This is a genomic window from Baaleninema simplex PCC 7105, assembly GCF_000332355.1.
GTDB lineage: Bacteria > Cyanobacteriota > Cyanobacteriia > Cyanobacteriales > Geitlerinemataceae > Baaleninema > Baaleninema simplex.
In genome coordinates this window covers 1-54,496 of record NZ_KB235962.1, presented here as the reverse complement: position 1 = coordinate 54,496, position 54,496 = coordinate 1, and the positions used below count along the sequence as shown (strand labels likewise).

At 51.9% G+C, this 54,496-nt stretch carries 48 protein-coding genes and 2 pseudogenes; 32 read left to right on the top strand and 18 right to left on the bottom strand.

Annotated elements, in window-relative coordinates:
• Window positions 1-816: pseudogene (locus GEI7105_RS0125465) on the top strand (IS630 family transposase); the annotation flags it as partial.
• Between the two features lie 94 nt (window positions 817-910).
• Complete coding sequence (locus GEI7105_RS33980; protein WP_158413271.1) at window positions 911-5,023, top strand: bifunctional diguanylate cyclase/phosphodiesterase; 4,113 nt, start codon at window positions 911-913, stop codon at window positions 5,021-5,023.
• 131 nt (window positions 5,024-5,154) lie between these two features.
• On the opposite strand, the gene GEI7105_RS0125455 is transcribed toward GEI7105_RS33980, so the two are convergent.
• Entirely contained in the window at window positions 5,155-5,985 is an 831-nt protein-coding gene (locus GEI7105_RS0125455; protein WP_017663196.1) for a DUF3598 family protein, read from the bottom strand.
• On the opposite strand from GEI7105_RS0125455, the gene GEI7105_RS38870 reads away from it, so the two are divergent.
• Window positions 5,984-6,214, top strand: a complete 231-nt coding sequence (locus GEI7105_RS38870) for a hypothetical protein (RefSeq protein WP_158413270.1) — start codon at window positions 5,984-5,986, stop codon at window positions 6,212-6,214. The two genes, GEI7105_RS0125455 and GEI7105_RS38870, sit on opposite strands and share 2 nt — an antisense overlap.
• A gap of 3 nt (window positions 6,215-6,217) precedes the next feature.
• Window positions 6,218-6,439, top strand: coding sequence for a hypothetical protein (locus tag GEI7105_RS38865; protein WP_158413269.1), 222 nt, complete (start codon window positions 6,218-6,220; stop codon window positions 6,437-6,439).
• Between the two features lie 320 nt (window positions 6,440-6,759).
• Here the strand turns inward: GEI7105_RS38865 and cobA are convergent, their stop codons facing one another.
• Together cobA and GEI7105_RS37925 are read right to left on the bottom strand one after the other, a co-directional pair.
• Complete coding sequence (gene cobA / locus GEI7105_RS0125450; protein ID WP_017663195.1) at window positions 6,760-8,328, bottom strand: uroporphyrinogen-III C-methyltransferase; 1,569 nt, start codon at window positions 8,326-8,328, stop codon at window positions 6,760-6,762.
• Window positions 8,329-8,337: 9 nt separating this feature from the next.
• Window positions 8,338-8,565 (bottom strand): hypothetical protein, encoded by a 228-nt coding sequence (locus GEI7105_RS37925; RefSeq protein WP_144054049.1) that lies wholly within the window; start codon window positions 8,563-8,565, stop codon window positions 8,338-8,340.
• 397 nt (window positions 8,566-8,962) lie between these two features.
• On the opposite strand from GEI7105_RS37925, the gene GEI7105_RS0125440 reads away from it, so the two are divergent.
• Window positions 8,963-9,967, top strand: coding sequence for a succinylglutamate desuccinylase/aspartoacylase family protein (locus tag GEI7105_RS0125440; RefSeq protein ID WP_017663193.1), 1,005 nt, complete (start codon window positions 8,963-8,965; stop codon window positions 9,965-9,967).
• A gap of 198 nt (window positions 9,968-10,165) precedes the next feature.
• Here GEI7105_RS0125440 and GEI7105_RS0125435 read toward each other — a convergent pair whose 3' ends face one another.
• Window positions 10,166-11,578 carry an isochorismate synthase gene (locus GEI7105_RS0125435; protein WP_017663192.1) on the bottom strand — a complete coding sequence of 471 codons (1,413 nt, stop codon included), beginning with the start codon at window positions 11,576-11,578 and terminating at the stop codon, window positions 10,166-10,168.
• A gap of 322 nt (window positions 11,579-11,900) precedes the next feature.
• On the opposite strand from GEI7105_RS0125435, the gene menA reads away from it, so the two are divergent.
• Window positions 11,901-12,824 (top strand): 2-carboxy-1,4-naphthoquinone phytyltransferase, encoded by a 924-nt coding sequence (gene menA / locus GEI7105_RS0125430; protein ID WP_026097960.1) that lies wholly within the window; start codon window positions 11,901-11,903, stop codon window positions 12,822-12,824.
• A gap of 512 nt (window positions 12,825-13,336) precedes the next feature.
• On the opposite strand, the gene GEI7105_RS0125420 is transcribed toward menA, so the two are convergent.
• Entirely contained in the window at window positions 13,337-15,193 is a 1,857-nt protein-coding gene (locus GEI7105_RS0125420) for an ABC transporter ATP-binding protein (RefSeq protein ID WP_017663189.1), read from the bottom strand.
• 120 nt (window positions 15,194-15,313) lie between these two features.
• Between GEI7105_RS0125420 and GEI7105_RS0125415 the strand changes: the two genes are divergently transcribed.
• Both GEI7105_RS0125415 and GEI7105_RS0125410 read left to right on the top strand, forming a co-directional pair.
• Entirely contained in the window at window positions 15,314-15,508 is a 195-nt protein-coding gene (locus GEI7105_RS0125415) for a hypothetical protein (RefSeq protein ID WP_017663188.1), read from the top strand.
• Window positions 15,509-15,567: 59 nt separating this feature from the next.
• Entirely contained in the window at window positions 15,568-18,411 is a 2,844-nt protein-coding gene (locus GEI7105_RS0125410; protein ID WP_017663187.1) for a DUF4347 domain-containing protein, read from the top strand.
• A 258-nt stretch (window positions 18,412-18,669) separates the two neighbouring features.
• On the opposite strand, the gene msrA is transcribed toward GEI7105_RS0125410, so the two are convergent.
• Genes msrA through GEI7105_RS0125395 form a run of 3 tightly spaced genes read right to left on the bottom strand, consistent with a single transcriptional unit; the run spans window position 18,670 to window position 20,370 of the window.
• Complete coding sequence (msrA, locus tag GEI7105_RS0125405; RefSeq protein WP_202804470.1) at window positions 18,670-19,137, bottom strand: peptide-methionine (S)-S-oxide reductase MsrA; 468 nt, start codon at window positions 19,135-19,137, stop codon at window positions 18,670-18,672.
• A gap of 7 nt (window positions 19,138-19,144) precedes the next feature.
• Window positions 19,145-19,918: a sulfite exporter TauE/SafE family protein gene (locus GEI7105_RS0125400; RefSeq protein WP_017663185.1), complete on the bottom strand. Its 774-nt coding sequence runs from the start codon at window positions 19,916-19,918 to the stop codon at window positions 19,145-19,147.
• Window positions 19,919-19,974: 56 nt separating this feature from the next.
• Entirely contained in the window at window positions 19,975-20,370 is a 396-nt protein-coding gene (locus tag GEI7105_RS0125395) for a helix-turn-helix domain-containing protein (RefSeq protein WP_017663184.1), read from the bottom strand.
• Between the two features lie 230 nt (window positions 20,371-20,600).
• On the opposite strand from GEI7105_RS0125395, the gene GEI7105_RS0125390 reads away from it, so the two are divergent.
• From GEI7105_RS0125390 to cheB, 5 genes and pseudogenes are all read left to right on the top strand, one after another.
• Window positions 20,601-21,575, top strand: a complete 975-nt coding sequence (locus GEI7105_RS0125390; protein WP_017663183.1) for a coiled-coil domain-containing protein — start codon at window positions 20,601-20,603, stop codon at window positions 21,573-21,575.
• Window positions 21,576-21,815: 240 nt separating this feature from the next.
• The gene (locus GEI7105_RS0125385; RefSeq protein ID WP_017663182.1) at window positions 21,816-22,883 is read left to right on the top strand and encodes a coiled-coil domain-containing protein; all 1,068 of its coding nucleotides are present in this window, start codon (window positions 21,816-21,818) and stop codon (window positions 22,881-22,883) included.
• Window positions 22,884-23,185: 302 nt separating this feature from the next.
• Window positions 23,186-24,412, top strand: a pseudogene (locus GEI7105_RS41315) (Hpt domain-containing protein); the annotation flags it as partial.
• Window positions 24,413-24,532: 120 nt separating this feature from the next.
• Window positions 24,533-26,839 (top strand): hybrid sensor histidine kinase/response regulator, encoded by a 2,307-nt coding sequence (locus GEI7105_RS36350; RefSeq protein ID WP_026097958.1) that lies wholly within the window; start codon window positions 24,533-24,535, stop codon window positions 26,837-26,839.
• Window positions 26,840-27,011: 172 nt separating this feature from the next.
• Entirely contained in the window at window positions 27,012-28,049 is a 1,038-nt protein-coding gene (gene cheB, locus GEI7105_RS0125370; protein WP_017663179.1) for a chemotaxis-specific protein-glutamate methyltransferase CheB, read from the top strand.
• A 596-nt stretch (window positions 28,050-28,645) separates the two neighbouring features.
• Here the strand turns inward: cheB and GEI7105_RS0125365 are convergent.
• Window positions 28,646-29,296, bottom strand: coding sequence for a TetR/AcrR family transcriptional regulator (locus GEI7105_RS0125365; protein WP_017658770.1), 651 nt, complete (start codon window positions 29,294-29,296; stop codon window positions 28,646-28,648).
• A gap of 111 nt (window positions 29,297-29,407) precedes the next feature.
• On the opposite strand from GEI7105_RS0125365, the gene GEI7105_RS0125360 reads away from it, so the two are divergent.
• Window positions 29,408-30,379 (top strand): Rieske 2Fe-2S domain-containing protein, encoded by a 972-nt coding sequence (locus GEI7105_RS0125360; RefSeq protein WP_026097354.1) that lies wholly within the window; start codon window positions 29,408-29,410, stop codon window positions 30,377-30,379.
• Between the two features lie 100 nt (window positions 30,380-30,479).
• Here GEI7105_RS0125360 and gnd read toward each other — a convergent pair whose 3' ends face one another.
• Window positions 30,480-31,895, bottom strand: coding sequence for a decarboxylating NADP(+)-dependent phosphogluconate dehydrogenase (gene gnd, locus GEI7105_RS0125355; RefSeq protein ID WP_017658772.1), 1,416 nt, complete (start codon window positions 31,893-31,895; stop codon window positions 30,480-30,482).
• A gap of 317 nt (window positions 31,896-32,212) precedes the next feature.
• Here gnd and GEI7105_RS39345 point away from each other — a divergent pair, with 317 nt between their 5' ends.
• Entirely contained in the window at window positions 32,213-33,352 is a 1,140-nt protein-coding gene (locus GEI7105_RS39345) for a Ycf66 family protein (protein ID WP_017658773.1), read from the top strand.
• Between the two features lie 192 nt (window positions 33,353-33,544).
• A complete protein-coding gene (locus tag GEI7105_RS0125345) occupies window positions 33,545-33,781 on the top strand; it encodes a hypothetical protein (protein WP_223307390.1) in 237 nt (78 codons plus the stop codon).
• Here the strand turns inward: GEI7105_RS0125345 and GEI7105_RS38860 are convergent.
• Complete coding sequence (locus GEI7105_RS38860) at window positions 33,778-33,933, bottom strand: hypothetical protein (RefSeq protein WP_017658775.1); 156 nt, start codon at window positions 33,931-33,933, stop codon at window positions 33,778-33,780. The genes GEI7105_RS0125345 and GEI7105_RS38860 overlap by 4 nt on opposite strands.
• A gap of 59 nt (window positions 33,934-33,992) precedes the next feature.
• Window positions 33,993-34,394: a dihydroneopterin aldolase gene (gene folB / locus GEI7105_RS0125335; RefSeq protein WP_017658776.1), complete on the bottom strand. Its 402-nt coding sequence runs from the start codon at window positions 34,392-34,394 to the stop codon at window positions 33,993-33,995.
• Between the two features lie 146 nt (window positions 34,395-34,540).
• On the opposite strand from folB, the gene GEI7105_RS32470 reads away from it, so the two are divergent.
• From GEI7105_RS32470 to GEI7105_RS0125305, 6 genes are all read left to right on the top strand, one after another.
• Complete coding sequence (locus tag GEI7105_RS32470) at window positions 34,541-35,068, top strand: hypothetical protein (RefSeq protein ID WP_017658777.1); 528 nt, start codon at window positions 34,541-34,543, stop codon at window positions 35,066-35,068.
• Window positions 35,069-35,129: 61 nt separating this feature from the next.
• Window positions 35,130-35,489, top strand: a complete 360-nt coding sequence (locus GEI7105_RS41355) for a hypothetical protein (RefSeq protein WP_083862278.1) — start codon at window positions 35,130-35,132, stop codon at window positions 35,487-35,489.
• Between the two features lie 340 nt (window positions 35,490-35,829).
• On the top strand, window positions 35,830-36,171 hold the full coding sequence (locus GEI7105_RS0125325) for a hypothetical protein (protein WP_017658778.1): 342 nt from the start codon (window positions 35,830-35,832) through the stop codon (window positions 36,169-36,171).
• Window positions 36,172-36,239: 68 nt separating this feature from the next.
• Window positions 36,240-37,112 (top strand): RHS repeat-associated core domain-containing protein, encoded by an 873-nt coding sequence (locus GEI7105_RS0125320; RefSeq protein WP_017658779.1) that lies wholly within the window; start codon window positions 36,240-36,242, stop codon window positions 37,110-37,112.
• A 63-nt stretch (window positions 37,113-37,175) separates the two neighbouring features.
• A protein-coding gene (locus GEI7105_RS0125310; RefSeq protein WP_144053634.1) for an ISKra4 family transposase occupies window positions 37,176-38,236 on the top strand; the annotation gives its coding sequence in 2 pieces (ribosomal slippage) (window positions 37,176-37,332 and window positions 37,332-38,236; 1,062 coding nt in all).
• A 417-nt stretch (window positions 38,237-38,653) separates the two neighbouring features.
• Window positions 38,654-39,301 (top strand): hypothetical protein, encoded by a 648-nt coding sequence (locus GEI7105_RS0125305; RefSeq protein WP_017658782.1) that lies wholly within the window; start codon window positions 38,654-38,656, stop codon window positions 39,299-39,301.
• Here the strand turns inward: GEI7105_RS0125305 and GEI7105_RS38855 are convergent.
• On the bottom strand, window positions 39,275-39,454 hold the full coding sequence (locus GEI7105_RS38855; RefSeq protein ID WP_071591948.1) for a hypothetical protein: 180 nt from the start codon (window positions 39,452-39,454) through the stop codon (window positions 39,275-39,277). The genes GEI7105_RS0125305 and GEI7105_RS38855 overlap by 27 nt on opposite strands.
• Before the next feature lie 39 nt (window positions 39,455-39,493).
• Between GEI7105_RS38855 and GEI7105_RS40125 the strand changes: the two genes are divergently transcribed.
• The 6 genes from GEI7105_RS40125 (at window position 39,494) to GEI7105_RS0125275 (ending at window position 44,456) form a co-directional block, all read left to right on the top strand.
• Window positions 39,494-39,919, top strand: coding sequence for an RHS repeat domain-containing protein (locus GEI7105_RS40125; RefSeq protein ID WP_071591949.1), 426 nt, complete (start codon window positions 39,494-39,496; stop codon window positions 39,917-39,919).
• Complete coding sequence (gene dusB / locus GEI7105_RS0125295) at window positions 39,813-40,820, top strand: tRNA dihydrouridine synthase DusB (RefSeq protein ID WP_245555440.1); 1,008 nt, start codon at window positions 39,813-39,815, stop codon at window positions 40,818-40,820. The genes GEI7105_RS40125 and dusB overlap by 107 nt, the downstream gene beginning before the upstream one ends.
• A complete protein-coding gene (locus tag GEI7105_RS0125290) occupies window positions 40,813-41,898 on the top strand; it encodes a bifunctional heptose 7-phosphate kinase/heptose 1-phosphate adenyltransferase (protein WP_017658785.1) in 1,086 nt (361 codons plus the stop codon). The genes dusB and GEI7105_RS0125290 overlap by 8 nt, the downstream gene beginning before the upstream one ends.
• A gap of 1 nt (window position 41,899) precedes the next feature.
• Window positions 41,900-42,319, top strand: coding sequence for a DUF2267 domain-containing protein (locus GEI7105_RS0125285; protein WP_017658786.1), 420 nt, complete (start codon window positions 41,900-41,902; stop codon window positions 42,317-42,319).
• 96 nt (window positions 42,320-42,415) lie between these two features.
• Complete coding sequence (gene aroC, locus GEI7105_RS0125280; protein ID WP_017658787.1) at window positions 42,416-43,525, top strand: chorismate synthase; 1,110 nt, start codon at window positions 42,416-42,418, stop codon at window positions 43,523-43,525.
• Between the two features lie 82 nt (window positions 43,526-43,607).
• Window positions 43,608-44,456, top strand: coding sequence for an MBL fold metallo-hydrolase (locus GEI7105_RS0125275; RefSeq protein WP_017658788.1), 849 nt, complete (start codon window positions 43,608-43,610; stop codon window positions 44,454-44,456).
• Between the two features lie 109 nt (window positions 44,457-44,565).
• On the opposite strand, the gene GEI7105_RS0125270 is transcribed toward GEI7105_RS0125275, so the two are convergent.
• Window positions 44,566-45,237, bottom strand: coding sequence for a HEAT repeat domain-containing protein (locus GEI7105_RS0125270; protein ID WP_017658789.1), 672 nt, complete (start codon window positions 45,235-45,237; stop codon window positions 44,566-44,568).
• A gap of 452 nt (window positions 45,238-45,689) precedes the next feature.
• On the opposite strand from GEI7105_RS0125270, the gene GEI7105_RS0125260 reads away from it, so the two are divergent.
• The 3 genes from GEI7105_RS0125260 (at window position 45,690) to GEI7105_RS0125250 (ending at window position 48,659) form a co-directional block, all read left to right on the top strand.
• Complete coding sequence (locus tag GEI7105_RS0125260; RefSeq protein ID WP_051044166.1) at window positions 45,690-46,823, top strand: mechanosensitive ion channel family protein; 1,134 nt, start codon at window positions 45,690-45,692, stop codon at window positions 46,821-46,823.
• Between the two features lie 84 nt (window positions 46,824-46,907).
• Window positions 46,908-48,032: a mechanosensitive ion channel family protein gene (locus tag GEI7105_RS0125255; RefSeq protein WP_017658792.1), complete on the top strand. Its 1,125-nt coding sequence runs from the start codon at window positions 46,908-46,910 to the stop codon at window positions 48,030-48,032.
• 84 nt (window positions 48,033-48,116) lie between these two features.
• The gene (locus GEI7105_RS0125250; protein WP_017658793.1) at window positions 48,117-48,659 is read left to right on the top strand and encodes a hypothetical protein; all 543 of its coding nucleotides are present in this window, start codon (window positions 48,117-48,119) and stop codon (window positions 48,657-48,659) included.
• A gap of 16 nt (window positions 48,660-48,675) precedes the next feature.
• Here GEI7105_RS0125250 and GEI7105_RS0125245 read toward each other — a convergent pair whose 3' ends face one another.
• The 4 genes from GEI7105_RS0125245 to GEI7105_RS32465 all read right to left on the bottom strand — a co-directional run bounded on the left by GEI7105_RS0125245 (window position 48,676) and on the right by GEI7105_RS32465 (window position 53,071).
• Window positions 48,676-50,541 carry a sensor histidine kinase gene (locus tag GEI7105_RS0125245; protein WP_017658794.1) on the bottom strand — a complete coding sequence of 622 codons (1,866 nt, stop codon included), beginning with the start codon at window positions 50,539-50,541 and terminating at the stop codon, window positions 48,676-48,678.
• Between the two features lie 129 nt (window positions 50,542-50,670).
• Window positions 50,671-50,901 carry a hypothetical protein gene (locus GEI7105_RS0125240; protein ID WP_017658795.1) on the bottom strand — a complete coding sequence of 77 codons (231 nt, stop codon included), beginning with the start codon at window positions 50,899-50,901 and terminating at the stop codon, window positions 50,671-50,673.
• A gap of 194 nt (window positions 50,902-51,095) precedes the next feature.
• Window positions 51,096-51,611, bottom strand: a complete 516-nt coding sequence (locus GEI7105_RS0125235; RefSeq protein ID WP_017658797.1) for a GNAT family N-acetyltransferase — start codon at window positions 51,609-51,611, stop codon at window positions 51,096-51,098.
• Window positions 51,612-52,051: 440 nt separating this feature from the next.
• Window positions 52,052-53,071, bottom strand: coding sequence for an RNA polymerase sigma factor, RpoD/SigA family (locus GEI7105_RS32465; protein ID WP_071592143.1), 1,020 nt, complete (start codon window positions 53,069-53,071; stop codon window positions 52,052-52,054).
• 358 nt (window positions 53,072-53,429) lie between these two features.
• Here GEI7105_RS32465 and GEI7105_RS0125225 point away from each other — a divergent pair, with 358 nt between their 5' ends.
• Entirely contained in the window at window positions 53,430-54,281 is an 852-nt protein-coding gene (locus GEI7105_RS0125225) for an ABC transporter ATP-binding protein (protein WP_017658799.1), read from the top strand.
• Window positions 54,282-54,496: the final 215 nt, after the last annotated feature.

The following is a 54,496-nucleotide window of genomic DNA, read 5'->3' as shown; positions in this document are numbered from 1 at the left end:
GAAAAAAACTTGGAATGAAGAAGACATCGAATATCTAGAAAACTGCCTCAGAAATGACCCAAGAACCTATAACAGCGAGCAACTGGCGGAAAAACTGCGCCGCGAACGACAAGTGAACCTGAGTCCTGAGTATCTGCGTCAGATCCTCAAAAAAAGGGGGTCATTTGGAAGCGGACCCGAATAAGCCATCAACAACGACAAGACCCCCAAAAGCGCCTAGCTAAGCAAAACGACCTGGAAATGCTCGAACTCGCTGCCGCGGCTGGAGAGATTGACTTACTCTACACGGACGAATCGGGATGCTGTTTGTGGAGTGCCGCCAGCTACAGCTATTACTTCAAGGGAGAACAGAAACGGCAAGAACAGACGAAGAAACGAGGGAAACGAGTGAGTCTGTTAGGGCTATGGCAACCCTTAGTGACTTTTGTCTGTAGTTTGGCCTTGGGCAGTTGGAAAAGTGAAGACTTCATCAAGCTGATGGACGAGCAAGCCCATGAAGCCCAGAAAATTTACGAACTTACGGGTCGAATCCGCGTCATCGTACTCGATAATGGTTCGATTCACACGAGTAAGGTAGTTCAGCAGAAGTTCTCTCAATGGGAAGCTCAAGGACTGTACTTATTCTTCTTGCCACCCTACTGTTCCGAAATGAATCCCATTGAATTGGAGTGGGAGCATCTTAAACGTGATGAATTAGTCGGACAGATGTTTGAATCCGAGTCCGAATTGGCTTTTCACGTGACCGAGGGACTCGAAGCCCGAGGAGAGCGCCACGGACATTCTGTTAAGTATGTCAACCTTCGAGGTCTGAAATAATCCTTTACACACATTCCTTTTTTTCTCTGGGGCTACTTAAGATAGATCGAAGACCGTCTGTTTCAGAATAGCGGCTTCGCATTCGTTTATGAATTTGGCACAAACACTGAGCGGTTGCTCGATCGCTGCCTTCGTATTTTTGGGAGGGGGAGAGTATCCAGCTCGAGAGCAAGAGGCCGGTACGACGGTACGAGTCGGCATCGACCCAAACGAACCCAAGGTGTGGGTCGAGGAAAGCGGCGAACCGGCGGGATTTGGGGGCGAGTGTTTGGGGGCGAGCGAATGGTGTCTCGACGCCAAACCTTACTTTGGATGGATCGAACTGCGCCACCTGTTTGTCGATCTGGCAGTCTACATCCCCGCCATCGGCCTCGTTACCTTTGCCATTTGGAACCGTTGCTTGCAGCGAGAGATCGAACGTCGCCTACAGGCTGAAGATCGCCTGCAAGTTTTAGCTGACAATACTCCTGGGACGATCTATCGTTACGTCTTACATCCCGACGAGTCGGACGAACTGCTGTACGTCAGTTCGGGATGCCGCGATTTGTGGGAAGTCGAATCTGAAGCGGCGATGCGGGATACAGAGCAGTTTTGGCGTCTCGTGCATCCAGACGACCTCGCTGAAATGCGGGCGTCGGTGTTGGCGTCGGCTCGGTCTTTAACCCCTTGGGAGTACGAATGGCGCATTACCACCCCCTCGGGACGGCAAAAGTGGTTGCAAGGGGCAGCCAAACCCCAAGCACATCGCAACGGAGATGTGGTGTGGGACGGTTTGATTTTAGACGTGAGCGCCCACAAACACACTGAAGAAGCACTGCGTCAGAGCGAGCGACGGTTTCACAACATGGCGGCCAACGTCCCAGGGGCGATTTTTCGCTACGTTCTGCATACCGACGGCTCCGATCGCGTCGTTTATATGAGTTTTGGCTGTTACGAACTTTGGGAGGTCAAAGCGGAGGCGGTGGTAGAAGACGCCCAAATTTTTTGGGATATGGTGCATTTAGAAGACCGAGAGGCGATGTACGAGTCGCTGTTGGCTTCTGCTCGGACGCTAGAGCCGTGGTGTTGCCAGTGGCGGATTACGACGCCGTCGGGCAAGCTGAAATGGCTCGAAGCTTCGGGGAAACCGGAAAGACAGGAAAACGGAGATGTGGTGTGGGATACGCTCGTAACGGATTTCAGCGATCGCCAACAGTTTGAAGCGAGCTTACAGCAGCAAGTTCGGCGAGAACGAGCGCTCAACCGAGTGCTTCAGGCGATTCGCAACTCTTTAGATCTAGAGACGATTTTTGCCACTGCAACCGCAGAAACTGCTCGGTTGTTACCGGGGATGGACTGTTTTGTGGTTGAGTATCGTTCCGAAGAGGGATTGTGGAGACACGTGGCGGAATTTCGTCGCGATCGCGATTTACCGTCGACCCTCGGTTTGGAAATTCCCGATGCGGGAAATCCGTTTGCGTCGCGACTCAAGCAATTCGAGATCGTGCGGGTCGAAGATACCCATCGACTCGAAGACGATATTAATCGGGACGTGGCCGAACGATTGCCGGGGGCTTGGCTGTTGGTTCCCCTGGCAGTGGACGATACAATTTGGGGAAGTTTCACGCTGAACGCTCCAGAATACTCGTTGGCGTGGACGGACGAGCGGGTGGAACTGGTTCGGGCGATCGCCAGCCAATTAGAAGTTGCCATCCAGCAGGCGCAACTCTACCAGCAAGTGGCGCGAGAACGGCAAAAACTCCTCGAGAGTCAAACGGCTCTGGTGCAAGCGCAGCAGATGGTCAAGTTGGGAAACTGGGAGTTGGAGGTGGCAACTCGAGAGATTCGTTGGTCTGAGAATCTGTGTCGGATCTTTGGTTTCGATCCGGCGAAGACTCAGCCGGATTTCGCTGATATGATGTCGAACCACGTTCATCGGGGCGATCGCTCTCGATTGGAACGGGCGATCGAGGCGGCGATGACGCAGGGAATTTCCTACGATATCGATTTACGGTTTTTTAGGGCCGACGGATCGATGGGATATATGGAAGTTCGAGCTGAAGCGATGCGCGACGATCGCGGTCAAATCGTCAAGCTTTTTGGCACTTCTCTCGATATCAGCGATCGCAAGCAAGCTGAAGTTGCCCTGCGCGAAAGCGAGGCGCGGTATCGTACCGTGGTCGAATCTCAGAGCGATTTTATCTTGCGATCGCTGCCCGACACGACCATTACCTTCGCCAACGAGGTTCTCTGTCGGGCGTTGGGAACGTCTTTAGAAGAGATGGTGGGCAAAAAATGGAGCGATTTCGCCAACGCTGAAGATTTAGAAACCCGCGTTTTTAAAGAATTAACTCGACTGAGTCCGACGAACCCGAGATGTATTGTCGAAAATCGAGATACCCGGTCGGACGGATCGGTGGGGTGGACGCAATGGCTCAACGAAGGAATTTTTAACGAGTCGGGACAACTGGTCGAAATTCAATCGGTGGGGCGCGATATTACGGAATTGAAGCAGGTCGATCGCGCCTTGCGCCAAAGTGAAGAACGCCTGCGGTTGGTGACAGAGAACATGAGCGATTTGGTGTGTTTGCACCACCCCGACGGACGTTATCTGTACGTGACGCCCTCGAGCGAGACGCTGTTGGGATATCTTCCCGAGGAGTTAATCGACCGCGATCCTTACGAGTTTTTTCATCCCGACGATCGCGATCGCGTGCGCCGAGACGCCCACGAGTCTGTGTTGCGGGGACAGCCGAAGGCGATTACCTATCGCATTCGTCAGAAAACGGGACAATATATCTGGCTCGAAACCCTCACCCAAGCCATTTTGGACGACGCGGGGCAGATTTTGCACTTGCAAACGACTTCGCGGGACGTCAGCGATCGCGTGAGAGCCGAGAAACAGTTGAAACACGAAGCTCTCCACGATGGGTTGACGGGGTTGCCCAACCGTAACTTTCTCATGGAACGGCTCGACTTGGCACTCAAGCGATCGAAACGCTATCGATCGTTTCAGTTTGCGGTTTTGTTTTTAGATCTGGACAATTTCAAAGTCGTCAACGATAGTCTCGGTCATTGTGTCGGCGACGAGCTGCTCTTAGCAGTCGGCGACCTGTTGCAGCAGTGCGTGCGCGAAACCGATTTAGTGGCGCGGTTGGGAGGTGACGAGTTCGTGTTGCTGCTGGAGAATCTCGAGGGTATCGAGGCGGCGGTGCGAGTGGCCCAGAGGATTTTGGAAACGTTGCGATCGCCAGTACGAGTCGCCGGTCGAGAGGTCTTTACCAGTACGAGTGTGGGAATTGCGGCCGGAACTCGCGATCGCAACAACCCCGAAGATTTGCTGCGGGACGCCGATCTCGCCATGTATCGAGCCAAGCACGGCGGACGGGGACAATATGCCATTTTCGACCCGGCGATGCACTTTCAGGTGGTGCAGCGACTGCACCTCGAAAACGATTTGCGTCGAGCGCTGGAAAACGAAGAGTTCGTTCTGTACTACCAGCCGATCGTGTTCTTGGAAACGCATATCTTGCGCGGGTTCGAGGCGTTAATCCGCTGGCAGCATCCCCGACGGGGGATCGTGTCGCCGGGGGAATTTATTCCGATCGCGGAGGACACGGGATTAATCGAACCGATGGGTCGTTGGATTTTACAAGCGGCTTGTCAACAACTGGCGGCGTGGCAAACTCAGTTTCCCGAGCGATCGATTAAGATTGGCGTCAACCTGTCGGCGCGACAACTTCATGAAGGACTGTTGCAACAACTTGAAGATTTGCTGAATACCTACGGCTTCCAAAGCGAGAGTTTAGTTCTCGAGATTACGGAGAGTATGTTGGTGCAAAACGTCGAGGTGACCTGTGCTTTACTCGATCGCATCCGAGCCAAAGGAATTCGTTTGAGTATCGACGATTTTGGGACGGGATATTCATCTCTCAGTTATTTGTCGGGTTTGCCCGTCGACGCCCTAAAAATCGATCGCGCTTTTGTGAATTTGTCCGAGTCCGACGCCCGCAATCAGGTTATTGCAGAATCGATCGTGGCGTTGAGTAATTTGCTCGAACTCAACGCGATCGCCGAGGGGATCGAAACCCTGCAACAGTTGGAATGGCTTCGGGGACTTGGCTGCGAGTTAGGCCAGGGATACCTGTTTTCGCCTCCCGTACCGGTCGATCGTGCTACGGAAATGCTAAGTTATCCCCTTCTGAGTTGTCCTCGCCGTCAGTCTTGAGGGGCTTGTGGAGAGGGGGAGAGGGGGAGAAAGGGAGAGGGGGAAAAACGATTAACTGTTGTCTGTTGCCTGTTGCCTATTCCCTATTCCCTAACGCTGGTGATTTTAAAATCTTATCATCATAGATTATTTTATTTGTCAAGTCTTTTTTCGACAATTTGGGTGAGGCTCGTCCATTGTCCGGTGGCGTCGTAGCTGCGAACGAGGCGATAGCGCAAGTTTTCCTCGACCAGCCAGCCCGATTCGAGTAAAAACGGCAATCCTCTGGGAATTTTGAGAGGCGTGTTACAAGACGCGCCATCGGGCAATAATAGGACTTGCATCGGAGTTTTACCGCTCTCGAAGAGAATGCGAGACCCTTCAACTCGTCCGGTTGAAGACAGTTCGAATTGTGGAGTTTGCAAGTGTTGGTGGAGGGCGGTTCCGTTGAGACGAATCGAGAGGCGAGAAGACGATACTTCAGGATTTCGATAGTCGGGATACATCGTCGTGACGGTTCCCTCCCACTCGCCGATGAGTTTCTCGACAGTCAGGGGTGGAAATTCCCTCGCGTTGCGTCCCTCGAGACATTCGCGAATCAATGTCAAACCGGATAACTCCCCGGAGGGGGCGAACAGTTCCACGATCCGCATTCGGCGATCGCGGTAAATTAATCCTAATTCTGCGCCAAAGGTGGCGATCGGGGAAAACTGCACCGAACCGATAGAAAACGCTCCGTCTTCAAAAAACAGGATATTGCGTCCCAAGGTGCGATATTCCAAGGTTAGCGGTGGCGGTTCCGGTTCGCCAGGAGGATATTTGAAAACCTGTTGTTTGACGAGTTGGTTGTCGTCCAATCCCTCGAAGGTGACGAGGGTTGGTGTATCGCTGAGAATCTCCCCCCGAGGCGACAGTTGGGTGAAGGAACCTTTCCAAGCCCCCAGGTTACGAAGGAAATATTGCCACTGCGTCGATGTGGTCATGGCGATCGATCTCCCGACAGTGCTAATTTTATCATCGAAAATTTTGGGTTTGAAACCCCGCCCCTTCGACTTAGCTCAGGGCAAGCCTTCTAGGGCGGCTTTACAGTACAATGGACGTGAATGGTTAAACTGGCTAACGAAACCCAAGTTAGTAAGTTTGCCTAAAACTCCAATTGAATTGGAATTTTGGCGGTGGGACGCACCGTTACAGCCTGTGAAGCGAGTGTAAGACTTGAAGGATCTCGATCCGGAGAGCAACTGCGAAAAACTCGAGAGAGAAGGAAGCAGGAACCCAAATCGCGAGGTTTGGGAATCACCGTCCTTCCAAGGCGGTGAGGATGTCAACGCATCATCAAAGGTCGGGTTCGATGTCGGCCGCCCGCAATTGTCGAAATCCTTTTCTCTCCATTTTCTGGTGGGGGCGGTGCGTGAGGCGGGAAGTGCTTTTTCCTGACTTCGACGGGATTTTTAGCCCCGCGTCACGACACCCTACGTTTTCATCTCCTCGTCATCTCAACGAGAGAAATCCTTGTCTCTCTCTTTTCCGGTGGGGGCGGTGCGTGAGGCGGGAAGTGCTTTTTCCTGATTTCGACGGGATTTTTAGCCCCGCGTCACGACACCCTACGTTTTCATCTCCTCGTCATCTCAACGAGAGAAATCCTTGTCTCTCTCTTTTCTGGTGGGGGCGGTGCGTGAGGCGGGAAGCGCTTTTTCCTGACTTCGACGGGATTTGTCGCTCCGCCTCACGACACCCTACGCTTCTCGTCTCCTCACCTAAGCGTTAACCCAACGGACGATCGCTCGATACAGACCTTCGATGGTGTATTCTTCGGCTTCGATGTCGCAGCGTCCGAAGTTGGACAGACAGCTTTCGGTGGTTTGGGGACCGATGGAGGCCAAGGCCACGTTGTCTAAGGAAATCTCCCCAGCATCGTTGACGAGTTTTGCGAAATTTCTCACGGTTTTGGAACTGGCGAAGGTGACGACATCGACGGTTCCGCGACGTAAGGCGTTGAGGGCGGCGGGTTCGAGGGACGCGGGACAGCGGGATTCGTAAGCGGGAACCATTTCGACGATCGCTCCGGCTTCTGTAAACTGTTTTCCCAATAGGGTACGTCCGCCGGTTTCGACGCGGGGACAGAGGAAGGTCTTTCCGGCGACGGGTTCGGGGAAGTTCTCGACGAGGGAGTCGGCGATGAAGTCTGGGGGGATAAAGTCGGCGTTGAACCCACGTTGTTCGAGGATTTTGGCGGTTTTGCGACCGACGACGGCGATTTTGAGTCCGCTGAGGCTGCGAACGTCTCGACCTTTTTCTTGTAAGCGATCGAGCAGGTATTCGACGCCGTTACTGGAGGAAAACACCACCCAGTCGAATTGAGATACGCGATCGATCGCTCGGTCTAATTCGTCCCAACTCGACGGCGGCCCGATTTCTAAGGCGGGGGTAGAAAGGGCGTTCGCCCCGGCGTCGGTTAACAGGGTTTGAAAATTGCTCCCTTGGACGCTCGATCGCGTGACTAAAATGGTTTTTCCAGCTAAAAGACCGGTTTTCGTGGCCATAAACTCCTCAAAATCTCGGAATTCCTCACGTAACTGCACGACTTTGCCGATGACGATAACGGTCGGCGAGGGAGGTTGTCCCGCAGTGCGTTTGACTATATTCTCTAACGTTCCGGTGCAAACGGACTGTTGGGGACGACCGGCCCAACTGACGAGGGCGATGGGAGTCTGGGGCGATTTTCCGCGACGGAGAAGGCGATCGCAGATTTCTTCAAGTCGGCGACGTCCCATTAAAAACACGAGGGTTTCGAGTTGGGCGAGGGCGTCCCAGGGGAGTTTGTCGGGATCGTGACCGCTGAAAACGGCGAATCCCGAACTGAGGGCGGCGTCGGTCAGGGGAATTCCGGCCAGGAGTGGGGCGGCGAGAGCGGACGAAATTCCGGGGACGATATCGAAGGGACAGTGGGCTTGTCGCAGGGCGCGGATTTCTGAGGCGCTGCGCCCGAAAACGAAGGGATCTCCGGCTTTGAGACGCACGACGCGCCGTCCTTGTAAGCAGTAGGCGACGAGGAGGCGATCGATCTCTGATTGGGGGGTACTCGGTCGTCCGCCTCGCTTTCCGACGTTGAGACAAAGACAGTCGGACGAGACCCACTCTAACAGGCGATCGTCGGCGAGGGCGTCGTAAATCAAGACTTCGGCACGACGCAGTACGTCTTTTCCGCGAACGGTGAGATAGCCGACGTCACCGAGTCCCGCCCCGACGAGATACACGGTTTGGAGGGGGACTTCAGGGGAGGGAGGCGACAGCGAGTCGTCCGTGCGATCGCGGTGTTGTTGCATTGATTGGGATTAGCGGCGCACGGCTTTCCACGCAACCCATACTTGCCAGAAGAAAATTCCACTGACGACGAGGGTAAAGGCAATTTGAAAGTAAAAGTCGGGGCGCACGCTGAAGGCTTCGAGATTCCACATGGCGCGAGATGGCGATCGATTGCTGGATAAGTGTTGATGTGGAATTTTAAACTTATCGCGGTTCTTCAGGTTTGGGACTGTGCGATCGAGTCGTTTTAATTCCACAATATTCTTTGTATTTTAAAAGGTTATGACATTAAATTGCAAGTATTTTTGTGTCTCGAGTTGTGTCTCGATATTTTTTTGATTTTCAAAAGATTGTATTTTTTATAGTTTGTAACTGTCATTTGGCGAGATTTAAACGAAAATAGTAAATTAAAATCGATATGTATTTCAACAAAAACCAACGAACGAAAAATTAAGATTGGAGAGACTCGAACCTTGTTAGAATCCGGTCGATCTCGAACGGTTTGAGTCAGGCGACGAGACTGGATATCTGGCGGAGAGGATCTCGCAAACGCAGACAGACCCTCGGAAAAAATTGTTATCGTAAAAAGCTATCAGGTGAAACTCGAACATCTAAACACTCACAAATCCACGATTTCTCGACTTCAAACGCTTCATGGAAGACCGCTTGCAAGATTTACGTGCTGCTAACGCGATCGATATCGGAGACACCACCGTTCCCCCCGTTTCCCGCGTTCAACTCGAACTTCCCGTGGCGCGACTGGCCACGCAAACCCCGATTTCTCTCCCCGTCACCGTCGTAAACGGCTCCGAAACCGGGCCGGTATTGTGGCTGAGTGCGGCGATTCACGGAGACGAAATCAACGGGGTCGAAATCGTACGGCGAGTTCTCGATCGCGTGGTTCCCGAACAGCTTCGCGGTACCTTAATCGCCGTCCCGGTGGTCAACGTCTTTGGCTTTATCGAACAATCGCGATATTTACCCGATCGCCGCGATTTAAACCGCTCGTTTCCCGGTTCTCCGAGGGGGTCGTTGGCCTCGCGGCTGGCCAGTTTGTTCATGAAAGAGGTCGTCCACCACTCCACCCACGGCATCGACTTACATACTGCCTCAGACCACCGCACCAATTTACCCCAAATCCGCGCCAACTTGGACGACTCGGAAACCTATCGTTGTGCGATGGCGTTTGGCGTTCCGGTGGTGATTCATTCGACGATTCGCGACGGTTCGCTTCGCCAAGCGGCCACACAGCAGGGAATTCCGGTGTTGTTGTACGAAGCGGGGGAAGCCTTGCGCTTCGATCGCCAGGCCATCGAAGTCGGTGTCGAAGGGGTGTTGCGGGTGATGAACGCCCTACAGATGTACGAAACGCAACTGCACCCGTTACCCTTCGCCCCGGTGGAAGTGCGAAAAACCCAATGGATTCGATCGCCGATGGGGGGAATTTTGCTCCTGAACGTAGAATTAGGGCAAAAGGTAGTCAAAAAGCAAAAACTCGGCGTCATCGTCGATGTTTTCGGCAATATCGGCGCGAAAGTCGTCGCCCCCTGTCACGGGGCGATCGTGGGGATAACCCAGAATCCCCTAGTCAATCAAGGGGACGGTATCGTTCATATCGCCCATGTACCGGGTGATGAAGACAGTCACCTTTTACAGTGAACAGTGAACAGTGTTTCAGTCACCAGCCTTTTACAGTGAGCAGTCAACAGTGAGCAGTGAACAGTGGAGACAGTTGACAGTTTCTCCCCTGCTCCCCCTCTCCCTGTCTCCCCGTCTCCCTGTCTCCCCCTCTCCCTGTCTCCCCCTCTCCCTGTCTCCCCGTCTCCCTGTCTCCCCCTCTCCCTGTCTCCCCCTCTTCTAAGCCAACGCTTTCAGGAGGGCTTGGAATTTGAGTTGAATTTCGGCGAGCTCTTTTTCGGGGTCGGAACCGTGGACGATCCCCGCTCCGGCGTAGAGACGGGCGCGATCGCCGTCGAGGAGAGCCGATCGAATTCCCACGACGAACTCGCCGTTTCCATCGCCGTCTAGCCAACCGAGGGGGGCGGCGTAAAGTTGGCGATCGAACGGTTCCCATTGGCGAATGGCGTCGCAGGCGAGGGAACGGGGAACCCCCGCCACGGCGGGCGTCGGGTGCAGGCGTTCGAGAACTTGCAACGGATGTACGCCATCGGGAACGGTGGCTTGTACGGGCGTCCACAGATGTTGGATGTTGGATAGTTGCAACAGGCGCATCGGGGGAATCGGGTGCAAGGTCAAACCGAGGTCTTGCAGGTGTTCTTGGATGAAGTGCAACACCACTCGATGTTCGTGGAGTTCTTTGGGATTGCACAGCAGGCTGTTGGCGAGGTGGGCGTCGGCGGTGGTGGTGATGCCTCGGGGTGCAGATCCGGCCAGGGCGTCGGCGAGGAGTTCCCCGTCGCGAATTTGTAGGAGGCGTTCGGGACTGGCGCCGATAAACTGTTGGCCGCGACCGTTTCCGACGGCGAAGGTGTAGCAGTCGGGGTAGAGGTGACGTAGGTTGTTGAGGGTTCCGGTGAGGTTGTAGGGACTGCTGGCTTGCAGGTCGATGGCGTGGGAGAGAACGACTTTTTGAAGGGATTGGGTGGCGATCGCGTCGAGGGCTTTTTCGACGGATTGTTTGAAGCGATCGATATAGCGGAAGTCCGTTTGGCTGCGTTTGGGGGAACGCTGGGTCAGGCTGCGACATCCGAGCGATCGCAGGTCGCGCAAGACGCGCCAAATTTGACGGGTGAGGCGATCGAGGTTGCTGTTGGCGTCGAGACGGAGGTTGCAGACGGCGGTACTGTGGCGGCCGCGTCGAGAAATTTGCCAGCGAGGGAGGAAGACGGTCGCGGCGGGAAATGGGGCGTCGCGATCGCTGGTACGCTCGAAGAAGGTGAAGCTACAAAAAAAGCGCATTCCACTGTCGGGGGATTGGCTGTCTCCGCCCACAATGGCGCGATCGAGGCAGGTTTCGACAAATTCCCGCGCCACGTCAAAGCGGTTTTTGTCGTCTACGTTGAGATGACAGGCAGTTCCGACAGCCGCGACAGCGGTGTTTTGGTTGGGGTTTTCCAGGTAAAAAAGTTGTTCTCCGCCGTCGAAGAGGCGGGAAAAGGCCACCAGGGGATCGATCGCGGGCAGTTCCCACGACAGACTGATCCAGTGCGGTTGACATTTTTCAAGGGATCTTTTCTGACAATTGAAAAGAAATGCTTCGAGGTCTTGACAAGTTTGAAAAAGTTTTGTCGGATTGGGTTTAACTGCCATGAACCGGACGGATGTAAAGTTTTATTAAACTAAGAACGGCGTCCGACTGCTGCGAACGGGTCGCCAGTCCGGTAGGGGAGTTTGGCGCAGATGTCCCGTCAGACTCGCCGCCTGAGTACCAAATTACCACTGATACCTGAAAAACGCGGGGTTTAAGGGGGTCGAGGGAGGCGATCGCACCGGGGGAAAGAAGAAAGCACAGGTGTGGGTTTCAGACAGTTTGAGGGCTTTTTCCAAAGGTATCTACCGTTGGTTTAAGAACCATTGATAGAATACAAAAGACTTCAGAAAGCGAAAAATCAAAACAACTAAAATTCACAAAATGACAACGCTATCCGATCCTTCACAGGCTCCAAACACATCAAAACTCTGGTTTGCGGCTATCAAACCACCCATGTACACCGTAGCGGTGATTCCGATTTGGGTGGGGACGGCGGTAGCCGTTGCGGAAACCCATCGTCTCGAGGTGCGATCGTTTTCTACATTTTTAATTTCTGCCATTTTAATTCTTGCCTGGTTAAATCTCAGTAACGATGTGTTTGACTCGGATACAGGCATCGATAAAAATAAAGCTCATTCTCTGGTGAATTTAACGGGGAATCGATCGCTGATTTTTTGGATGTCTAACCTCTTTTTAGCGTTGGGGATTGCAGGGATTTTCGCCATCGCCGCGTGGCAGCGGGATCTCACCGTCCTCGAAATCGTTCTCGCCTGCTGCGCTTTGGGTTACAGCTACCAGGGGCCGCCGTTTCGCCTGGGATATCACGGCCTCGGCGAATCGATCTGTTTCGTCACCTTCGGACCGATGGCACTGGCGGCGGCGTATTACAGCCAAACCCAAAGCTGGGCGGGACTGTTAGCGAACCCACTGCCGTTTGTAGCCACTTCGACGTTCGTGGGACTGGCCACGAGTTTGATTTTGTTTTGTTCTCATTTCCACCAGGTCGAAGACGACTTGGCCGCTGGGAAGCGATCGCCCATCGTACGTCTGGGTACCGAACGGGGGGCGAAGGTGTTACCCTGGCTCAGCGGCACGATGTTCGGTGCGGTGGCGATCGCAGTGATATCGGGCAGCGTCTCGCCCTGGACGTTACTGTGTTTGGCAAGTCTTCCGCTGGCGGTGCAGTTAGTGCAGCACGTGGGGGAAAACCACGATCGCCCCGAACTCGTCAGTAACTGCAAGTTTATCGCCGTCAATTTGCACTTTGCCAGCGGCGTGTTGTTGGGATTGGGATTAGTCCTTTGACATCCTCTCCAACGCTCAGTGATGCAGAAAACTTTTCAAGATCGGGGGATTGACAAAATGTATAAAATATGTATTTAAGGCTTGCTGAAAAAGACGGTTTGTAAAGGAAGGGAACAGCGGATCTGGGAACAGGGAACAGTTTGGGGGATTGGCGATCGTTTAATTTCCGAAGGTGAGAAAGCGATCGGGCTAGGTCTGGAGATCTCCCCATACCTAAAATCTTGCACTTTTGTCGGCTCTAAAACGCAGGAACTCTTTCCAAGTCTAGCTTCTGGCTTTACTCAGCAAACCGTATTTAGACTCGAGCCAGATCCCCGGCAGCTCCAAGGCCGGGGATCTCCGGGATCTCCGGCAGCCATTTACCGATCTGGGATAAGGGGGTACGGTTGGCGGATTCCGTATGAGCTGTTGTTGGGTTTCGCGATCGCTCCACCTCTGGACGGCAGTGTTGCCGAAGTCTAACCTACCCCAGACTCATATTTTTACAAACGTGAGATTCCCCCCTTTGTCTCTCAAGATTCCTCCACGTAACTCGAGGCTTGTAAGCGAAACATCTGGGCGTAAAGTCCGTCGTTTTGCATCAGTTCCTCGTGACTTCCGACTTCGACGATGTGGCTGTTGTCGAGGACGACAATGCGATCGGCCATGCGAACGGTGGAAAAACGGTGACTGACGAAAAAGGTCATTTTTCCGGCGGTTAAGCGGCGAAAGCGATCGAACAATTCCGCTTCGGCGATCGCATCTAACGCCGCTGTGGGTTCGTCGAGAATCAAAATCGGGGCGGAACTCATAAACGCTCTCGCCATACCGATTTTCTGCCACTGTCCCCCGGATAAATCCGTGCCGCCGGAAAATATTTTTCCTAAAATCGTGTCGTAACCGTATTCGAGAGAATCGATGACTTCCGTTGCACCCCCGTCGGCGGTGGCTTGTTGGATGCGATCGCGATCGTCCCGTTTCGACAAATCCCCAAAGCCGATGTTGTCTTGGGCGGTGAGGCTGTACCGGGCGAAATCTTGGAAAATCACGCCGATGTTTTGGCGCAAGTCTTCCAGGGAAAAGCGATCGATCGCAATTCCGTCGAGGGTAATTTCGCCCTCGCTGACATCGTACAACCGCGTAATTAGCTTCAACAACGTGGTTTTTCCCGCCCCGTTTACCCCTACCAGGGCGATGCTTTCACCGGGTTTCACGGTCAAATTCAGATCTTGCAAGGTGGGTTTGGTGGCTTCGGGATAGGTAAAGCTGACGTTTCGCAGTTCTAACCCTTGCTGGATGGTCCGCGGAAACGGGGTCGGTTCGGGGGGATCGACCACCTGTGGCTGGAGGCTGAGAAACTCGAAATATTGGGACACGTAAAGGTTGTATTCGTAAGTCCCGGCGATGCTTTGCAAAATTTGCTCTAAGACAGATTGAGCTTGGGCAAACGCGCCGGAATACATGGTAAGGTCGCCGATGGAAATGCTGCCCTGTACTGTGCGGGCGATCGTCCAACCATACGCCCCGTAATAGCCCAACGTCGCCAAGGTTCCCGCGAAACCGCGCACGGTGGCGAAGCGTCGGGCTAAATGCGCCGATTGTCGGTTGAATGTCGATCGAATCTCCGTCCACTGACTCAGTAGGTATTCGCCCAAGCGAAACAGCCTCACTTCTTTGGCGAAGGTGTTTTGCGTCAATACTCGCTGTAAATAATCCGCCCGTCGTCCCGCTTGAGTTTGCGATCGCGACAGCCAAAACCGACGCCCGGAAAATCGGACGCCCACCCACAGAGCGGGGGCGGAAGTCAGCAACAGCAACAGCATCACCAGCGGGCTGAAACTCAGCAGCAAGGCGATCGAACTGAGAAAACTGACGATTTGCCCCAACAGGTTCGTCAACGTTCCCAACAGCCGCACGGGGTAGTCACTTCCGCTTTGTTGCGCTCGATTGAGGGTGTCGTGAAATTCGGGGAGTTCGTAGTGCGATAAATCCAGACGAACCGCCTGCTCGATTAACACGCGGTTGGCGTAAATTGAAAAGCGATCTTTGAGAACTTGCAGGGTGTAAACGTTGAGTTGGCCGGTGACTTCAAAGAGGAAATTCACGCCGAAGCGCAACCCCACTAAACTGAAAATTGCCATCCATTCGATGTCAGGTCGTCCGAGGCTGGCGACGATGCGATCGACCAGTAATTTCGTGACGTACAGTTCGGTGACGGGAAGCAAGCCCTGTAAGAACGTCACGGTCACGGAGGTCAGAAGATATCCCGGTGCGGCGTTCCACACCAGTTTGACGAGTCGCGGCGTGTTCGCCAGAACGCTGAAGAAGCCCGTGGAAAGGCTCGGACGGGGCGGCGGTGTGGTAGCTTCGGGACGGCGTTTCGGGGACATGGGGGGACGGCGATCGTTCTAGTCTTTCAGCTTAACGGGTTCTTAGGTTCCGTCGAGTCGCCGAGTTCTTCAGGCTAGAATCGAGGCATCTCTGAATCTCTATTTTGTTGTCGCGTTTGTATGTCCGACTCGTCTGCGATCGATCCCGACGAAATTCGTATTTGGCAAGCCAAAATCGAACAAGCCAACCGCAACAACCTGTTGTGTCATTGCAAAAGCTGCGATCGCGAATGGGTGTCGTCTCGTCGGGAACCTTGTTCTTGCGGGAGTCGCCAAGTCGAATCTATCGCCTGTTGGCAGTTTCCCGACGGTTGAGGCGATCGCTCGAATGAATTCCCAGGACGCGAGGCGCGAGGACGCTCGTTTAATTTGTCATGTTCGACCCAACTGTTGCGTTTTCCGACGCGAGCGATCGCACCCTTGTCATCGTTGACGGCGCGATCGCCAATCGCCAAACTCTCCTCTCCGGTCTCGATCCCCGCATCGAAACCGTCGTTCTCGACACCACCACCGACGGCCTCCAACAAATTTCTGAGGTTCTCGCCGATCGAAACGACCTCGACGCGATTCACCTGATTACACACGGAGACGCCGGACGCCTCCAACTCGGTAACGCGAGTCTCGACGGACATCACCTCGACGACTCCGCCGATATCCTCACTGACTGGGGAAACGCTCTCGACGCCGACGGCGATTTTCTCCTTTACGGCTGTAACGTCGCCGCCGGAACTCGCGGCCGCGAATTTATCGAAGCATTTGCCACCCTCACGAACGCAGATGTCGCGGCGTCGGACGATTTAACCGGATACGGCGGCGATTGGGACTTTGAAGTTCGTTGGGGCGATCTCGAAACAGCGGTGGCGATCGATCGCGTCACCCGAGACAACTACCGCCACAACTTCGCCACGATTCCCGTTCCCGCTGGAGACAAAACCGCCCTCATCGACGCGATCGCCCTCGCCAACAGCACTCCAGAAAACGACACCATCCAACTCGGGGGCGGAACCTACACCATCACCACTTCAAACAACGGTACGGGAGGAAACGGCGATAACGCCCTTCCGTCCATCGTTGATGTCGCCGTCGGGGGAACCCTCACTATCGAAGGCAACGATGCCACCATCGAACGGAGTAGCATTGAAGATTTTCGCCTGTTTCACGTCATCAACAACGGCGATCTCACCCTCAACGATCTGACCCTGCGCGGTGGTTCTAGCATCGTAGACGGCGGTGGTGCGCTGTTCAATCGCGGGACGGTGACGCTGGCGAACGTTACGATGACGGACAACGAATCGATCGATGATGGAGGGGCGATCGAAAACACGGGTAGCGGGACACTGTTCGTCGAGGACAGTCTCTTTTTTGCCAATATCGCGGCAGCTAACGGCGGGGCAATTTCCAACCGGGGAACGGCTAACATCTCGAACAGTGTCATCGAAGACAACGAAGCGGAATTTGGCGGCGGGATTTACGACTTTGGGGCAACGTTACGTCTGTTTAACAGTCAAATTTCAGACAACCAAGCCAGCGAGGACGGTGGTGGAATTTACAGCGAGATCGGCAGTGCGATCGCCATCTTCAACAGTGCGATCGACGGCAACGAAGCGGGATTCAGCGGTGGTGGTATCGCGATCGATTCGGGATTGCTGCAACTGCTAAACAGCACCGTATCGAACAACCGAGGTTTTGGGGGTGAAACGGGTGGCGGTGGATTGAATGCTTTTGATAGTACTGTCGAAATCACCAACAGCACGATTTCAGGCAATCAAATGCTGTCGTCTCCCACCTTTGGCGGCGGCATTGCCAACATTATCAGCACGCTTTCAATTCGCAACAGTACCATCGTCGAGAACGAAGCCACGGACTTTGGCGGGGGAATCGGCCTCGATGGTGGCAGTCTCGCGATCGCCAACTCGATCCTGGCCGGTAACCGCAATGCGACCGACGACGACGATATTGCGAGTTTTTCGACGCTTCCGCCCGGAATCAGTTTGGGATTCAATCTCGTTGGCATCGATCCGGAAGGGGTTTTCAACGCGATCGGCGATCGCGCGGGAACTGCGATCGCTCCGCTCGATCCTCTTTTGAGTCCGCTTCAAGACAACGGCGGGCCGACGCTGACTCACCTTCCCCTCGACGACAGCCTCGCCATCGACGGTGGAAACATCGCGTTGGCGATCGATCCGACGACCTCGCAACCGCTTCTTATCGATCAGCGGGGATTTCCGCGTCTGGCGGGATCGGCGATGGATATCGGATCGGTGGAAGTGCAAACTGGCGACGCGATCGCCCTCGTCGAATCGGCGGGAAATACTCGCTTTCGCAGCGGTTACGGTTTCGATACCTACGAAATCCAACTTCTGCTGTCTCCGTCTGAGGACGTGACCGTGACTTTGTCGGCGGATACTCTGACCTTCGATGCTTCGCAACTGACGTTTACCCCAGCAAATTGGAACGTCCCGCAATTGGTTACAGTCACCGCACCGTTAGAGACGGCTGCGGGAACCTTCGCAATTACTCACACCGTCACCAGCGAAGATTTAGCCTTTGATGGTCTTTTCCTCGAGGACGTTTCTGTCACCGTGACAAATCCCATGAGTTTTCCGGGGGAGGATGTCGCGATCGACGAGGCTTCCATCTTAGGATTTAGCGAGGGAGACGACGCGATCGCCGGGAGTAACGGCCGCGACGATCTCTATCTCCGTGGGGGAAACGACGCCGCCTTCGGGAACGGGGATGTCGATCGCCTTTACGGTGGCGACGACGACGACTATCTCAACGGCGGTGAAGCGACGGACTATCTCAACGGTGGACTCGGCGACGACGACCTCGATGGAGAGTCTGGGATCGACGTTCTGTTTGGCGGTGAGGGAGGCGATCGCCTGCGAGGGGGAGCAGATATCGATTGGTTGTTCGGCGGACTCGGCGACGACGAGTTAATTGGCGGTTCGGGGAGCGATATCCTCAGCGGCGGCGACGGAAACGATATCTTCGTTCTCGAACGCAACGGCGCACCGGATACGATTAACGATTTCCAGGTGTTACAGGACAAACTGAGTTTGACCAACGGTTTGAGGTTTGAGGATTTGGAATTCGTGCGACAAGTCGGTTCTAATTCACAACTCGAAACTCTGGTTCGCGACGGGGTGACGGGAGAGGCGATCGCGATTTTAGTGGGAATTAATCCTTCGTTTTTGTCGGAAATTGATTTTATTTGAAGCCGGTAAACCTAACATTGCTTCGATCGGTCTCACCACAGAGACACAGAGAACACAGAGTTGGATTTAGTCTGGTGGGCAATGCCCACCAGACTCTTTCAAGAGAGTTCGGGATCGAGTTGAATTTTCCGATCTTTTACAGCCCATAAATTTTCTAAACAGTGGGTGCTGCTGTCTAGATCCCCGGCATTTTCAAAATGCCGGGGATCTCATAAAGATCTCATAGAAAAGATCTCATAGAAGATTTATTTTTATGATTTAAAACTTTTTTACACGATGTTTTTCGTAATACTGTTGGTGTTCTTCTTCGGCGAGATAATAGTCTTTTGCAGGTTCGATAAACGTAACAATATCTCGATCGAACTTCTGAGATTGTTGTAACTTTAGCTTCGATTGTCGGGCGATTTTTTCTTGCTCGGGAGTATGATAAAAAACGACCGATCGATATTGGTCGCCGCGATCGGGACCTTGACGGTTTAAAGAGGTGGGATCGTGAATTTCCCAAAAAACGTTTAACAAGTCCTCGTAAGAAACGAGATCTGGATCGTATTCAACCTGTGTCACTTCCGCGTGTCCCGTGATTCGAGCGCAAACGTCTAAATAGCAGGGATTTGGGAAATCTCCACCCATATATCCCACAGAGGTCGAAACAACGCCGTTAACGCGACGAAATGCTGCTTCGATACCCCAAAAACAGCCCGCTCCAAAGGTCGCAATTTCAGTCATGTTGTCCTCACTCTGGTATGGCATCGAGTCCTTCGGCGATCGTATACCCTGCCATCGCCAACAGCAAGAACCGAAAGAGTAAATTCACCCAACGTTCGGGAAGTTTGGGTAAGACGCGCGTTCCCAACTGAGCGCCGAGAATCCCGCCAACGCCGAGAGACACACCTTGCAACCACAACACGTTCCCCTGAATTCCGTGGCGCACTAATCCCGAAATCGCAATCAAGACGATCGCTCCCAAACTGGTACGAATTGCGAATTTGATCGGTGACTGTAACAGTAGCATTTGCAAGGGAACCATCACCAAACCGCCGCCAACCCCAAACAATCCCGACAACAACCCCGCTAAACTGCCAATTCCGATTGTTTTGACACGATACTGATGTTGCGTGGAAATATCCTCGAGTTCTTGCGTCGCCAGGTAACGGCGCAATCCCATTAAGTAAATTGCCGCAAGTTGCAACGCAGCAAAGCAAAAGGCCAAAATCGCAGCAGGAAGCTGGTTTCCTAGCCACGCTCCCACCTGTGCCAAGGGAATTCCACCCAGCGCCAATCCCAACGACACTGTAAGGTTGAGATCGCCAGTGCGCCAATTTCGCACGCTTCCCGAGGTGGCGCTGAGAACGACCCCCACCAAACTCGTCGCCGTCGCTTGCAAGATCGTCAAGCCACCCACCATCAACGCGGGAACCATGAGCAAGCCGCCGCCAATTCCCAAAACACCTGCGGCGATTCCGGTGAAGATTCCCACCAGCAGCAATGAAAGCAGTTCGATCGACATTCAATTGACAAGAGTGGATGTACGCGATTTGTTCCTCTCATCATCTCATCATCCCATCACCTCAACTTCCCCTCTCCCGATGCGGCGCGAAAGACTTGTTCGGCGAAGGCGGGGTTTTCTGCCATGCGCTGGAATAGCTTGGGCATTTCTCGATGGTGCTTTTTCAGAAACTGCTCGTATCGCTGCGGTGTGCGTCCCGCTAGAAACACGAGGGACTCTTCGTCTAACTCTAAATGTTGAGCGATCGAGCGGATCACGTCTTCTTTGGCCGCGTAGTCGGCGCGATCGTTCTCTAACTTCGATAAATACGTGAAATCCACGCGCAGCATTTTCGCTAACTCGCGCTGAGACAAGCCTAAATCGGTGCGCGCGCGGCGAATGACGGTTCCAAAGCTTTCTTCCACGGTTGGCTCCTCTTCTGTACAACTCGGTCGAACGACAGGCGATCGCATGACGCCTAACGGAGTGCGTTGAGGTCGATCCTCCTTCCTACGCGCATTTTAGCGAATGCTTGACAAAAAAATCAACGATCGCTATACTGAATTTAGTTGATTAAAAAGTCAACTCACGCGAGAACGACGCAGCAGACTGTCAGGTCAGACGTTCTCACTGCGCCTGGCCTGACTTTTCCGAAACATCCTGCGTTATCCCACCAACCGTTCCCAACCGGAGGTTTCCAACCGTGACTCAAGCGTCTTTCGACAACAAATCCCAGTTACTCGAGCAATTCCAACAGGTTTTGGCCGAACGCAAGCGTCAGGAGTACCGTGTCGCCACCAAAGAAGAAGAAGCCGAAACTCAGAAAAACCGAGAACTCCTCGAAATTGCCTCCACCTACACCCCAGACAGCATCGTTCGCGGCTTTGCGGACTTACAACTGGAGTTCGACACCACCGTTACCAGCCTCGCCGATCGCCTCGAAACCGAAGCCAAGAAACTGGACGAACTCCGCAAATCCATCGAAATCGAAACTGAGACCCTACAGCAGTTGCAAAAAGTCGGTATCGTCGCCGACGCGTTGCACCTACTGCGCCGGGAACACCAAGAACAACGCCGCGCCTTGGAAGACAAACTGGCGCGTCAGCAGGAAGCCTTGGAAAAAGAACGCACTCAAACCCGCAAAGCCTGGGAAAAAGAACGACAAGCCTTCGAGACGCAGGTGGCGGAAACCGAGGCAATGTTGCAGAAACAGCGGCAACAGGAAGCGGCTGACTTCCAATACGAGTTACAACGCCAACGGAAAATCGATGCCGACGAGTACGAACGCCAGCGTCGGGAGTTGGAAGCGCAACTGTCGCAACAAAACCGCGAAAAAGAGAAAGATTGGACAGAGCGGGAAGCGTTTTTAAGCGATCGCCAAGAAGAATTTGACGAGAAAAAACAGCGCGTTGCCACCTTCGAGGCAGAGTTGCAACAAGCCTTCGATCGCGCCAAGGAAGAGGCGATTCGCAAGGTCAATCGAGATGCGTCAGTGAAGGCGAATTTAGTCGAGAAAGAGTGGGAAGGTCTTCAACAAGGTTACGAGGTTAAAATTTCGGCATTAGAGACGACGATCCAGCGTCAAAACGAGCAAATTGCTGAAATTTCGGCACAGTTACAAGCTGCCGCTCAGCAATCTCGAGAGTTAGCAATTCAGGCGTTTGGCAATCGTTCTTAATGGCTGTAGGTTGAGTCGAACGAAGTGAAATCCAACCGTCAGATTTCTTTGAAAAATCGAGGAAGTTAACGCGTGAATTTTTCAAAACCTTCGTTCGGTATAAGTTGAATCGAACGGAATAAAATCCAATAGCCAAACTTCTTTCGAGAGTTTCGTTCTGTTGGGTTTCGTTTCACTCAAACCAACCTACAAAAAATTACTGAATTTTTTGCAAATTCTTCATTCTTTGAGGTTAGAACTGTGGTCAATTCTCGCAACACCAAATCAGAAATTCTCGCTGCATACAAAGAACTTCAAAAAGAAAAGAAATCGTTGGAGGCTAAATTCAAACAAGGCACGAAATCTCAGTCAGAAAATTCTACCCCGTCAACGGTCGAATCCAATCGCACTCGAGCTTCTGCAAAAACCGAACAGGAACGGATGCAAGACACTATCGCACAGTTAACCGGATTGAAGTTGGGATTTGGCAGTTCGGTGAGCCAGCTTTCCGAACAGCTTACCCGCGAAGCCTCGCAGTTGGGAGAGGTTCAAAGTCAAGTTTCCGAAGCGATCGCTCGCCTGACGCAACTGTACGATCTCTCAGATATCCAAGACGAGACGCTCGACAACTTGATTCGCGAGTACGAAGAGAGTAAAAAACAGTTTTCCGATGTGTTTGAAACAGAACGGGAAACTCTAGAACAAGCATTTTTTGAAGAAGAAACGGCGTGGCAGAAAGAACGGGAAGATCGCCACGAAGCGATCGCAGAACGCAATGCAGAGTATCGTAAAGCCTGCGAGCGAGACGAGCGAGAGTATCGTTACGATCGCGATTTACAACGCCAGACAGACGCTGAAGCATATCAGCAGCAGCAAGCAGAGTTATATCGCCAACTCGACGAAACTCGCCAACAGCAAGAAAAAGCTTGGGAAGACCGGGAAAAAGCAATTTCCGAACGCGAAACTGAGTTTGAAGAAGTGATGGCGAAAGTCGAAGCGTTCCCGGCGGAGAAAGAAGCACAGATCGAACGCGGAAAAGAAGTCGGACGCAACATCGCGATCGCTCAAACGAAGGCGAATGCAGAGTTGCGGCAGAAAGAAATTGAGGGTGAAAAGCAGCGGTACGAGTTGCAAGTTCGAGCGTTGGAAGAAACGATTCACGATCGCGAGATTCGCATTGCCAATTTGACGCAGCAGTTAGAAACCACCCTCAAGCAAACGCAAGAGTTGGCAGTCAAGGCGATCGAAGGTACGGCAAACGATAAATCTTTGCAAGCGGTGAAAGATATTGCGTTAGAACAAGCTAAAAACCAGCAACGTGGGAAGTAAGCGATCGCACCTATCCGATCGATCTAACTGACTGAAAGAACGCGATCGCTCTGAGTCTCGGCATCTTCAAGATGCCGAGATTTTTTTGAGTAGTTTTGAATTGTAAATTTCAAGTAGGAGTCTCGAAAACAAACACGAAATCGATCTGTTTTAATCGTTGCGAAATCGCTTTGAAGGAACGCGATCGGTAAAAATGCTGAAAATGCGATCGGCTAAAATAAGGAAAGCGCAAGGGGCTTTCCAACGCCGATCGGATCGAAATATCGTGTGACGTTAGCTTAGAATTTGGGAGTCGGATCGCTATGACGATCGAAGACGAAGAACTGCAAGGCATCTTTAAAGAAGCAAGCGAAGAAGAGTTAAGAAATATTAAGGATGGCTTGTCTGTATGGCAGCAGCATCCCAGCGATCGCAACGTTCTCGAAGATCTATTAAGAAACGTTCATTCCCTCAAAGGCAATGCGGGAATGCTGGGTCTCAAAGACCTCGCCATGCTGACGAACCAGTGGGAACACGTTCTCGAAACGCTCAAACAGAGCGACACTTCCCCGTCAGAAGATGTATTTGCACGACTCCAGCAAGGTCTCGAAGCGATCGAAAAACTGGTAAACGAGGCCATTACCGGCGAACCTTCAGGCGTACAAACCTTCTACGTCTTAGCGGCTTTGATGGGAGGACACGCCTCGCCGCCGCCTCCCTCTGACGACACCCCCGAAACGCTGCCAGAATCTCCACCGCCTCCGCCAGCGTCCCCGAGTCCTCGGGTTTCCCACAGCGATCCCAGCCAGACGTACCTCGACGACGAGGAACTCCGTCAAACCTTCCAAATTGCCAGCGAAGACCACCTACAAAAACTCGACGACGGACTGCTACATCTCGAACAACATCCCGACGATGGCGATCGCCTCGACGACATTTTGCGAGAAATCCACAGTCTCAAAGGCGATGCGGGAATGCTAGGCGTCGAATCCGTAGCGCAACTGGCTCACCTCTGGGAGCAGCAACTCGCACCAGTTAAAGAGAAAACCCTCGATCTCTCGCCGCAACTGTTCGATCGCCTGTACGGGGGCTTAGACGCGATCCGCCAGTTCGTCAACAACGCCGTGAGCGGAGAAGTCGGGTCGCTATCCCTCGAAACCGCGTGCCATGTATTGCGGGGTGAGGAACCGCCCGTTTCGACGCCCGACCCATCCCCGACCGAACCCGCGACGCCGCCACCCTCCTCGACCGAACCCGCGACGCCTTACATCGAGGACGAAGAACTCCGTCGAACCTTCAAACTGGCCAGCGAAGACCACTTACAACAACTGTACGACGGTCTGCTGCACCTCGAACAGCATCCCGACGATCGCGATCGCCTCGACGACATTTTGCGAGAAATCCACAGTCTCAAAGGCGATGCGGGAATGTTAGGCGTCGAGAACGTCGCACGTCTCTCCCACGCTTGGGAACACCAACTCACACCCGTTAAAGAGGGAAAAACCGACCTCACCGACGACCTCTGCGATCGCCTGTTTCGCGACCTCGACACCATCCGCCAACAGATTAGCGATGCCGTCACCCCTCCTCTAGAGCGACCGGATTCCACCTCAAACGGCTCCTCAGACACCGCCTCAGCGGCCGACGATCGCACCGTCCCTTCCGGCGAAATCCCGTATATCGAGGACGACGAACTCCGCCATACCTTCCGCATCGCCTGCGACGACCACTTACAACAACTCGAGGACGGATTGCTGCATCTCGAAGAGCATCCCGACGATCGCGATCGCCTCGATCGGGTTTTGCGAGAAATCCACAGCATCAAAGGCGATGCGGGAATGTTGGGGATCGACACCATCGCTCGACTAGCCCACGACTGGGAACAACACCTCGTTCCCATCAAACAGGACAACGTCCCGCTAACCCCCCAACTGTGCGATCGCCTCTACCGAGAATTAGACAGAATTCGCCAACTCGTCAACGAAGCCGTAACCGGCCGTTGGAGTCCAGTCGAACCCGACACCGCCGTCGATCGCCCTAACATCGGCCCGCAGTCCCCAACCCAAACCGCCGCGAGCGCTCCTGCACCCGCTGCGACCTCCCCCAAACCGTCGTCTGACAGTTCCCCCAACGGCAACGTCCAAAACGATCTAGACGGAAACTATCGCATCGATACCATCCGCGTCGCCACCCACAACCTCGACGCCTTGATGACCCAAGCCGGAGAACTCACCGTCACGAAAATTCGCATCGCTCACCGACTGTCCGAAATCGAAGAAATCGTCAGCCTCTGGGAAGAGTGGAGTCGCGACACCAACGCCTCGCGGTTTCTGTGGGAAGAGTTCCGAGTCAACGGTCGCGAAAACGGAAACGGAACTCGGGCTAACGTTCTCGAACAGATGCAGTCGTTTCAGCAACTGTCCCGCGATCGTCTCGAACGCATGGGAAACCTGGTCAACCGCCTGCGAAACGCCATCGCCGAAGATACCGCGCGACTCGATACTATTTCCGACGAAATTGAAGACGGCGTGCGGACGTTGCGACTGTTGCCGCTGTCGACGATTTTCAACCTGTACCCGCGTTTGGTGCGAGACTTAGCGCGATCGCAAAACAAAAACGTTCAACTGTCGATTTGGGGAGGAGACACCCGCGCCGACAAGCGCATCCTCGAAGAGATGAAAGATCCCCTCACCCATATTATTCGCAACGCCATCGATCACGGCATCGAACTGCCTGAAGAACGGGTGAGGCTGGGAAAACCCGAACGCGCGACCGTGACGCTGCGAGGATATCAAACTGCCAGTACCGTCGCGATCGAAGTCTCCGACGACGGCCGGGGATTGGATCTCGAAAAAATTAAGAAAACCGCCCTCAAAAACGGCGTGTGTCGTCCCGAAGACTTAGAAACGATGACGCCGAACCAAATTCAATCGCTGATTTTCATGCCCGGATTTTCCACGCGATCGTTCGTTACGGAAGTCTCGGGGCGCGGCGTGGGGTTAGACGTCGTCCACGCTAATGTCGAACGGCTCAAAGGCTCGATTCAAGTCGAATCCGAACCCGGAAAAGGCTGTACCATCCGACTGCACTTGGGGACGACTTTAGCCACCGCCCACGTGCTGCTCGTCGAAGTTAACGGACAACCTTACGCCTTGCCAGTCGAGTTCGTGCAGACCGCTTGTACGATCGACCCAAGCGATATTTTCGCCATCGAGGGTCGAGAAACAGTTCTCTTCGGCGATCGCCCCATTTCCGTTGCGACGTTGGCAGACTTGTTAGAACTCCCAGAAACTTCGGCAAAGCGCGAGGCGCGATCGAGCGCTCTGTCCTGCATTATTTTGAAAGTCGGCGACGATTGGCTCGGGGCGATCGTCGATCGCCTCATCGACGAACAAGACGCCATCCTCAAACCCCAAAGCAAACTACTCGCTCGCGTTCGCAACGTTTCGGGGGCGACGATTTTGGGAACCGGAGAAGTTTGTATCGTTCTCAACCCCGTCGATTTAGTCCAGTCGCTACATAGCACCCGCCGCTTGTCTGCACTGACACGAGATACGACTTCCGTATCGGTCGCCTCCGAAGACATCGGTGTCGAACCTCCCGAAGACCGACCTCGAGCCGTCGTGTTGTTAGTCGAAGATTCCATCACCACTCGCACCCAAGAAAAACGGATTTTAGAAGCGGCGGGTTACGAAGTCGTCACGGCCGTTGACGGGTTAGACGGGTACAACAAACTTCGCGCCCAGCCGTTCGATGCCGTGGTGTCCGACATTCAAATGCCCAACCTCGACGGTCTCGAAATGACCGAACGGATTCGATCGCACCAGCAGTACAGCGAACTTCCCATCGTCCTCGTCACCTCCCTGGGAACCGACGAAGACCGCCGCAAAGGGGCTGAAGCAGGAGCGAACGCTTATATCACAAAAAGCAGTTTCGATCGAGAGGTATTAGTTGAAACGTTGAGGCGTTTAGTATAGATTTTCGATCGCAGTGGGGTTTCAAACGTATCGTTTCGCTTTCGAGAATCTGTTAAAAACTGTAAACTTGTAGAGTGAGCAAGGTTTGTCTTGCCACTTCTCAAGCGATAAAACACTGTTTTCAAAAGTTGTTTGAAAAATCGATCGCGCTGCTCGCCGTTCCTTTCAAAAGATGCCTATTCGCGTTCTCGTTGCTGAAGATTCCCCCGTCGTTCAAATCGTTCTCAGGCGAATTTTTGCAGGATGTGACGATATCGAACTCGTCGGTATGGCACGCACGGGAAAAGAGGCGTTAGACCTCTTACCTCGGGTACGCCCCGATGTCGTCTGCACCGATCTCCATATGCCCGAAATGGACGGATTAGAACTGACTGAAGAGATTATGGCAACGATGCCCCGTCCGATTCTCGTCTTGAGCGCCTCGGTGCAAGCCGAAGATACTCAAAACGTATTTCAGGTACTCAACGCCGGGGCGGTGGACGTTTTACCCAAACCCATCGACAGTTCCGTGGGTAACTGGGACGATTTAAAACACGAACTCCTCATGAAAATTCGGATTTTGTCTGGGGTGGCCGTGTTTACCCACCGACGACGGACGACGCCTGCGGTAAGGGTTCCGACGATAACTCGCGAAGAACGCCAGCGTGCTTATCAAATCTTGGTGGTGGGAGCGTCTACGGGCGGACCGCAAGCGTTACTGTCAATTTTATCGACGATTCCGCACAACTTTCCCGTTCCCATCGTCTGCGTTCAACATATTAGTCGGGGATTTTTACAGGGATTGGTGGCGTGGTTGAATTCAGAAACCAAAATTTCCGTCGAAATTGCCTCGGCTGGCGCGATCGCCCGGCCGGGAACGGCCTATTTTCCGCCTGAAGACAAACATTTAATCTTCGATCGTGCCGGCCGTTTTGGGTATTCTAACCTGCCGCCTCTGTCGGGACATCGCCCGTCGGTAACGGTTTTGTTCGAGTCTGTCGCTCGGTGTTACGGTCGCCGTTCTGTGGGCGTTTTGTTAACAGGAATGGGGAAAGATGGTGCGATAGGAATGTTAGAAATCGAACGCAGCGGCGGATTGACGATCGCACAAGACGAAGCCAGTAGCGTCGTGTTTGGGATGCCGAAAGAGGCGATCGCACTCAAAGCAGCACACTACGTTCTGCCGTTAAACGAGATTTCACCGCTGTTGTTACAACGGGTGTTTCGCTGACTGTAATTCGATCGTTTGAATCCACAATTTGAATGATTTCAATTTTAAAACTTCAAGCTTCAATAAATTATCTAGCGACTCTAAATCAGTGGTGTGAAAAAGAAAAAAGGGAATCGGGAACGGGTTACGAAGGGTGCATCTCACTTTCGTAGAACGACCCCTCCGCCTTCGGCACCTCCCCTTAGTAAGGGGAGGATGGGTGGGGTTCCGGGTGCAAAAGTGAGATGCACTGGGTGCATCTCACTTTTGTAAAAATATAAGTCTGGAGTCGGTTGGACTTCGACAACGCTGCCGTCCAGGGGTGGAACGGAGTGGAGTCCAACAGCCGATCGATCGAGGAGGTCAGCCTTAGTGGTGCAGAAAAGTCCTGAAACCCTTGTTAGAACAGATATCGCCGTATTAAAGGGTTGGCCGCAAAATCCCAGATCGGTAAATGGTTGCCGGAGATCCCCGGCATCTTGGAGATGCCGGGGATCTGGCTCGAGTCTCAATACAGATTTTATGTGTTTTGTCAATCCTAGATCTCGAAAAGTTTTCTGCACCACTTAGGTAGGTCAGCTCGTATCCGATGAACTTACATTTTTGAGATGCACCCATTACGAAGCCATCAAGCCTGAAACGAGCAAGTCAAGAACAGCATCTGTTTGTTGTTCGATCGTTTCAGAACTCAAAAGCTCTCTGTCAGGCTCGAGATACTTTAAATTTTCATGAGCGTCGAAGTAAAACGAACAAATTCCCAAAATATTAATTGCAGTTAAAAAGGGATCGACTTTACGAAAAACTCCCTCATTTATTCCTTTTTCTAACAATTTTACAATAGATTGAAATCCTTCTTGCCACCCAGTCTGCTCGCCGTAGCGCCCTTGGTTTTGCAATGCTTCTTGAAACCAGAGCATCCCATGCCATCGGTTTTTAGACTCAAATTTTATATAGCTACGAACGATAGACTCTAAAGCCTGTTCGACAGGTTGTTGTTCGATATCGATCGCTTCAAACGATTCGTTAATTTCTAGAACGAGCTGATTTAATACAGCCTGATACAGTGTTTTCTTATTTTTAAAATAATAACAAATCATCGCTTTAGTCACACCACTGCGCTTCGCAATATTTTCAGTTCTCGCCCCAGATAAACCATACTGGGCAAACTCCTCGATTGCAGCCGAGAGAATGTTGGCTTTCGTGACTTCTGCATTCCGGCTTTGCTTTTCCTCGTTGTGCTTGGGGGTGAAGCGGGGTGTTTTCGGCATGGTTGCAACCCAATCGGCAAATCAGACTCCTCTATCTACTTTAATCCTTGACATCCATCTATAGACCTTGCTACGCTAACTAAACAGTTGTTTAATTAAAATCCACAGGTTATGAAACCTATTCTTCCAGGAGCGCCTTGGCTAGTCGCTCACCGCTCGATGCTGGGCGTTAATCGTCCTTATCCGCTCACCTTGAACGGTCGAGATTACGTACTCTGGCAAAATACATCGGGGGAAATCTCTGCGCTGAGTAATATTTGCCCTCACATGCAAGCTCCCTTATCGAAGGGGTGGATTTGTCAAGAGCGCAACACGATCGCTTGTCCGTTTCACGCACTAGAGTTTGACGGTTTGGGGCGACTTTTTCGAGATGGAGAATTGAGTCGAACGTCTTTCATCGAACCGCTAAAATTAATTGTTGACGGCGATTTCATCTGGACTTACGGCGGCTTTCAACCTCAACTCCCAGTTCCCGACCTACATCAAAAAGTTGCAAACGATTACGATTTCTTGGGTGTAACCGCTCAAAAAAGCATTCAGAGCGATTTTCTAAGCTGCCTGAAAATCAACTACGACCACAACCATCAAAATGGAACGCATCGAGAGTTTTTTAAGTGCAAATCCTGTCGATCTGAGTTCATCGAAAAAGAAGGCATTTATGCCAAGGTTTCACAAGTCGTCGAAAAAGATGACTATACACCAGAAGAGATCGCAGAAAACCCCATGTTGGGCGCAATTCCAGATGTGATGAATAATTTTCTGGAATATGTCTTTCCCTCAACTCAGTTTTTCTGCTTGCAGTCGCCAGAAGTACAAACCTATCAAGGACATATCCTGTACCCCGAGACTGAAAATCGAACTCAAACGTTTATTTTGCTGTATGCAAAATTCAGCGATCCGAGCTTAAAACCAGTCATGAAAGACTCTTTACTTCACGCCGCTTCGATTGTTGTCCAACAAGATACACAATGTTTAGAAAGCTTATATCCCCGGCAAACACCCAAAATTCATCTACCCAATGAAGACATCATGGTCTATGCAGAAGCACTTTATAACAACTGGGAGGGTGCGCCAGTAATTTAACAAAAAAAATCAACAAAAAAATCAACAAAAAAACCGGCTTCTCAAAAGAAACCGGAAAAGTCACCACGGGAAAAACTGTGTCAAAGCAGGCATTTACCGCTTAAAACCACTCAGCATGGAAAAACTCACCGCGCGATTTGTCCGTGCGTTCGTAAGTGTGAGCGCCGAAATAGTCTCGTTGCGCTTGAGTGAGGTTTTGCGGAAGTCGTTCGCGACGGTAGCTGTCGAAATAATCGAGAGAGGCGCTAAACGCAGGAACGGGAATCCCCAAGCCATTCGCCGCCATCAACACTTCTCGCCAAGCGGCTTGGCGATCGAGAATGGTTTGTTTGAATTCCGGCGCGAGCAGCAAATTCGCCAAATTGGGATTTTCATCGAAAGCACGTTTGATTTTATTCAAAAATCCCGCTTTGATGATGCAGCCGCCTTTCCAAATTCGCGCGATTTCGCCCAAATCGAGGTTGTATTCAAACTCCTGAGATGCCGTTCCGAGCAGCGCCATCCCTTGGGCGTAAGAACACATTTTCGAGCAGTAGAGCGCGTCGCGAACCTTGTTGATAAACCCTTGCGTGTTACCGTCGAACTTCCCGCCGGGGCCCGCTAGTTCTTTGGCTGCTGCCATCCGTTCGTCTTTATAGGCTGACATGACGCGGGCGTTCACCGCCGCCGTGATAGTGGGAATGGGAACTCCGAGTTCTAAGGAACTCACCACCGTCCAGCGTCCCGTTCCTTTTTGTCCGGCGGCATCCAAAATCTTATCAATGAGGAAGCCGTCGCCCATATCGTCTTTTTTCTTGAAAATATTGGCGGTAATCTCGATCAAAAACGAATCGAGTTCTTCGGTTTCGTCCCACTCGGCGAAGACATCGTGAAGCTGCTCGTTCGTCAACCCGAGAACGTTTTTCAAGAGATCGTAGGCTTCGGCAATCAACTGCATATCGCCGTATTCGATGCCGTTGTGAACCATCTTGACGTAATGCCCCGCGCCTTTGGGGCCGATGTAGGTGACGCAGGGGCCGTCGTCGACTTGGGCGGCGATTTTCGTGACGATGGGTTCGATCGCCTCGTAAGCTTCCCGCGTTCCGCCAGGCATCAAACTCGGGCCGTTGAGAGCGCCTTCTTCACCACCGCTGACGCCCATTCCAATAAAGCGCAACCCCGCCGCTTCGAGATCGGCCACGCGGCGATCGGTATCTTCGTAGAGCGAGTTTCCGCCGTCGATAATCATATCACCGGGTTCGAGGAGCGGTTTGAGTTGCTCGATAACCGCATCGACAGGTTTACCCGCCTTCACCATCAGCAGGATTTTTCGGGGGCGTTCGAGGGACGCGACGAATTCTTCGAGGCTGTGAGCGGGTTTGACGTTCTTACCTTGGGCGCGATTTTCCATAAACGCCGTCGTTTTCTCAGTCGTGCGGTTGTAGACAGCCACGGAAAAGCCGTTGCGCTCGACGTTCAGCGCCAGGTTTTCACCCATTACGGCGAGACCGATGACGCCAAAATTCTGTAAAGCCATATATATCGTTTCAACTCGACTGTTTGGGATGTTTCGATGCTTCGATTCTTTGTTCAGGGTAGCCCGATCCCCCTCAGAAGATGGGGAAGAAGATGTTAAGAGTGGAGGAGGGGGAGAGGGGGAGAGGGGGAGAAGGGGAGAGGGCGAGAGGGGGAGAAGGAAGAAACTGTCAACTGTCTTCACTGTTGACTGCTCACTGTTGACTGTTCACTGTAAAGGGGGAGACGCTTCTGCGTTATCAATTATCAATTGTCAATTGTCAAATCCATCTGACCTGTAGAATAAAGCAGTAGAGAGATTTAGGGGTTAACGACGTAATGCTTGCCTATCTGCTTGCTGTTGCCGTTGGTTTGGGCAGCTTTATTCTCTTTATGGCAGCTTTCTTTTTCCCAGAGGTCTACCGAAAGGGAGATTTCGTCTGGAGTGGCGTAGGGTTTTTCTACGCTCTGGTGCTGTGGTTTTGCGCCGGACGCTTCACGGGGGCGGTGCTACTCGGTCAAACCGCCAGCGTCACACTCATCGGTTGGCTGGGGTGGCAAACGCTACGACTGCGTCGGGAGGTGACACCTCGCGATCGTCAAACGCCGACGGATGCTTTGGAGGAAAAAGCGTCGGAACTGCTGTCTCGAGAAACACCTCCTGCTACGACACCGCAAGCTGAGGAACCTGGCGAAACAGAGTCGCCTTCGGCTGAAACGAAGGAAGCTGCGGAGGAGGCGATCGCGATGCCTGAAGCGCCGGACGCGACGGAAACACCGGAATCGACGATCGCAGAAGCCGAAGACACGACGCCTGAAGCCCCGTCTGAAGGTGCGACGGCGAAGGACGAAGATGTGCTTGAAGGGGAAGACACCGCCAAACCCGAAGTGAAGACCCCCGAACCGACTGCTCTTTCAGCCAGTCAAGCCAAACCAGGGCTGTTCGGGAGAATTGGCAGTTTGTTTAGTCGCGTTAAGCCCCAACCGTCTCGATCGCCTGTTTCCCAACCGAGTTCGGAGAAACCCCAGGTTGAATCTACTGAGGAGCCGTTTGAAACTGACACTGGAGACGAGACACCTCAAGAGACTTTTCTGCAAGACAGGTTGGAAAGCGAAACCTCTGCGGCGGACAGTTCGGAGACCGAACCCGTTACGGAAGACGAGGTGAAGGCAGATTCGACGGTTGAAGAGGGAATTGAGGACGAGGAGAGCCAAGACACTTCTGAAATTGACCGATCGCCCGAGGCCGTGTCTGAACCTGAAGATACAGTCGAAGCGTCAGTGGAAGACGTGTCTGAAGTCGAACGACCTGACGCCGCTGAAGTGTCCGACGCGGGTGCAGATACAGCCGAATCGAAAACCGCCGAAATTCCCGAGGCCGAGGATATGACGGACGAGTCCGACGATATCGAAGTTCGGGAATCAGAAGAGAGTACCGATCGCGATGACGAGGAGGACTCGCCTAAGCCAGAAAAGTAAAGAACGGTAGGTATTTCGGAAACATTTCGTAATAAATTGGTGAAATGGCGATCGAAATCACAAAACTTAAACGGCTCGATCGCTAAAATTCCCCCTAAATCTCACGGCACACTTCGGGATCGCGTCACGTCGCGAACGCTCGGAAACTCAGATACTGGGATTAGACTTAACGAGTTATTAGGATTGACGATCTTGAACCGACCTATCATTTCAATTCGCGATCTCGTGCGCGAAGCGCTAGAGACGGGGTATCTTTCAGTCGAAGCTGAAGAACAACTGCGCCAGTGTTTGACGCAAAAGTACGATCTTGAAGATTTTCATGCGTTCGTGCGACTGCAACAGGCGGCGATGCAGGGGAAAGTTCGACAGGAATCGCGGGAGTTATTGGAACGTCAGTCCCAATCTCACCCGCAGTCGGTTCCTTGTTAGCGATCGCCTTTCGTGTTGTTCTGCTCGAGCTGTCGAACGCGATCGAGCATTTGACGCCATTGTGAAATCAGCCGTTTAGCGGAGTCGTCGTCGTGAAATTCCAGGTAGACGATGGTTTGACGAATGAGATACTCGAACTCACTTGGGGTCACGGCAGTTCTCTCGAGAGCAGGTTAACATCGGGGTGCATACCATCTTTGATTGAGATTGTTTAACCCAGGCTTTCTGTTTCCCCGCCTTCGATTATCTTTTCAGGCGTGCGAGGACGGGCGATATCTACTGTAATTTTTCCACCGAAATCGGGAATGGGAGCGGCGGGTTTACTCAGACGCACGCGCACCCGTTCTAGGCGATCGCGCGTGAGTAACTCTTCCGCGATCGCTTCAGCCAAGCGCTCGATTAGGGCGTATTTTTGCGTCTTGACGATGGTTTTGACCGATTCGATCGCCCCGCGATAGTCGAGGGTGTCTTCAATGCGATCGCTCTTTCCGGCGACGGCTAAATCCACCCACAGCGTCAGATCGAGGTCGAACCATTGCCCTAAAACCTGTTCTTCGGGCAAAAATCCCGTGTATCCGTAACAGCGTAAATTTGAAATTCGGATGCAATCCATATCACAAATATTTTTATTGTCAATATTTCGTTGTAAAAGTATACAATAAAAACGATGGCAGAAGACGAACGCCAGAACAACCCAGCGAAGTTCGATAAAACTGCAATGATTGCAATAATAAAGCGTAGCCTATCGAACCGTTTCCTGTGAAATCAAGATTCTGGCTCGGAGCGATCGCCCCTCTCGGCATCTTCGCCGCGATCGTGCTGTCGGGCGATCGAACCCTAGCCGATTCTACCTGTCCGAAAGACCTCGAACCGCTGATCGCTCGAATGTTGCCCGAGCTTCCCGGTTATATCAACCGCGTGACCGCGCGATCGCAAACGACCAACGATCCTCTCGCTCGGAGTACCGTTCTCGTGGCGGGGCGTCCAGAATTTCAGGCGATCGAACTCGATCGCGACCCTCCCGAGAACGTCCGTCAAGTCTTTATCACAACTCTAGAGCGCACCTATACCACCGACAAAATCCACCAACTCCAACATTTTCACTGGCTGTTTCTCACCCAAGCCGAAAATGGAGATTGGTGGCTCGTAACCATGTTTTCAAGTCTCGACACCGCCCGCGATAACATTGTCACCCCACCCCGAGAAACCAGCAGTAGCGCGATCGCCTCGGGAATTCGCAACTGGCTGCGAGACTGTCGAGCTTCCGGTGATGAGGAAATGGGGTGATGACCGTAGCAGTCTCAGAACCTTGACAACTGGATACCGACCTGGGTGAGGTGTTCCCTTCATTTCCTATACCTACGATACTGCCGGTCGCCTGGATGCAGCCACAGACGAACGGGGAACCACTGATTTCGACTACGGACTTCTCGGTCAGCTGCTCTCGCGTACCGAACCCGACCAAACGGAAATTTCCTATACTTATGGCGATGCCGGTCGAGTCGAAACCGTGACCACCCCCGCAGGCACTCTATCCTACCGCTACGACGACCTCAACCGTCCCCGGCAGGTGGTTGGCTTCGACCCTTTAGAGGTGAGGATCTATGGCTCTTCGGAGTTTAGAGTGACAGAAAAACTAACTTTACGAGATTTCAAAGGTTTTGGCTCTCGAGTTCTCAATTTTTTGTATCGTTTTATACATTTGTAACCACAAACTCCGAAGACCCTACGGGGACTGCTCTGAATGGAGAAACCTCAAGGGGATTTGATGTTAATTTTAGTGGCATTCTTAGATTTAGTGGGTGCATCTCACTTTTGCAAAAACATCAGTTTGGGGTGGCAAAATTCCCGATTAGCACTTCCGGTATAAGATCCCCGGCATCTTGGAGATGCCGGGGATCTGGAAATTGAGTGCGCCCAATTCGATGAATTTACATTTTTGAGATGCACCCGATTTAGTTTTCCAGTTTATAACGTAGGAGATTTTCCGCAGCCCTGCACAAGCACTCCCAGCTAAAAAATAGTAATTCTCACCCCAAATCTAGATCGTGAATAACTTCTTTCATCTTTTTTACTATCCCAGCCCGTTCTATATAGCCCTTTTTTTGCCATGTATAATAGATGGTCATGCTGTAGGCGAGTGGCATAAAAAACTTCAAAACTTTCAAGACTACAGTGCAAAAAAACGGATAGTAGCGAGTCTATTAATGGTTGTTCAAGGCATAATTTTTTTGCTCTCCATCGCCATAAAATCTGTGGTAAATTTATTCAATATTCCTTATGAAAGCTATTTTGATAATGCAGCTATTGCGTTATCCTACATTTATTGTGCTTTTTATCTTGCTTTTTTATTGATAACTTTATACGTGGCTAAGAATGAAAATACATAATCCAGGGTCTTCTGGGTTTGCGACGATCGATGTAGCTTAGACTACAGAAATTCGATGGAGTAAATGAAGTGGAAACTCGCTATCTCGTCGATGCCAATCGTCCTTATGCAGAGGTTATCGAGGAGTACGCACCGAACGGGGAAACCCAGACGGCTTACGTGCGCGGTTTGGATTTGATTTCCCAGCAGCGTGGGGACGAGTCTCGATTCTACCTGCAAGACGGACACAGTGGCGTGCGCCTGCTGACGGACGAGTTAGGGACGGTAACGGATACTTACGAGTATGGAGCGTATGGTGAGGTTTTGAGTGCGACGGGTGCGACGGAGAATCCTTATCTTTATCGCGGTGAGTCGTGGGATTCCGAGTTAGGATTGCAGTATCTGCGATCGCGGTATTACGAACCGGAAACGGGGCGTTTTCTCAGTACCGATCCGTTTGAGGGGATGGTGGAAAGTCCGGTTTCTCGCCATCGCTATCTTTATGGAAACGCTAATCCTGTTGTTTTTGAAGATCCGAGTGGGGAAGTTGCTAGTACACTTAGCGCTCCGGCTATTGCTTCAACCCTTTCTGTTGCACTATCAACAGTTTATTCAGTAGCTGCTCCTATCATTGGATTGTCAGTTGGACAGGCAACCGTATCTGTTGTTGGACAAACCGGTACAAACAACAGCTTAGAGTGGAAAGGAGACATTGAAGGAATTGATGCTAATTTCTTCGTGAGTGCAAATGGTGGTATATTATCTGCTCGAGTACTAGCAGCTACCAGGATTTTTGGATACGGTCTTTCTCGCCGTTTTTCAGGAAAGTGGATGATAGTCACTGGTGGAATTAATACAGGAGCATTAGCGGGTATTGCCCCAAATCTTGCTATTATTGATAACCAGGTAACACTTACTTCACCTAGGGTGCATCCCAGTTTTGCAATGAGTAAGAGTACTTAGAGCGGTTTGAGAGAAGGGAGTTAAGCTAAAAGGAGTTGCCCAAGTCGGAGTCAAGCCTAGCTCATGGATGCTGAAAAACGTCGCCAAATTCAAGCTCACGCTCGAGCGATTGCCGCTCTACTCTACGAAGGAAGTGACCCAGAAGAGATTCAAACCCTATCTGGCATCGAAAAAACCGTCCGTCATCAGCTATTAGAACACGTTAGCCCAGAAGTGGGAAATTTTTTATCCAAAACAGCAGCGGCAGCCAAGGCGGAAGAAAACGGACGGTAAAAAGTCTTCTCGGTCGCTTGAGTCTGAGCGAGCCACAAGCCCAGAAGCTAGAGGTCAAAGCACACAGTCGATGGAGTCCCGAGCTGGAGAAATGCTGTTTACTCCTGAGCGCCAACTCCTCCTACGAGCGGGCGGCTCAAGATCTTGAGGTCTTAACGGGCATGACCGTTTCTGCAAGTAGCCAGCAACGCTTGGTACATCGTCAAAAGTTTGAACTGCCCCAACTCGAAGAGACCGTCGCTGAAATGAGCCTCGATGGAGGTAAAGTCCGTCTGCGTACCGCCGTCGGAGACCCCTGTATCTGGCGAGATTACAAAGCCGTCAATCTCCATGGGGCGAGTGTAGGAGCTTTCTTTGAAGATAACGAGGGCTTGGTGAATTGGGTCAATCAACAACCCTTGGCCACGCCTCTAATCTGCCTCGGAGATGGACACGATGGGATCTGGAATCTCTTTGCTGACATAGGTGATACCACTCAGCGGCAAGAAGTTCTCGATTGGTATCATTTGACGGAGAATTTAGGGAAAGTGGGTGGGTCACAGCAGCGTCTCGATGCCGTTGAAGCTTGTTTGTGGCGAGGTGATGTGGAGGGGTCGCTGGCTCAGTTCGAGGATTGGTCACACCCGCGCGTCACCAAGTTGGTGGCTTACGTGCAAAAACATCGACACCGCATCGTCAACTACAGCTATTACCAGTGTGAAGGGATTTCTATCGGCTCTGGAGCCATTGAATCGACGGTCAAGCAGATTGGTCGGCGTCTCAAGATTTCCGGCGCTCAGTGGGAACGTCAGAACGTTCCACAAGTCCTCAAGCAACGCTGTGCTTATCTCAATGGAGACTTTTACGCCTAACACTTGCAAAACTGGGATGCACCCCTTCACCTAGAGCTATTGGTGCACACCCAGGTACATTTACTGGGGGAGTCCTTTTCGGAGGTGCTGGATCTGGTCAATTTAGTATAATCACATTCACAGTGGGATTTGGTATAGGTCGATTTGATGATACGATCGATGTTGCAGCGCTAAGTACAGATTTCAATACTGCAATTAACTTAAATACTGGTCTATCACTACCTATACATGGGGAGGAAACGCGATTAGAACAAATTACTCCAGAGTAACCAGAAACAAAACATGGCGACTTCAATTAAATGTAATAATGTAATAATGTAAGATAAAAATTCGTTTGTCACAGATTTTAGTCACCTATCTTGTTACTCATACATTGTCAAGAATCCATAGATACTAAAAACAATAATACAAGCAATATTGAACATTATAATTGTCGCTTCTTCAACATTTCTTCTTGTTTCCTATTTAGTTATTCAGAAAAAACAATCAGATATAAAAAAGGGGAAAATACCTAAAATACTGCAACAGTTTCCCATGCATACATCTTCACAAGAAGAATATGCAAGCACTCGACTAAAAATTGATGAATTTTTTTCTCTTTGTCTAAACAATAAACAATCTAAACTTAAACTTAATCAGGCAGAAATTAATGACATTTATACACAAGGAGTTTGTCTGGACAAGTATAAGCCAGGAAGGTATATTTATTACGAAATACAAGATGATAAAATTATAGAAAATATGATTGAATGGCCTGCTTTCGGCCCTGCTTTTACTTTGTGCTACTTTGAAAAGAAAGAAATTTGGTTCTCTTCCCAAAAAAAGATTGTAGAGCATTTAAATATTTTGGAAGTACAAGAAAAATCTCTACCAAAAGACGAAGTTCAAAGACCAATTCAAAGATCTGCACTAATTGTTTTTATTTTTGGCGGTTCAATATCTCCATATGGTTTTACTGATTTTAGCAAAACTGTTCAATATCAGAAGGCAGAAAAAATATTAGAAAGATTGAAAAAAGTAGAAATAAAAAATGGAATTCTAATCATAGAATCTCAAGGTAATTAAAACATATTCCATACCCTCTATCCCGACGACACCCCCGATACCCTCGAGGATAACCCCCGCAGCGTCACCGTCTACGACAAAGGCGATCGCCGTCGAGGGAGGCGCGACGAAGCTGGACGAGTCACCCACTTCCGCTACAACGCCGTCGGACAACTCATCGAAACCATCGCGCCGAACGCCGACGACAACGGCTTGACCCCCTTCTTCGAGGCGTTGGGACTGACGGGAAGCACCCTCGCCGATGTCGATTGGACGCAGGTGGTCTATCCCGACGAGACGCCAAGCTATCTCGACGACCGTCGCTATCCCCGCACCACCACCGAATACCACGCCACGGGAGAAGTCAAAGCCCACATCGACGAACGGGGAAATCGTACCGAATACCGTTACGATGCTCTAGGTCGCCGCATCGAAACGATTTATCCCGATAAGACCCCCGATACCCTCGACGACAATTATGGAACGCCTTTCAACACCGCTGAAAATCGGCAACGTGGAAGTCAACAGCCGCGTGTTTCAATCGCCCCTGTCCGGCGTGACGGACTTAGTCTTCCGGCGGTTGGTGCGTCGCTACGCCCCAGAGTCCATGACTTATACCGAGATGGTACAAGCTTCTAGTTTGCAACATCTCAAAGAAGTCCCTCAAATTATGGAAGTCGATCCTGACGAACACCCTATCAGTATTCAACTGTTTGACTGTCGCCCCGACTTTCTGGGAGAAGCCGCGAAACTGGCGGTCGGTCAAGGGTCGGATACCATCGATATCAACATGGGCTGTCCCGTCAACAAAATTACGCGCAAAGGGGGCGGTTCCTCTCTGCTGCGTCAACCGGATGTCGCTGAAGCGATCGTCGAAGCCGTCGCCAACGCCGTGGAGGTTCCTGTCACCGTCAAAACCCGCATTGGTTGGTCTGACGACGAAATCAACATCCTTGACTTTGCGCGGCGGATGCAGAATGCGGGGGCGCAAATGCTGACGCTCCACGGACGCACGCGCAAGCAAGGGTATACCGGAAAAGCGAGATGGGATTGGATTCGTCGCGTGAAGGAAGTTTTAGAGATTCCCGTGATTGCGAACGGCGATATCAACTCCGTCGAATCGGCGATTCGCTGTTTGGAGGAAACTGGGGCTGACGGCGTGATGTGTTCGCGAGGGACGCTGGGCTATCCGTTTTTGGTGGGCGAGATCGATCGCTTCCTCAAAACCGGAGAAGTCACGCCCCCCGTCACGGCGATCGCACGCTTGGAATGCGCCAAAGAACACTTACAGGAACTTTGGGAATATAAAGGCGAACGGGGAATCCAACAATCTCGCAAACACCTCGCCTGGTACTGTAAAGGCTTTCCGGGGGCGGGGACGTTGCGAGACCAGTTGAGTCGGGTTGAATCCGTGGCCTCCGGATGTGAAATAATCGATGCAGCCATCGATCGCCTGCGAGAATCGACCCGACAACGATGCGTGCTATCAGGAGATTCTACCGAGCGCGATCGCGCTGCATTCGCCACTTGCCATGATTGACGCCAATTTTCCCAAGTTTCACGAGTTCGCCGAGCGACTGCGCGACGCCGAAGGGCGTTTGCTCGAACTCCTCGATCGCTTTTCCGAGGTATCGGTGTTAGTGGCCGGAGATCTCACCCTGGACGAGTTTTTAACCGGGGAAGTCGAACGCATTTCCCGAGAAGCCCCGGTTCCCATTATTCGCCACGAATCGACTCGTCGGGTTCCCGGTGGTGGGGCGAACGCCGTGTATAACTTAGCGACACTGGGGGCAAAGGTGAAAGTGGCCGGACTCGTCGGCGACGACGAACAGGGACGCGCCCTCGTAGAGATTTTCAACAACGCGGGAATCGACACCTCGGGAATTTTCATCGACGGAGAACGCCCCACCGTCACCAAAACCCGCATTTCCGCCCACGCTCGTCAGTCCGTGACGCAGCAGGTGATTCGGGTCGATCGCAAATCCGACGCGCCCCCCTCCGTGGCGTTACAGGAAAAACTGGGGGCGTACATCGAAGAAGAAGCTAACAACGTCGAGGCGATCGTCTGTTCCGATTACGGCGACGGCGTGTTGACCCCTCGCGCGATCGAAGCTGCCCTGAAACATCACCGCACGATCGTCGATACCCAAAACCACCTCACGCGCTATGCTGGGGCAACCCTGTTTACCCCCAACGTTCCCGAAGCCGAAAAAGAAATCGGATACGCCATCGACAGCGAAAAAACCTTAATTGAAGCGGGGGTGGATTTACTCGATCGCACTAAAGCAAAGTACGTCCTCATCACCCGAGGCGGCGACGGGATGAGTCTGTTCGATCCCTCGAAAACCGTCGAAACTGTTCCCGCCTTCAACCGCACCGACGTTTTCGACGTAACGGGAGCCGGAGACACCGTCGTCGCCGCGTTAACGCTGGCTTTGTGTACGGGAGGATCGCCCTGGGAAGCTGTGGTATTGGGAAACTTGGCCGCCAGTATCGTCGTGCGCCAATTTGGAACCGCCACCACCACCATCGAAGAGATGAAAGCCGCCCTCGCTGGGGTTTTGGAAAATCTCGAGATGGAGTTCAGCACAGAGAAACCCCGAACCTACGGAAATTGAGATGCCAGTCCCCCCCGAATACGCACGAGCTTCCGATCGCTTCTATGAGTACTTAGTAGACGCACGGGAGACAGCAGGTCTTTGGAGTACTCACGTCACCTATACAATGACGCAGGCAGTATTTCAGACATTTCGTCGTCGGCTCTCAACGCAAGAGGCGATCGCGTTTGCGAACGTACTTCCCATTGGTCTGAGAGCGCTTTTCGTGACGGATTGGGATACCAACGAGCCAAAAAAGCCTTTTGAAGATCGCGCAACGATGACTCAAGAGGTGAAGTCTTTGCGTTCGGAACACAATTTTTCAACAGAAACGGCAATTCAGGACGTGGCTCGAGCCTTGCGACGCCATGTAGATGAAGAAGCCTTCGATCGGCTACTTGCGAGATTACCAGAAGGTGCTGTTGAGTTTTGGAAGCCGTAAGGAGACTCGCTCGGTCTGACTGCCCGCCCCACAGTCTCTTTCGGGAACTGGGAAGCTGCTAAAATAAACAGGCTTTAGTCGTTTTCGATCGAGATCGTGGGAAACACCTTCGGGCATTTATTTCGGATTACAACCTTCGGCGAATCGCACGGGGGCGGTGTGGGTGTCATCATCGATGGCTGTCCGCCCCGACTGGAAATCTCCCAAGAAGAAATTCAGTTCGAGTTAGACCGACGGCGGCCGGGTCAAAGTAAAATTACGACCCCCCGCAAAGAGACGGATACTTGTGAAATTCTCTCGGGGGTGTTTCAGGGAAAAACCCTGGGAACGCCGATCGCGATCGTGGTTCGCAACAAAGACGCGCGCCCCCAAGACTACAGCGAGATGCAGCAGAAATATCGCCCCTCTCATGCCGATGCCACTTACGACGCGAAATATGGCATTCGCAACTGGCAAGGGGGCGGGCGATCGTCGGCTCGAGAAACCATCGGCCGCGTGGCCGCCGGAGCGATCGCCAAGAAAATTTTGAAAGAGGTGGCCGGGGTCGAAATCGTCGCCTACGTCAAGCGAATTCGCGATCTCGAAGCGGTTGTCGATCCCGAAACGGTCACCCTCGAACAGGTCGAAAGTAATATCGTGCGCTCTCCCGACGGAGAATTTGCCGAAAAGGCGATCGCCGCCATCGAAGCCGCCGGACGAGAGGGCGATTCCCTCGGTGGCGTCGTCGAATGCGTAGCGCGTCGGGTTCCCCGAGGGTTGGGCGATCCCGTCTTCGATAAGTTAGAAGCTGAACTGGCTAAAGCAGTGATGTCGCTTCCGGCGACGAAAGGTTTTGAAATCGGATCGGGGTTCGCTGGAACCCTGATGATGGGAAGCGAACACAACGACGAGTTTTTCCGCGACGACGCGGGAAACATCCGCACCCGTACCAATCGATCGGGGGGCGTCCAAGGCGGAATTTCTAACGGCGAGAACCTGACGCTCCGCGTTGCGTTTAAACCCACTGCTACAATTCGGAAAGAACAGAAAACGGTCACGCGCGATCGGGAAGAAACCGTATTGGCCGCTCGGGGGCGACACGATCCCTGTGTTTTGCCTCGGGCTGTGCCGATGGTCGAAGCGATGGTGGCACTCGTCCTGTGCGATCGCTTGCTCGTTCATCAAGGGCAGTGCGGAACGCTCGACGCCGATCGACCTCTGCGTTAAAACGCTATTCTGGTAAAAGGCAACGAGTTTGAGTTGTCTCGATCGCCAGCGATCGTCTTGTCGTCCTGTCCCCGACCGGTCTATGGAACCAGCTACCTCGTCTGAATTTATAGTGAAGTTTTGGGGCGTGCGCGGAAGTATTCCCACCCCAGGGAAAACCACGGTACGCTACGGCGGGAACACCTCCTGCGTTGAAATGCGAATAGGAGGAAGACGCACGATCTTTGACGGCGGCACGGGCTTGCAAGAGTTGAGCAAAGACTTAATGCGAGATCTCCCGCCGGAAACCTATATGTTCTTCACCCACTACCACTGGGATCACATTCAAGGGTTTCCGTTTTTTACACCCGCTTTTGTCGAGGGACACTGTTTGAAGATTCACGGGGCGGTTCCTCAAAACGGAGAATCCCTCGAGAAACACTTTACCGAACGCGTGCTACATACGAACTCGCCGGTTCCTTTAGCCGGACTGCACGCCGATATGAAGTTCGTGGATGTCGTCTGTGGCGAAGCGCTCCAAATCGACGATATTTCCATTGAAACGACTCCCCTCAACCACCCGAATACGGCGATGGGATATCGGATTAATTGGAACGGACGGTCGGTGTTCTACTGTACGGACACCGAACATTTTCCCGATCGCCTCGACGAACACGTCCTCGCCCTCGCGCAAGGTGCCGATCTGCTGATCTACGATGCCATGTACACGGACGAGGAGTATCACAACCCCAAATCTCCCAAGGTGGGATGGGGACATTCGACCTGGCAAGAAGGCGTTAAAATCGCCAAAGCAGCGGGGGTGAAGAATTTGGCCATTTTCCATCACGAACCCACTCACTCGGACGATTTTCTCGACGAGATGACGAAAGAGGTTCTCGAAGCCTTTCCCAACGCCTTTTTAGCCCGTGAAGGTTTGGAGTGGCACGTTTGACCCCACAATCCCCTCGGGGCGTTGCACGAAACGCCCCAAGCTGCGTTGTAACACGGACATCCGATCGGTGAATGGCTGGAAACGGCATCGCGCGGCATCGATCGCCCCATCAAACATCGCTGTTTAAGCGTTGGAGAGACACCGTCGCCGCTTGGGAAACTTGCGGGTGACTGTCTTTTTGGAGGTATGCCAAGGCCGGGCGGCTTTTGGGGTGGTCGAGGTGGCCTAGGGCTTCGGCGAGACGCTGTCGCACGAGCCAGTCTTCAGAGCGGGCGAAGCGTAAAATGTCCTCGACGGCTTGCGTGGCACCAATTTCGCCGAGAGCGGCGATCGCTGCCTGTTGCAGTACGACTTCCTGGCTGTTGAGGGCGCGGACGAGAACGGAGTAGGCTTCGGGATTTTTCAGATTTCCGAGAGACACGGCGGCGCTAAACCTCACCAGCCAGTCGGTTTCTTCGAGAAAAGCGCGCACCAACGGCTCGAACGCGCGAGGATCTTCGAGGTAGCCCAGGGCGCCCGCAGCATCGGCGCGAATGCCGTAGTCGGGATCGTGACGCAGTAGATCGATGAGGATGTCGTAACATTCATCGGTTTGTTTGATGCCCAGGGCGAAAATCGCCATCGATCGCAGCGGCATATGTTCGTCGTTCAGGACTTTTTTAATGAGCGGTACGGCGTCAGTCGCGGGGACGTTTCGCAAAGACACCAGCGCCAACAGGCGATCGCGGGCGTTCTCGCTCTCGAGTTGCGTGGAAATCTGACTCAGATTAACGACACTCATGATTTGCGGCTTCGTAAAAAAACTTTACATTCTTTCTTATTTTAACGAGGTCTTTATTTTGCTGCCAATACATACTTATAAAATTTTGTCAACCCTAAAAATCGGAATCGATCGGCGATTCGATGTCGAATATTTCGCATAATTCTCAAAAAACGAGTATTATCGGAAAAATTAGCGAGATTTTATAGACCTCTCTAGATCCCCGGTATCTTGGAGATGCCGGGGATCTTATCCGACGGAGATCGCCTAAAGATATCCTCCAAGACAGACTCGAAAACTCTTTCTGTACGATTTTTCTCATATTTCAGTTTTGTTAACGCTTTCCTTTAAGTTTTCTTTACAAAACCATCTAGTCTTTCCCCAGAAAATTCAGGTAAAATCAATTCAGATTCGGATGACAAAACATCCTTTTTTACTTGCAAAAACGAGTTTTCAAAATCACCGATTTGTTCATGAATAACTTTTTGAGATTCATCCGAGATGGTGCGGGATTTCCCGATACCCTTCAATTGGGAATTGCGCTGCTTTTAGCGGTCGTAATTTTCTTATTTTTTTTGTTAATGGCAGGTATTTCGTACTTACAACTATCTAAATTAAGTGATGCCTTAATTCGCAAAGCTACCTCAACAGAATACGGAAAAATTTATCAAAACGTTATCGAACCAGACCGACAAAAAATTATCGCTCTGGTAATTCTCGCCCTCGCCGATAACGCCATCTTAGTCGCCCCACTTCCTGCTTGGGTGCGCGTGTTCGAGGTTCCTTTGGGATTGTCGATCGCAGGCGGTACGATTTCAGTAGGATTCAAAGCGTTCGATCGCTTTTTTGAAGATTATCTTCTCGGAATTTCTTTAGAAGACGAAAGCAAAATCAACACCGAACTATTGGCGTTAGCAAAGTTTTTAAGTAAAGCAGTTATTGTTTTAACAACAGTATTTTTATTTGCCCAAACCCACCGCGTCGATTTAGTGGGATTAGTTGCGAGTTTGGGGATTGGAGGAATTGCAATCGCTTTCGCTTCTCAAAAAGTTTTAGAACAGATTCTTTGGAGCGTCGTTCTCTATATCGATCGCCCCTTCGACGTAGACGACTACATTCATTTACCTGACGGAACGTTAGGTCGCGTCGAGTCGATTGGTTGGCGTTCGACTAAAGTTCGTTTGTCAGGAAAAAATACTCTTGTCATCGCACCTAACAGCAATCTCGCTCAAATCAATATTGAAAACTTAACCTTAGCCAGGCGTATTATTTCGATGGTGAATATCACCTTTTTTTGTGCGATGACAAACGAAGAAAAAGCGCTCGTTCGACAGCTTATTCTTTCGAGTACTTGCGATATTTTAGGCATCGACCATCAACTCACAAAAGTTGATTTTCAAGATTGGGTCGAACCGGACGGCGATCGCAAACAAGTACGAGCCAAAGTGACCTTCTTTATTTTAGGAGCGAGTGAAAACTCTGTAGAGCTTAGAAAAAATCTCCTCGAACTCGCTCGAGAAAAAATTATTTTGCAGCTTTACGAATATGGTATTAAATTTAAATTCGAGGTCGAGACGCTCGACATCGCTCAACCGATGAATATTTAAGCCATTTGCCAACCCTCCATAAAAGCTGTCTCGTAAGATAAAATCAAATAATTCTCTTAGGATTTCCTCTTCGCTGCGATCGCAATGGATCTCATTCAACTCGATCGGGATATTTCAAGCTACATAATCGAGCTAGCAATCCGGCTCGGTTTGTTTTTTGTTGCCGTCGTCATTTCTCCAGCACTCGGGCGATCGCTGACTTACCTGAGTCGCCTCGTTCTCCAAGTTACCCTCCATCGAATCGAAGTCGATCCCGACGATACCTTCGATCGCTTTATCAAACCCTTCCAAAACTATATCACTACCACGGGAACCCTTCTCTTTATTGCCCTGTCTCTGAATCTTCTCGTCAAATATCCCGAACTTTATACATTTCTCGGTTTCTTTGTCTACATGGCACTGTCAATTTCTCTGGCATTACTAGCCTCGAAAATCGTACAGCGCGTCATTCGCCAAGTCGCCATCGATCGCCTGCGACGTCGGGGTCAGGAAGTCAACGAAATTATTTTAGTTTTTGAAACCTTCACCAACATTATCATCGTCCTAATAGCCGTCGCGATCTTCGCTCAGGGATTGAAGCTGAATCTCGTGGCATTATCGGCGAGTTTGGGCATTGGCGGCGTCGCGGTCGCCTTCGCCTCTCGTCAAGCCCTCGAGCGACTCGTCGGAACCTTTGAACTCTATCTCGATCGCCCCTACGTCCCTGGAGAATACGTCCGCGTCAATTTCAACCCCTTTGCAGAAGACGTTTACGGTCGCATCGAATCGATCGGATTGAGGTCTACTAAAATTCGCACGGCGGCACAAAATACCCTCGTTATCGTTCCCAATTCGATGATGGCAGGGATGAAGATCGAAAATATTACCCGAGGTAAAAAAGTAATGGCGATCGTCTGCTTGGATTTTTACAAGCTGTTATCCGAAAGCGAAAAAGCCCTCGTTCAGCAAGCGATCGAAGATACGAGCGAATCCTTTTGGGGGATCGAGCGGGGCAGCACGCGCGTTCATTTTTCGCAACTTCCTAAAACACTCAGAAGTCGCGTCCGAGTGAGCTTTTTTATTTCGAGTTCTAGCCAAGATTCCTTAAACCTCCGCAAGCGCCTGTTAGAGTTGGCTAACGAAGAAATTGCCAACACTTTACTCGCCTATAATCTCAGCTTTACCGTACCGGAGTCGATGGTCTATCTCGATTCGCCCATGTCGATTTAAGGAATTGTTTAAATGACCGATCGGGACGTGAAATGTTTTAATTAAGTAAGAAGATCGTAATGGCAATGTCGTCTCGCGAAGCTTATGACTAATCCTTCCTCTGCTGGATCGGGTGACGACCGGCCAGATTTTGAGGTGTCTCCAGAAACCTATCTGGAAACGCTTCAAGACGTGCAACAACAACAAGTCGAGCTGAAAGTCGATGTCGAACGCATTCACAAAGACATCGAGCGATTTCGGGTGTTCTTTCAAACCCTGGTGAGTGGCTTGCTGCTGGCGATCGCGATCGCCTTTGGCATTGCGATCTGGTATGCCTATCGCTCGTTTTCACAGCAGCAAATCGCTCGCCGATCGGTAGAAGACGTAACGGCGATGCAAGAAGACCTCGTGGCGGAGATCGATCGGCTCGAAAGTCGGTTGCAGCGGCTAGAGCGGGATGTTCCCGATCGCCTCGACGACGTGACGAACGACGTAGCCTCGAGTCAAATGGAACTCCGACGACTCCGCGATCGCCTCGACGCCATCGAAGCACAATTAGACAACTCGAACGACGACGCCACCACCCCGGAAGAGAACTCCACGGAACCCGACGATGCGACACCGAGCGATCGTAACGCTCGCAACTGAACCATCTCGTCGCCGACTAATTTTCCAGCAAAATGTCGATCGCGTCGAGGGTGTCGCTGGTGGGAATCATCACCGGCTCTTGAAACAGCGGTACGGTAAACGTCACCGTCGAGCCGAGACCTTCCCCCATACTGTAAAAATGCACTTCGCCCCCCATCGCTTCGATGAGTTTTTGAGAAATCACGAGTCCGAGACCCGTTCCGCCGTACTGTCGGGTTCGGGAACCGTCCACTTGGCTGAACGTTTGAAACAGCCGGTCTTGCACCTCGAGAGACACGCCAATACCCGTATCGGCGACTTGGACTTTCACCATTCCCGGCAGCGTGCGATCTTTGACGACCACTTCGCGATCGATAATGTCGGTGGTGATGGTGATTCCCCCTTCGTGGGTAAATTTGATGGCATTCCCCACCAGGTTCAACAGCACTTGCAACAGGCGTTGGTAGTTCCCGTACACGACGATGCGGTCTTCCGTATCGGGAAGCTGCATTTGAAAGTAAAGCTGTTTTTGTTGAACTTGGGCTTGAACGAAATCTTTGAGGTGGTTGAGTAGGTCTTCGAGATTGACGGGTTCGAGGTCGAGCTGCATTTTACCCGCCTCGATTTTGGCAATATCGAGAATATCGTTGATGATGTTGAGCAGGTGAACGGCGGAACGATAGGCTTCTCGAATGAATTCGACCTGTTCTTCGGGGTCGTCGGCCATCCCGTCGAGAATTAGCTTGAGAAACCCCATCATCCCGTTGAGAGGCGTTCGCAGTTCGTGGGAGGTGTTGGCGAGGAAGTCGCTTTTGAGGCGAGAGACTTCTTCTGCTTGTTGGCGGGCAATTTCGAGTTCTCGGTACAGGGTGGCGTGGGCGATGGCCGTCCCCACTTGGTCGGCCAGTTCTTCGACGATTTCGACTTCTGTGGGATGCCAGAGGGAATCGGATTCGTCGGCCGGCGGCCGAACCGCATCGCTTTCGGCTCGTTCGAGGACGATCGCTCCGTTGACTTGTCCTTGGTGGGAGGTGGCGACCACGAGACGCGATCGCCGCGTTCCGTCTTCCGCTCGACTTTCGACGATCGCCGTTTCCTGACGCACGATCGCCTGGTGGAAGTCAGCACGATCGGCCAGGGCAATGTCGCGATCGAGGTCGTTGGGCTGGCTGCTGTCCTGAATTGGAGATGTCGGACGAGCAACGTGTCGGGCGACGAGTTTCACCGACGCGGCTGCTGCATCGTATGCGTAAACCGAACACCGCCAAACGCTCAAGGCCGATCCCAAACCGTTCGCGGTTTGTTGCCAGATGGTGTCGAGGTCGAGGGTCTGGCGGATTTTGCGGGCGATTTGAGTTAGCAGTTTGGGATAGGAAATCCGCGTTAGCAGTAAGTCGTAGTCGGAGGGAATCGATCGCTGGGTCGGGTGTAAGGCCGATTCCCGAACTAACAGCGAGGAGGTCGCGCAAAATTCCTCGATCGGACGGATGCGTCTTCCGATCGCGAGGACGCATGAGGCGGCAGAGCTGTCCGTTAATATCGGCGAAATCGTTAGCTCGAAGGGAAAAACGTGCGGCCCGCTTTCAAACAGACAGGTGATGTGTTTGGGAATCTTTCCGTCGAGAATTTCCCGAAGTTGGGCGATATAGCTCACTCGATCGACCGGTTGGAACACGTCGGTCGCGTTTCCCTCGCCATTGGACGCCTCCACGTTAGGGGAGGCCATCAATCCGTAATTACGAGCGTCTTTCCAAAAAAAGCAACGGTATTGACCGGCGCGATTTTGAATATAGGCGAGTTCGACTCCGAGAAACGAAAGATCGCTCGTCCTCTGGTCTTCCGTCTCAGTGTGTGAATTCGTCGGCGCCGCAGGCGGAATGCGGAAGTCAGCAAAAGAGGTCATCGAACCCACAGAAAAACAGTCAGCATCGAGAACGAAAGCGTTGAATCCCGAGTTGGCCTCGCACCTTAGTCTAACGGCTGAGATCGAAGTGCGATCGCCAATCCGACGCGACAGCCTCCGCGTTCGCGGCTAGTCGTTCCATTCTCCCCGAGGAGGTACGGGAGGATTGCGCTGCAAACGGCGACTGAGTTCCTCGTCGCGATTGGTTTCACCTCGGAGCCACTGACGAATCGCGGTCTCGATAATTTTGCTCGGATCGTTCGTTAGATGTTCGATTTGTTCGAGCAATTCAGAATCGAGCTGGATCGACAGTTCCACTTGATGTTTGCTGCGCTCGGACGTAGGAGTCGGATCGGTCATAATGTCAGTCTAAACTTACCAACAGCAATCGGACAGGCAGGTGAAGGCGCGAGCGAGCCGTTTCACGTCACAGACAGTTCGCGGTAGCAATGGCATCTCGTCGCCCCGGTTTCGAGCAATTCGCGATCGCCAAATTCGGGGTCGTATCGCTCGGAAAGTCAGCTTGCGACTTCAGATCCATTGTACAACTTACGTCATTTATCCGTGAAAATACGGGAACTTGCTAAGTGTTGTAAGGCGCGATCGCTGACTCGACAAATTCGCCAGTCAGGTAACACGGACGCTCCAACTTTATCGTAAAAGGCGATCGCTGGAGCGTTCCAATCGAGAACTGCCCATTCTACCCGTCCGCATTGACGTTCTACGGCAATTTTCGCCACCTGTTGGATTAACGCGGTACCGATGCCCTGTCCTCGCTCCTCGGGAAGTACGAACAAATCTTCGAGATACAGTCCCGCTCTCGTCAGAAACGTCGAGTAGGTCTGGAAAAACAGGGCAAACCCGACAATTTTGTCGTCCCGTTCCGCCACTAAAACCTCTGCGTAAGGCCGTTCGCCGAACAAATGAGCTTTGAGGGTTTCGGCATCTCCGACGACCTGATGAGACAGTCCTTCGTATGCTGCCAAGGCTCGAATCAAGCCGAAAACTGCATCGACGTCATCGACTCTCGCCGCACGGACTTTGACATTTGAATTAAAATCTATATTCATCGAAAATTTTGGGTTTGAAACCCCGCCCTAGAAGGGCGGCTTTACAGTACAATGGACGTGAATGGTTAAACTGGCTAACGAAACCCAAGTTAGTAAGTTTGCCTAAAACTCCAATTGAATTGGAATTTTGGCGGTGGGACACACCGTTACAGCCTGTGAAGCGAGTGTAAGACTTGAAGGATCTCGATCCGGAGAGCAACTGCGAAAAACTCGAGAGAGAAGGAAGCAGGAACCCAAATCGCGAGGCTTCGCCGTGAGCGTCAGCCGAACGGTTTGGGAATCACCGTCCTTCCAGGGCGGTGAGGATGTCAATTTGAACGCTACCGCGATCTCGAACGGCGATCGCCACACTCAAGTTATTCTAGAGCCTAGAAAATGCGGGCGGCCAGCCACCCGCATTTATTATTTAAAAATCGATCTCTCCTGTCAGACCCTCGATCCTATTTCAACCAGCCACGCAAACGCTTCGCCACTTGCGGTCGACGCAGTTTTCGCATTGCCGTCGTTTGGATTTGGCGGACGCGCTCCCGCGACAAATCAAACAGGTTACTGATTTCTTGAAGTGTCTGACGCTGACCCCCGTTGAGACCGTAACGGAGCGCCAGAATTTCGCTTTCCCGCGCCGTCAACGCTTCGTCGAGGACTTGACGCACCCCCTGACACATCATGTTTTCAGTGACTTGGGAGTCGGGGGATTTGTTGTCCGTATCCTCGAGAAGATCGAGAATTTCCGTGTTGTCTTCGTCGCCGACATAGTGGTTGAGCGAGAGCGATCGCTGGCTAACCCGTTGCAGTTGTTGGAGTTGCTTGGGCGATAACTCGAGCGCTTCACTAAGTTCGGCTTCTGTCGGTTGGCGGTTGAGTTCCTGCCCGAGCTTGCGATAGGTTTTCTTAAGTTTGTTGAGTTTCTCGACGATATGAATCGGCAAGCGGATCGTTCTTCCGTCGTTGGCGATCGTGCGGGTAATTCCTTGGCGAATCCACCAATACGCATAAGTCGAGAACTTATAGCCTTTTTCGGGATCGAATTTTTCGGTGGCGCGACTCAAGCCTAAAGCCCCTTCTTGAATGAGATCGAGAAACGGCACGCCTCGGTTGAGATAGCGTTTGGCGATCGAAACCACCAGTCGCAGGTTCGATCGCACCATTTTTCGTTGTGCGATACGACCGCGTTGGATTCGCTTTTCGAGCTGTTCTGGACTCGTTTCCATCGCATCGGCCAGTTCGGCGAGGCTCGGCTTGCGTCCCAAACGTTCGCTGAGTTCCCGACGCCGCTCTCGAACGCCAACGAGTTCGCGAACCTGGCGGGCGAGAGCGATTTCTTCGTCGCGGCTCAACAATGGATATCTTGCCATTTCCTTAAAAAACGCACCGACCGCATCGTCTGAAACGTTCTTGGAATACCCGGTCGGACGAGCGGCAGCAATTGATGCGGTGCTGTCACCCTCGGATGTAGGCATGGATTGCGTTGGTGTCGTCGCCGTGTTCAAACTCACTCAGTCAGATCCCCCTTATTGGACTGCAACAGATCTCAATCTTTCGACTCAGATCTAATAATTTCTAAGATTTTTGTTTTTCTTAAGTAACTCTACGACTTTTTCTAATACTTATTTTAGTTTTTTTGAATGAGATTGTCAAATTTTTGTGCTGTATAACAACTACTGAAAATTGATTTGATTTTTTAAAAGTCCAATTTTTTGAAACTTCCAAACATCTTTTATCGTAAGAAATTACGTTGTTTGATAACATCTATCTAAGGATAGAATCCCAACTCTACCTCGAGAACGACCTCATTGAATCCTCTCTCTACTTAGATACATGAAAGCTGCGGTATCGATCGAAAACCTGTACAAGAATTATAACAACGTTCCAGTTGTCAAAGACTTATCCTTTGCCATTGCCCGAGGTGAGATGTTCGGTTTGCTCGGCCCCAACGGCGCTGGCAAATCGACCACGATTCGGATGCTCACGACGCTCACCAAGCCGACTCGCGGGCAAATTGAGGTAGCGGGTTACGACGTAGTGCATCAGGCACGATACGCCAAGCAGCGCATCGGTGTCGTCCTACAGCAAACCAGCGTGGATGTCGATCTCACGGTTTGGGAAAATATGGAGTATCACGGACGGTTGCACCATATTCCGAAAGTCGAGCGACAACATCGGATCGATCGCTGGCTCGACTACGTGGAATTGAGCGATCGTCGAGATGCGTTGGTCAAAACCTTGTCTGGCGGGATGAAACGGCGGTTGCAAATCGCTCGCGCCTTATTACACGAACCGGAAATTTTGTTTCTCGACGAGCCGACAGTGGGTCTCGACCCCCAAACGCGACGTCGGTTATGGGAGATTATCTTAGATTTGAACAAGCAAGGGATGACGATGCTGTTGACGACTCACTATATGGAGGAAGTCGAATATTTATGCGATCGCATCGGCATTATGGACAGCGGAGAGTTAATCGAATTGGGGACTTTAGAGGAGTTTCGCTCGAAACACGGAGAAGGAATCCTCGTCAAACAAACGGGCGATCGCCTTGAGTACCAATTTTTCCCCACCATCGAAGATGCCAATATCTATTTAGACAAACAACCCGATAAAACTGGAATGATGGTGCGATCGTCCAACCTCGAAGACATCTTCGTCGAACTCACAGGACGCCAACTCGACTAAAACGACACATCACATCCAGTAATACAGATAATACAGAATCCGAATCTCAAACACTGGCTTGGCCTAACCCGACAAGTCTCTCTATCCCCCCATCCCCCCGCTGCGTTGGGGGGATGGGGGGAAGAGTGCTTGAAACCGAACCAAAAAGAAACCCCCTCAAGGTCTGAGGAGGTTTCTTGTAAAAAATTAACCTGGCACTGAGCTATCTTCCCAGG

What these genes read in the sequence shown, in the direction of transcription:
- GEI7105_RS0125410 (WP_017663187.1), top strand. Translation starts at nt 15,568, where the DNA reads ATGTTCGACCCAACTGTTGCGTTTTCCGACGCGAGCGATCGCACCCTT.
- GEI7105_RS0125250 (WP_017658793.1), top strand. Translation starts at nt 48,117, where the DNA reads ATGACTAATCCTTCCTCTGCTGGATCGGGTGACGACCGGCCAGATTTT.
- gnd (WP_017658772.1), bottom strand. Translation starts at nt 31,895, where the DNA reads ATGGCTTTACAGAATTTTGGCGTCATCGGTCTCGCCGTAATGGGTGAA.
- GEI7105_RS32465 (WP_071592143.1), bottom strand. Translation starts at nt 53,071, where the DNA reads ATGCCTACATCCGAGGGTGACAGCACCGCATCAATTGCTGCCGCTCGT.
- GEI7105_RS0125395 (WP_017663184.1), bottom strand. Translation starts at nt 20,370, where the DNA reads ATGCGATCGCCTGTCGTTCGACCGAGTTGTACAGAAGAGGAGCCAACC.
- GEI7105_RS39345 (WP_017658773.1), top strand. Translation starts at nt 32,213, where the DNA reads ATGCTTGCCTATCTGCTTGCTGTTGCCGTTGGTTTGGGCAGCTTTATT.
- GEI7105_RS0125275 (WP_017658788.1), top strand. Translation starts at nt 43,608, where the DNA reads ATGGAACCAGCTACCTCGTCTGAATTTATAGTGAAGTTTTGGGGCGTG.
- GEI7105_RS0125225 (WP_017658799.1), top strand. Translation starts at nt 53,430, where the DNA reads ATGAAAGCTGCGGTATCGATCGAAAACCTGTACAAGAATTATAACAAC.
- GEI7105_RS0125235 (WP_017658797.1), bottom strand. Translation starts at nt 51,611, where the DNA reads ATGAATATAGATTTTAATTCAAATGTCAAAGTCCGTGCGGCGAGAGTC.
- GEI7105_RS0125360 (WP_026097354.1), top strand. Translation starts at nt 29,408, where the DNA reads ATGAAACCTATTCTTCCAGGAGCGCCTTGGCTAGTCGCTCACCGCTCG.
- GEI7105_RS0125270 (WP_017658789.1), bottom strand. Translation starts at nt 45,237, where the DNA reads ATGAGTGTCGTTAATCTGAGTCAGATTTCCACGCAACTCGAGAGCGAG.
- menA (WP_026097960.1), top strand. Translation starts at nt 11,901, where the DNA reads ATGACAACGCTATCCGATCCTTCACAGGCTCCAAACACATCAAAACTC.
- GEI7105_RS0125245 (WP_017658794.1), bottom strand. Translation starts at nt 50,541, where the DNA reads ATGACCTCTTTTGCTGACTTCCGCATTCCGCCTGCGGCGCCGACGAAT.
- GEI7105_RS0125455 (WP_017663196.1), bottom strand. Translation starts at nt 5,985, where the DNA reads ATGACCACATCGACGCAGTGGCAATATTTCCTTCGTAACCTGGGGGCT.
- cheB (WP_017663179.1), top strand. Translation starts at nt 27,012, where the DNA reads ATGCCTATTCGCGTTCTCGTTGCTGAAGATTCCCCCGTCGTTCAAATC.
- GEI7105_RS0125420 (WP_017663189.1), bottom strand. Translation starts at nt 15,193, where the DNA reads ATGTCCCCGAAACGCCGTCCCGAAGCTACCACACCGCCGCCCCGTCCG.
- GEI7105_RS0125440 (WP_017663193.1), top strand. Translation starts at nt 8,963, where the DNA reads ATGGAAGACCGCTTGCAAGATTTACGTGCTGCTAACGCGATCGATATC.
- GEI7105_RS0125285 (WP_017658786.1), top strand. Translation starts at nt 41,900, where the DNA reads ATGCCAGTCCCCCCCGAATACGCACGAGCTTCCGATCGCTTCTATGAG.
- GEI7105_RS38870 (WP_158413270.1), top strand. Translation starts at nt 5,984, where the DNA reads ATGGCGATCGATCTCCCGACAGTGCTAATTTTATCATCGAAAATTTTG.
- GEI7105_RS0125240 (WP_017658795.1), bottom strand. Translation starts at nt 50,901, where the DNA reads ATGACCGATCCGACTCCTACGTCCGAGCGCAGCAAACATCAAGTGGAA.
- GEI7105_RS0125365 (WP_017658770.1), bottom strand. Translation starts at nt 29,296, where the DNA reads ATGCCGAAAACACCCCGCTTCACCCCCAAGCACAACGAGGAAAAGCAA.
- GEI7105_RS0125415 (WP_017663188.1), top strand. Translation starts at nt 15,314, where the DNA reads ATGTCCGACTCGTCTGCGATCGATCCCGACGAAATTCGTATTTGGCAA.
- folB (WP_017658776.1), bottom strand. Translation starts at nt 34,394, where the DNA reads ATGGATTGCATCCGAATTTCAAATTTACGCTGTTACGGATACACGGGA.
- GEI7105_RS0125255 (WP_017658792.1), top strand. Translation starts at nt 46,908, where the DNA reads ATGGATCTCATTCAACTCGATCGGGATATTTCAAGCTACATAATCGAG.
- GEI7105_RS0125260 (WP_051044166.1), top strand. Translation starts at nt 45,690, where the DNA reads ATGAATAACTTTTTGAGATTCATCCGAGATGGTGCGGGATTTCCCGAT.
- GEI7105_RS0125400 (WP_017663185.1), bottom strand. Translation starts at nt 19,918, where the DNA reads ATGTCGATCGAACTGCTTTCATTGCTGCTGGTGGGAATCTTCACCGGA.
- msrA (WP_202804470.1), bottom strand. Translation starts at nt 19,137, where the DNA reads ATGACTGAAATTGCGACCTTTGGAGCGGGCTGTTTTTGGGGTATCGAA.
- GEI7105_RS0125290 (WP_017658785.1), top strand. Translation starts at nt 40,813, where the DNA reads ATGATTGACGCCAATTTTCCCAAGTTTCACGAGTTCGCCGAGCGACTG.
- cobA (WP_017663195.1), bottom strand. Translation starts at nt 8,328, where the DNA reads ATGCAACAACACCGCGATCGCACGGACGACTCGCTGTCGCCTCCCTCC.
- GEI7105_RS0125435 (WP_017663192.1), bottom strand. Translation starts at nt 11,578, where the DNA reads ATGGCAGTTAAACCCAATCCGACAAAACTTTTTCAAACTTGTCAAGAC.